At 44.7% G+C, this 41,064-nt stretch carries 33 protein-coding genes and 2 pseudogenes; 25 read left to right on the plus strand and 10 right to left on the minus strand.

Annotated elements, in window-relative coordinates; translation table 11 throughout:
• The 4 genes and pseudogenes from RLO19_RS25400 to RLO19_RS25415 all read left to right on the plus strand — a co-directional run.
• Positions 1–314, plus strand: a pseudogene (locus RLO19_RS25400) (zinc ribbon domain-containing protein); the annotation flags it as partial.
• A 217-nt stretch (positions 315–531) separates the two neighbouring features.
• The gene (locus RLO19_RS25405; protein WP_446360180.1) at positions 532–1,698 is read left to right on the plus strand and encodes a pyridoxal phosphate-dependent aminotransferase; all 1,167 of its coding nucleotides are present in this window, start codon (positions 532–534) and stop codon (positions 1,696–1,698) included.
• A gap of 217 nt (positions 1,699–1,915) precedes the next feature.
• A complete protein-coding gene (locus tag RLO19_RS25410) occupies positions 1,916–2,404 on the plus strand; it encodes a universal stress protein (RefSeq protein WP_446360181.1) in 489 nt (162 codons plus the stop codon).
• Positions 2,405–2,692: 288 nt separating this feature from the next.
• Positions 2,693–3,343, plus strand: a complete 651-nt coding sequence (locus tag RLO19_RS25415) for an adenylate/guanylate cyclase domain-containing protein (protein WP_446360182.1) — start codon at positions 2,693–2,695, stop codon at positions 3,341–3,343.
• Here the strand turns inward: RLO19_RS25415 and RLO19_RS25420 are convergent.
• On the minus strand, positions 3,295–4,059 hold the full coding sequence (locus RLO19_RS25420) for an RNA-guided endonuclease InsQ/TnpB family protein (RefSeq protein ID WP_446360183.1): 765 nt from the start codon (positions 4,057–4,059) through the stop codon (positions 3,295–3,297). The genes RLO19_RS25415 and RLO19_RS25420 overlap by 49 nt on opposite strands.
• Positions 4,060–4,123: 64 nt before the next feature.
• On the opposite strand from RLO19_RS25420, the gene tnpA reads away from it, so the two are divergent.
• A complete protein-coding gene (tnpA, locus tag RLO19_RS25425; RefSeq protein ID WP_446360184.1) occupies positions 4,124–4,534 on the plus strand; it encodes an IS200/IS605 family transposase in 411 nt (136 codons plus the stop codon).
• 90 nt (positions 4,535–4,624) lie between these two features.
• Here the strand turns inward: tnpA and RLO19_RS25430 are convergent, their stop codons facing one another.
• Positions 4,625–5,041, minus strand: a complete 417-nt coding sequence (locus RLO19_RS25430) for a Fur family transcriptional regulator (RefSeq protein WP_446360210.1) — start codon at positions 5,039–5,041, stop codon at positions 4,625–4,627.
• Between the two features lie 191 nt (positions 5,042–5,232).
• Between RLO19_RS25430 and RLO19_RS25435 the strand changes: the two genes are divergently transcribed.
• Positions 5,233–5,805: a redoxin family protein gene (locus RLO19_RS25435; protein ID WP_446360185.1), complete on the plus strand. Its 573-nt coding sequence runs from the start codon at positions 5,233–5,235 to the stop codon at positions 5,803–5,805.
• A gap of 97 nt (positions 5,806–5,902) precedes the next feature.
• Here the strand turns inward: RLO19_RS25435 and RLO19_RS25440 are convergent, their stop codons facing one another.
• Entirely contained in the window at positions 5,903–6,319 is a 417-nt protein-coding gene (locus RLO19_RS25440) for a hypothetical protein (RefSeq protein WP_446360186.1), read from the minus strand.
• A gap of 208 nt (positions 6,320–6,527) precedes the next feature.
• Between RLO19_RS25440 and RLO19_RS25445 the strand changes: the two genes are divergently transcribed.
• The 7 genes and pseudogenes from RLO19_RS25445 to RLO19_RS25475 all read left to right on the plus strand — a co-directional run bounded on the left by RLO19_RS25445 (position 6,528) and on the right by RLO19_RS25475 (position 11,827).
• Positions 6,528–7,376 carry an alpha/beta fold hydrolase gene (locus RLO19_RS25445; protein ID WP_446360187.1) on the plus strand — a complete coding sequence of 283 codons (849 nt, stop codon included), beginning with the start codon at positions 6,528–6,530 and terminating at the stop codon, positions 7,374–7,376.
• 248 nt (positions 7,377–7,624) lie between these two features.
• Positions 7,625–8,221: a hypothetical protein gene (locus tag RLO19_RS25450; protein WP_446360188.1), complete on the plus strand. Its 597-nt coding sequence runs from the start codon at positions 7,625–7,627 to the stop codon at positions 8,219–8,221.
• 111 nt (positions 8,222–8,332) lie between these two features.
• Positions 8,333–8,515, plus strand: a pseudogene (locus RLO19_RS25455) (SPFH domain-containing protein); the annotation flags it as partial.
• Positions 8,516–8,819: 304 nt separating this feature from the next.
• Positions 8,820–8,969, plus strand: a complete 150-nt coding sequence (locus RLO19_RS25460) for a hypothetical protein (protein ID WP_446360189.1) — start codon at positions 8,820–8,822, stop codon at positions 8,967–8,969.
• Positions 8,970–9,274: 305 nt separating this feature from the next.
• On the plus strand, positions 9,275–9,628 hold the full coding sequence (locus RLO19_RS25465; protein WP_446360190.1) for a type IV pilin-like G/H family protein: 354 nt from the start codon (positions 9,275–9,277) through the stop codon (positions 9,626–9,628).
• A 126-nt stretch (positions 9,629–9,754) separates the two neighbouring features.
• On the plus strand, positions 9,755–10,255 hold the full coding sequence (locus RLO19_RS25470) for a hypothetical protein (protein WP_446360191.1): 501 nt from the start codon (positions 9,755–9,757) through the stop codon (positions 10,253–10,255).
• Between the two features lie 72 nt (positions 10,256–10,327).
• The gene (locus RLO19_RS25475; protein WP_446360192.1) at positions 10,328–11,827 is read left to right on the plus strand and encodes a glycosyl hydrolase family 57; all 1,500 of its coding nucleotides are present in this window, start codon (positions 10,328–10,330) and stop codon (positions 11,825–11,827) included.
• Positions 11,828–12,102: 275 nt separating this feature from the next.
• On the opposite strand, the gene msrP is transcribed toward RLO19_RS25475, so the two are convergent.
• The 3 genes from msrP to RLO19_RS25490 all read right to left on the minus strand — a co-directional run bounded on the left by msrP (position 12,103) and on the right by RLO19_RS25490 (position 19,099).
• Complete coding sequence (gene msrP / locus RLO19_RS25480) at positions 12,103–13,086, minus strand: protein-methionine-sulfoxide reductase catalytic subunit MsrP (RefSeq protein WP_446360193.1); 984 nt, start codon at positions 13,084–13,086, stop codon at positions 12,103–12,105.
• Between the two features lie 160 nt (positions 13,087–13,246).
• Complete coding sequence (locus RLO19_RS25485; protein WP_446360194.1) at positions 13,247–13,600, minus strand: hypothetical protein; 354 nt, start codon at positions 13,598–13,600, stop codon at positions 13,247–13,249.
• 375 nt (positions 13,601–13,975) lie between these two features.
• Complete coding sequence (locus RLO19_RS25490; RefSeq protein ID WP_446360195.1) at positions 13,976–19,099, minus strand: Calx-beta domain-containing protein; 5,124 nt, start codon at positions 19,097–19,099, stop codon at positions 13,976–13,978.
• A gap of 689 nt (positions 19,100–19,788) precedes the next feature.
• Here RLO19_RS25490 and RLO19_RS25495 point away from each other — a divergent pair.
• Both RLO19_RS25495 and RLO19_RS25500 read left to right on the plus strand, forming a co-directional pair.
• Entirely contained in the window at positions 19,789–21,546 is a 1,758-nt protein-coding gene (locus tag RLO19_RS25495) for a peroxidase family protein (RefSeq protein ID WP_446360196.1), read from the plus strand.
• Between the two features lie 624 nt (positions 21,547–22,170).
• Positions 22,171–22,566 carry a TerB family tellurite resistance protein gene (locus RLO19_RS25500; RefSeq protein ID WP_446360197.1) on the plus strand — a complete coding sequence of 132 codons (396 nt, stop codon included), beginning with the start codon at positions 22,171–22,173 and terminating at the stop codon, positions 22,564–22,566.
• A 176-nt stretch (positions 22,567–22,742) separates the two neighbouring features.
• Here RLO19_RS25500 and RLO19_RS25505 read toward each other — a convergent pair whose 3' ends face one another.
• Positions 22,743–23,666 (minus strand): Sll0314/Alr1548 family TPR repeat-containing protein, encoded by a 924-nt coding sequence (locus RLO19_RS25505; protein WP_446360198.1) that lies wholly within the window; start codon positions 23,664–23,666, stop codon positions 22,743–22,745.
• A 127-nt stretch (positions 23,667–23,793) separates the two neighbouring features.
• Here RLO19_RS25505 and RLO19_RS25510 point away from each other — a divergent pair, with 127 nt between their 5' ends.
• The 4 genes from RLO19_RS25510 (at position 23,794) to rpiA (ending at position 27,016) form a co-directional block, all read left to right on the plus strand.
• Positions 23,794–24,462, plus strand: coding sequence for an ABC transporter ATP-binding protein (locus tag RLO19_RS25510; protein ID WP_446360199.1), 669 nt, complete (start codon positions 23,794–23,796; stop codon positions 24,460–24,462).
• A gap of 36 nt (positions 24,463–24,498) precedes the next feature.
• Positions 24,499–25,188 (plus strand): 16S rRNA (guanine(527)-N(7))-methyltransferase RsmG, encoded by a 690-nt coding sequence (gene rsmG, locus RLO19_RS25515; protein ID WP_446360200.1) that lies wholly within the window; start codon positions 24,499–24,501, stop codon positions 25,186–25,188.
• Between the two features lie 380 nt (positions 25,189–25,568).
• Positions 25,569–26,024 carry an RNA recognition motif domain-containing protein gene (locus RLO19_RS25520; protein ID WP_446360201.1) on the plus strand — a complete coding sequence of 152 codons (456 nt, stop codon included), beginning with the start codon at positions 25,569–25,571 and terminating at the stop codon, positions 26,022–26,024.
• Positions 26,025–26,305: 281 nt separating this feature from the next.
• Positions 26,306–27,016: a ribose-5-phosphate isomerase RpiA gene (gene rpiA / locus RLO19_RS25525; protein ID WP_446339256.1), complete on the plus strand. Its 711-nt coding sequence runs from the start codon at positions 26,306–26,308 to the stop codon at positions 27,014–27,016.
• A 109-nt stretch (positions 27,017–27,125) separates the two neighbouring features.
• On the opposite strand, the gene RLO19_RS25530 is transcribed toward rpiA, so the two are convergent.
• Both RLO19_RS25530 and RLO19_RS25535 read right to left on the minus strand, forming a co-directional pair.
• The gene (locus tag RLO19_RS25530) at positions 27,126–30,020 is read right to left on the minus strand and encodes a GAF domain-containing sensor histidine kinase (protein WP_446360202.1); all 2,895 of its coding nucleotides are present in this window, start codon (positions 30,018–30,020) and stop codon (positions 27,126–27,128) included.
• Positions 30,021–30,216: 196 nt separating this feature from the next.
• Complete coding sequence (locus tag RLO19_RS25535; RefSeq protein ID WP_446360203.1) at positions 30,217–31,578, minus strand: RNA-guided endonuclease InsQ/TnpB family protein; 1,362 nt, start codon at positions 31,576–31,578, stop codon at positions 30,217–30,219.
• Positions 31,579–31,619: 41 nt separating this feature from the next.
• Between RLO19_RS25535 and RLO19_RS25540 the strand changes: the two genes are divergently transcribed.
• The 6 genes from RLO19_RS25540 to RLO19_RS25565 all read left to right on the plus strand — a co-directional run bounded on the left by RLO19_RS25540 (position 31,620) and on the right by RLO19_RS25565 (position 39,626).
• On the plus strand, positions 31,620–31,751 hold the full coding sequence (locus RLO19_RS25540) for a hypothetical protein (protein WP_446360204.1): 132 nt from the start codon (positions 31,620–31,622) through the stop codon (positions 31,749–31,751).
• A gap of 297 nt (positions 31,752–32,048) precedes the next feature.
• A complete protein-coding gene (locus RLO19_RS25545) occupies positions 32,049–33,497 on the plus strand; it encodes an efflux RND transporter periplasmic adaptor subunit (protein WP_446360211.1) in 1,449 nt (482 codons plus the stop codon).
• A 143-nt stretch (positions 33,498–33,640) separates the two neighbouring features.
• On the plus strand, positions 33,641–34,525 hold the full coding sequence (locus RLO19_RS25550; protein ID WP_446360205.1) for an Rpn family recombination-promoting nuclease/putative transposase: 885 nt from the start codon (positions 33,641–33,643) through the stop codon (positions 34,523–34,525).
• A gap of 69 nt (positions 34,526–34,594) precedes the next feature.
• Positions 34,595–37,645: an efflux RND transporter permease subunit gene (locus RLO19_RS25555; RefSeq protein WP_446360206.1), complete on the plus strand. Its 3,051-nt coding sequence runs from the start codon at positions 34,595–34,597 to the stop codon at positions 37,643–37,645.
• Positions 37,646–37,729: 84 nt separating this feature from the next.
• A complete protein-coding gene (locus tag RLO19_RS25560; protein ID WP_446360207.1) occupies positions 37,730–38,275 on the plus strand; it encodes an EF-hand domain-containing protein in 546 nt (181 codons plus the stop codon).
• Between the two features lie 457 nt (positions 38,276–38,732).
• Positions 38,733–39,626: a lipid kinase gene (locus RLO19_RS25565; RefSeq protein WP_446360208.1), complete on the plus strand. Its 894-nt coding sequence runs from the start codon at positions 38,733–38,735 to the stop codon at positions 39,624–39,626.
• Positions 39,627–39,783: 157 nt separating this feature from the next.
• Here the strand turns inward: RLO19_RS25565 and RLO19_RS25570 are convergent, their stop codons facing one another.
• On the minus strand, positions 39,784–40,884 hold the full coding sequence (locus RLO19_RS25570; RefSeq protein ID WP_446360209.1) for a hybrid sensor histidine kinase/response regulator: 1,101 nt from the start codon (positions 40,882–40,884) through the stop codon (positions 39,784–39,786).
• Positions 40,885–41,064 lie beyond the last annotated feature (180 nt).

The raw sequence follows: 41,064 nt of genomic DNA on the forward strand, positions 1-41,064 counted from the left end.
GTTGTCTGGTAGTTTGGCTTTCAAAGTAGATGCTCATTACACTTCTGTGGCTTGTCCGTGCTGCGGTCATACATCTAAAGAAAATAGACCCAACAAGGGTTTAACTTTTGTATGCCAGCAATGCAGTTATACTCTCCATGCTGATGAGAGTTGGTGCCAGGAATGTTGCGCTTAGAGTGTTGCTCTCTCGGCAAGACTGGGAGAGTACGGGGCGTTTTTCAGCCGTCCCTGATGCGTCGTCGGATGAAACCAAAGGCGAGCGCCTCTCCAGGTACTCGCAGTTGAGGTGGACGACAGATGCAATCCCCAACTGAGCGCGAAGCGACGCCTCAAGGCGAAGCTGAGTAAGTTGGGGTAGTTGAAGTAGTATATTTCCAAGAGAGCGTGTTGAAAAAGGTGTCTGCACAGAGGAGGGGCAGGTTGAGACATCGCTATCATGCCTTGAACCTTTCGCCTAAAATCCAAACCTGCCCTTACCCTAGCTTCTCAGGTGCTTTTCAAACACCGTCTAGTTGTTTAAGTTGAGTAAAAATGCAGTTAGCAGCACGAGTTGGTCAAGTCTCTCCCTCTCTCACCCTCGCTATTTCCGCCAAAGCCAAAGCGATGAAAGTCGATGGCTTGGATGTGTGCAGTTTCAGCGCCGGGGAACCCGATTTTGATACCCCGGCTCATATTAAGGCGGCGGCGAAACAAGCTTTGGATGACGGGAAAACCAAATATGGACCCGCCGCTGGGGAACCGAAGTTACGCCAAGCAATAGCGAATAAACTGCGCCAAGATAATGGGTTAGAGTACCAGCCGGACAATATCATTGTCACCAATGGCGGTAAACATTCCCTATTTGGTTTAATGCAAGCGCTGATTGAACCTGGGGATGAAGTGATTATTCCCGCCCCCTATTGGCTTTCTTATCCGGAAATGGTCAAACTGGCAGGGGGTACGCCGATTATTGTGCAAACGGATGCGTCAAGGGGTTATAAAATCACCACAGAGCAACTCCAGGCGACGATTACCCCGCAAACCAAGCTGTTTGTGCTTAATTCTCCCTCTAATCCCACCGGGATGGTGTATACCCCAGAAGAACTCAAATCCCTCGCCCAAGTGATTGTAGAACGGGATATTTTAGTCGTCTCGGATGAAATTTATGAAAAGATTCTTTACGATGGCGCTCAACATTTGAGTATTGGTGCTATTGGATCAGATATCTTTGAGCGCACAATTACCAGTAATGGGTTTGCCAAAGCCTACTCGATGACAGGTTGGCGTGTGGGGTATTTAGCGGGTGCTGTGGATTTAATTAAGGCAGTTACCACGATTCAAAGCCACAGTACCTCTAATGTTTGTACCTTTTCCCAGTATGGCGCGATCGCAGCCCTGGAAAATTCCCAAGATTGTGTAGAACAAATGCGCCTTGCTTTTGCTAAACGCCGACAAGTCATTTACGAACGCCTCAATAGCATTCCAGGAATTAGTTGCCCTAAACCCAATGGGGCGTTCTATGTATTTGCCGATATCAGCAAAACTGGACTTAAATCCCTGGAGTTTTGTAACACCCTTTTAGAAGCTGAGAAAGTGGCGACAGTTCCTGGTATTGCCTTTGGTGTCGATAACTGTATCCGTCTGTCTTATGCTACTGATATGCCAACTATTGAAAAGGGTATGGAGCGATTGGAGAAATTTGTTCGCCGGTTGAATTAATCATCGGGGAAGAGGGGGAGATGAGAGAGGTAGGGAAGATGAGGGAGATGGGGTGTTCCAGAGGTAACATGCTACATCTGGAACACTCAGGGCGGGTTTAATATCATTAAGGTGACAAAAAACGATAATAGTAAACCCGCCCCTAAACCCCTTAAAACTCAAAAATAAAAACTCTTTCCCTGTTCCCTGTTCTATTAAAAATTAGGAAGTAAAACTGATGACCTATAAAAGAATATTAGTAGCGCTTGACCATTCCTCTCAAACGGAGGGTGTCTTTAGCCAAGCCTTAGATATAGCCAAACAAGACAATGCAGCGTTGATGCTCTTTCATTGCTTACCTATAGAAAACCAAGGCGTGGGTTTTTATGGAGATATGTTTGGTAGAGAATTGATTGACTTCTCACGTCGTATGCAAGACAAATTGAAAAAGGAAAGTGATGAAACTCAGAAATGGCTAGCTGACTATTGTAAAAAGGCAACAGACAAAGGAGTGGCAACAGAATGGACGTGCAAAATTGGAGATGCAGGGAGTGCAATTCGAGACCTTGTAAACAGTTGGGAGGCTGACTTAGTTGTCATTGGTCGTCGAGGTCGTCGGGGTTTAACTGAAGTGCTTTTAGGCAGTGTCAGCAATCATGTTCTCCATCATGTTCCCTGCTCAGTTTTAGTAGTGCAAGGTGTGGCAACTGGAGCGTCAGAGAAATAGTTTATCATTGGTCATTGGTCATTTGTAAGAGCTTGAGGAATATTGACAATACCTAAAGTGGTTTATTGAATTACGTAGACCGATTACACCTCCTGATGATATTGTGATCTTGGCGGTCGATGATCAATCGTTGACCGCATCGCGATTACTCTAAATACTTTCTCGTACTTTACCACACTCTTTATTAGTGACCAAATTCAAAAACGCCGCTTCCGCAGTACATTAGAGCGTTATGTCGCCGCACCCGTTGTCCAGGAAATTCTCAAGCAGCACGATGATTATCAGGAATTGCTCAAAGGACGCAAATTAAAAGCCGCTATTTTATTCTCCGATATTCGCGGTTTTACCACCCTCTCCTCCCAAATCTCACCGGTACGATTAGTGCGACAACTTAATCGGTATCTCAATGACATGGTTGAGGTCATTTTAGATGCTGGGGGTACGGTGGATAAGTTTATTGGAGATGCGGTAATGGCAGAATTTGGTTGTCCGGTATCGGAGGGGGAAAAAACCGATGCGATGAATGCGATTCGTGCGGCATTAGGGATGCGAAAAGCCTTGCATCAGTTGCGTGAGGAATGGCGTCAGGAAGAACGAATCCCTTTATTTAATGGGATTGGGATTAATTATGGAGAATTGATTGCCGGGGATATTGGTTCTCAGCGTCGTCGAGAATATGCGGTGATTGGTGATGCGGTGAATGTGGCGAGTCGGGTGGAGGGTTTGACGAAAAAATTTGGCACAGATATTTTAATTACCGATTCTCTTTATCAGGTTGTTAAAGATGAGGTTGAGGTGATCCCAGTGGGGGAAGAAGAGGTGCGAGGGCGGTCGGGGACAGTGAAATTATATAGTTTAATTGGGTGGAAGGGAGAGTCGCCGCAATTGTATCAGCAGGTGCAGAGGGATTTACAGGAGTTTTTGCAGGAAAAAGAGTGAATGAGGAAGCACCACAGAGGCACAGAGGACACGGCGGATTTTGTGGTTTTGACATTCTGCGCTCTTTCATAGGCGCAGATTCTTGCATCAGATAGACCAAAGTCTAATCCAAGTGCTTTTCTTGGGTCTAACTGATAAGATTTAGCCTGCATTGGATAGACAAATTCAGCATAAAATGCACCATTTTTCGGAAGAATCCGAATCTCTCTAATTGCCTTCCAGTCGAGGTTAGATGGCATTGGCAGAAAGAATTCACTGATTCCAAACCATGCTTTTACCTGATTGCCCAGAGGGAATCGAATCATTCCATCACTCAACTTGAGCCATCGTTTTGGATAAGTAACTGTGAACAACCCTCCTGATTTTCGGTATTTTGGTGGCTTTGGTTTTTGTTCTAATTCTCCCTTCTTGGCTTTAGCTAACAGCCCCTTAAACGACTTAAACGCTTCACCAACATTAATGCAAGTTTGCTGCATTGAACTTGCGTATCCCGCATTAAAATGACGATTTGTTTTCATTTCAGCCGTGAGGTCGAAACCACTAACAATTTTTCCGGTTTTAAACCAAATCTGACGCGCATAGTACACGGCGCAGTTATACAGGTTGTTTGACTCAGAACAAAGATACTCAAGAATTGCCTGAGTGTCTTTGTCTGATTTGATTAGAATCTGCTGACATCCGAACAATAAATTCACCTCTTTTTTGTTGATAAACAATTGACTGTCTGTAGTTCTAATGCTAGCTTACTTGGTAGATACCTGTCAACCTGTCAACCAAAAAATGAGAAAAGATTCTATAGGATATAGACACAGCAACCATTCTGTTGGATTAGCTACGGTTCACCTTGTTTGGATACCTAAGCGTAGAAAATCGGTTTTGATAGGAGACGTAAAAACTCGACTATCTGCAATCCTAGATTCAGTTGCTAATGACAAAAAATGGATGATCAAGGCTAAGGAAATTGCACCAGACCATGTTCACTTACTTGTTGAGTATGACGAACAAACACCCATCTGTGAAGTTGTCAGGGCTTTTAAGGGACGCAGCTCTAAACTCTTGAGAGATGAGTTTCCACACCTCAAAAAACTTCCCTCCCTTTGGACTAGAAGCTATTTCTATGACACATCTGGAAAAGTCAGTACATCTCATGTGATGGCGTACATCAATGACCCACATCATGCCCGACATTAGAAGGAAATACGGCGGCTCAAGCCGCAATGTCGCTTTAGAGCCCCGACTTAAAAGATCGGGGCTACCAAGCTCCGGTTATTTACGTGTTAGTTATTGACAGTGATCACAGACCCCATACACCGTCACCTCATAGCTTTCACCTTGCATACTAGAAGGTAGGCGGTTCAAGTCAAGGGGCTCAAATGTATCCCAAGGAATATCCTGAATCGTACCGCAACAGCGACAACGAAAATGATGGTGGCGAGCGACATTTGCATCGTAACGACAGATGCCCTCTTCTAATAAAACTTCCCGCACCAGTCCCACTTCCCGGAGTGCTTGTAGCGCACTATATACAGTGGCTTGGGAGGACGTAGGTCCATGGCGATTGAGATCACTGAGGATTTGATCTGCTGTCGGGTGATCATAACGAGTCAGCAGATTGGCATAGACAGAAAATCGCTGGGGGGTAACCCGCAACCCCTTAGATTTCAATAGTTTAACGACGTCTTCTGCTTGCTTCTGCATGGCATTAACCGTTTTCATAAGCAGTTCCTTAATTATAACACTCTTTTGTAGGAGTTATAGTTGTCTAGCAGTTAAGCTAAAAAGTAAGTAATTATAACTATTGACACATTCTTAAATAAGAATTATTCTGATTTATAGTTAGATATAGCTAAAGCAAACAAAAATCTAGTCGTCTGTAAAACGAGGTAAATATGGGAGTTATCGAGCATGTACCCGACGTTGTTTTCAAGACTCGCGTGCGTGATGAGTCTGTAGGTGGTCCGAATCCCTATCGTTGGCAAGATCGGACAACCCAGGAAATCTTTGGTGGCAAAAAAGTTGTCGTGTTTTCGTTACCGGGTGCATTTACACCCACCTGTTCGTCCAACCACCTACCCCGCTATGAGGAACTCTATGACGAGTTCAAAGCACAGGGTATTGATGAAATCATTTGCCTGTCGGTGAATGATGCCTTTGTCATGTTCCAGTGGGGTAAACAGCAAGGCGCTAAGAATGTGTTATTGCTACCGGATGGCAATGGTGACTTTACCCGCAAGATGGGAATGCTAGTCGATAAGTCGAATCTCGGTTTCGGGATGCGTTCTTGGCGCTATTCGATGCTGGTGAACGACGGCAAGATTGAAAAATTCTTTGCAGAACCTGGTATCGTTGACAACTGCCCAGATGATCCCTTTGAAGTCTCCGATGCCGATACGATGCTCGCATACCTGAAGGGAAATGAATCCGCAGGTGTATCTGATCCGCGTATGGCATTTGTTGGCTAATTTCAACCACCATGGGGGTACGAGATGTCGTGCCCCTACGGTTTGTGTCCGATGGTGTTGGGTTTCCAGCCGTTTTTCCACCCGACACCCGATTTCATTAGTTGAATAACTCAAAGACTTGTCTGCAGAAGAGTTTAAGCTTGTCATTCACCTCTGGCGCGGGCTGATAATTACCGACACATTGCCAATTCTCAACTGTCGAAAGTCGCCAAGCTTCTCCTTGATGATTAAATCCTGCGGCATCTAAACCGATCAATCGATGAGACTTGTCTAAGGGATCTTGATAAAACCGAATTTGTAGTAAAATACTGCGGCTTTGTAATTTTCTACTCCATCCAGGAAAGTGAAAACCGATATCTATTGAGTCGGGATCAACCAGATTGCGAGTATCTGGGTCATTTTGCCAAGGGTTCAAGTCCGCCTTGGCATCAGGGAACTGTGACTTAAATAAGTTGACAATCGCAGCAATTTTGGTCGTTACCTCTAAACCAGTGGCTTGTTCAGCGGCATTCATTACTAAACCTCCTAGGGTTAACGTTTATTTACCAGGTTGCTTAATTATTTATTACAATTAGCGAGTCAAGTTGGCTATCTGTTTAGCAGACCGGGGATATGTTGTGATTCGTTGACAATTCCCGGAGATGGGAAATTAGGGGTAAAACTTGCTCAAAGGTCTACAGGGCGGTAAGCTCAAAGCACGGTCAAGGTGTAGGAAAAAAAGCGTGTCCATTCAGGAAAATTCAATTCAGGTCGGGTCGCTACAGTGGTTTTATCGGGAAGCAAGCCCGGTTAATCCCAGTACAAAACCCCCTCTACTGCTGCTTCATGGTTTGCCATCCCAGAGTTACTCATGGTCAGCGCTGATGCCCGATTTAGCCGAGAAAGGATTCCGTGCGATCGCGCCAGACTGGATTGGTGCTGGTTTATCAGCTAAACCTGATCGTCGAGAGTTTGCCTATACGCCAGATGCTTTTATTAAAGCCCTAGCCGAATTTATCCAACATCTGCAAATCGAGCGATTTTACCTGGTTGTCCAAGGGTTTCTCGGTTCAGTGGGACTGCAATACGCCTTACGTTACCCCGATCAGGTTGAACGCTTAGCCATTCTCAACACCCCTGTCTCATCTGCGACTCAGTTACCTTGGAAGATCAAGCAATTGGGGTTACCCTTTATCGGTGATATGTTGACCCAAGACCCCTTGTTGGTCGATCGCACCTTAGAAGGGGGTAGCCGCTATCGAGTGTCAGATAAAGATTTAGATGTATATCGCCGTCCCTTTCTCACCAGTTCTGACGCAGGGCGTAGTCTGCTGATGACGGTTAAGAACCTGCAACTTAAACCGTCCATGGCAGAAATTGAAGCTGGGTTTCGCAACTGGAATCAACCCACCTTAATTTTATGGGGAATCAAAGATCCCTGGCTTCCCTTTGTCCAAGTCCAAGAATTTGCCAAAATGCTCAAGAATGTGGAACTGGTACAGCTAGAAGAAGCGGGACATTATCCCCAAGACCATTGGTCTGAGAAAATTAGTAACAACCTGCTGCTATTTCTGCGCCGCCAACCTGTTTGAATACCGACGGGTGTGACACAGCTAAAATGATGGAAGAGATTTTACCATTGAATTGGGCGCAAGACGAGGCGCCCCTACAATTATAATCCACCCAATTAGCTGTGCCACGCCACTATGCTTCCGGTGAAAAGCTAGATGAACACACGCACCCAACCAAATAGTTTATGTTTTGCGACGCTAGGATAATACATTGATTGTAATGCCATGAATTAGTCATTCGTCATTTGTCCTTTATCAAAGGTGAGTTTATGCTGAACTATCACGCGATCGCGCTGGTTCGTAGTTGCGCTTTAGCGCCGATTCTATCCCTAGTTTTGTTCAATTTAACTAGCTGCAACACCCAACAATCCCAACCCCCTAACCCAAAACTAATCGCCGTGATTGAAGTGATGCAGGAAATAGAGACTCAATCAAAAGCAGACGGAGGAATCAATATTAACAAATTGATTCCGTTAGTAGAACATGTTGATCGTTCTGTCAAACAGCTTCCCAATGATACGAATCCTAAAGTTATCAAACTTTTACAAGGTTCGGCTGAGGCTTACAACTTAGCTATTGATTACTGGCGTTGTGACCAAGAATCATCCTTAAGCACAGCAAACTATCAATGTAAAGATGCCGTACTTCAGGACATTACCACCCAGTTTCCCTTACTCAAGAAAAATCTCGATCACCAACTCGCCGAACAAAAAAATCCGCCGCCGCATATCAGTCTTCTATTTGAAAATAGTCAAATGTTCACATTACTGCTATTGCAGGCAGAAGTAAATCGCATTGATGCCCAAACCATTCTGGCACAAGCGACGACAAAGTCAGCCTTTATTCCTCATCGATCTCTGTTCTGATTAGGGAGCGGCATTGTACTTTGCCTATTAGAATTGTTTCTACCAAAAGCCTTCAGCAAAAAATTCAGACTTGTGCCTCTGTCAATGGGTATTATTTCCCTAATCGTCGGCACTGAAGTGAATGAAATGCTCTTGCGGGAATTGGATATTGCCACAGCACCATGGGGAGTTAAGGTAACGCGGGTAGAATTGCGGGATATTGTTCCGTCTAAAACCGTGCAAGGGGCGATGGAATTACAGATGTCAGCCGATGAGTTCTCAAAGTTTTCAGTCATAAACTCCGATAACCACCAGGTTGAATGAGGATGTTGAGTCAAATCCATTATCCTCATCCTAATGCACATTTGTGAATCTCTCTACACAAAACCACTACTGTCTATATCCTCCGATTACAACAAAAATATAGACATGATGTATTAGGCTATGGATTCCTATCTCGCGATCGCGAGATGGTTCATCTCAGAGAAGGAGAACAATGATGCATTATCAAAAACAGATTGATAAATCCCCAACACGCTTATCTCGTCTCAAGTTTTTCCATAGTACAGATGCTCTAAGCTTACACAGATGAACCAGACGGTAGTCTGGATGAAGGACAATGAATGAACATCATTATTATATTGGTTTACTACTGATTTTGCTGGTATTCGGTTTTGAACTCCTGATTCAGCCAACAGATATGAACACCGGACAACGAGTGCGATCGCGTTCGTCTCTTCAGGAAGATAGTTTGTTAGTTAGTCGTTGAATGGAATCGGATGAATAAGCGTTACTACAGGAGTTTAGGGTTGAGTCTATTCCTCTTATGTGTTGCACTCCTGCTATGGACAAGTTTTAACCTCACTCTCGGTATTGAATCCCAATCCGTCGCGATTTTGATCAACACTCAACAGGATTTATAGTATGGAAAAAAATGATACATACACATCGATTGCCTGTGGATGCTTATGGATGTTGATCATCATGTCTAGCCTAATCTTCATTCTCCCATTGTTCAATCATTCTTGTAGCGATAAAGCTAGACAAGCAGAAGGAAGATAATATGTTGGCTCAATGAATCGTGCCCAGCAAGCTTACTATTTAGCTAAACAAAAATTTAGTAGCAATATTCCTGATCTAGGTTTTGGTATTCAGACTGAAACGCTAAACTATCTCCTATCAACTCACAGCAGTGGAAATGCTGCATTTAACTATGGAATATCTCGTCATGACCAAGTTCCGAGTTATGTCGGTGCTGTTTTTGCTGTTCCCGCAACTGACGTTAATTCTGAGGCGGTATCAGATGAAATAACGACAGTTGCTATTCTGTGTGAAGCGGATACACCGGGTTCAATCAAACCTACCACACCTACCTATCAAAATGGTGAACTGTCTTGCGGTGAGGGGACAACCGATTTATCCAGATAGGAATAGATTTAACAATCCTCAAACTACTTAATTAATCTAGGGTTACTTACATCAAATAAGGTATTTATGGAAGGGCGCAAGCCTTGCGCCCCTACAGTTTGATTATTAAATTAGGACTGATGAACTATGGTTATTTTAGAAAAAACATCAACTCAACTGAAACTCCGACACCGCCCCTATTTTATTTGGAAACTTTCCGGATGCTTAGTGTTCAGCGTTCCTTTGCTTATGGTTCTTGGTCGCTTCGTCTTCCCTTGGATTATTTATATGTTAGGCTTATATTTATTGTTCGCATTTAATATAATTTTGAGTCTGGTATTCCTCCTTTTTTACGGCAGGGTTTTCACGTATCACTTTGATAAAGATACAAACAGTCTATTCATCAAACGGCGGGGATTATTTAAAACGCAAGTTACCTTGTATCCCCTTAGCGATATTTTCCAGATACAGGTGAAATCCACAAGCTGGAATCAGGATAAGATGGCGCACTATAAAATCGCGATTATTTTGAAATCGGGTAAGCACTTGTTTATCCAATCGGGAGAAACATCAATACAGCAAAAGCTGGAGACAGTCAACCTCATTCGCCAATTCCTCGGTATACCACCGCAAAAATTAGCAGATTGATCTCTGTTGTGTTTCTGCCTTCTTAAAACCTTCGTGTATGCTAGCAATAGCACAATCATCGAGGAAAGGATCATGAGTGCAGTAACCTCAAGCCCGAATCAACCCGCTTTAGCAGAATTACAATCAGGATTACCCACTATTTGTGGGTGGGAAGAAAACATTCGGGCAGTGGTGCAACAAGACGAACCTGTATTTTTGCCCACAACTAATCTGCGCCTCGAGGATATCACTTCAGGATTCGCTTGCGCCTTACACATGCACCAACCCACGATTCCGGCGGGTGCGAATGGTGAATTGATTAGCAATCTTCAATACATGTTTGAACATCCCCAGGAAGGGGATAACCACAATGCCGAACCCTTCGCTGGTTGCTACCGTCGTATGGGTGATTTTATTCCCCAACTGGTTGCTGAGGGGTGCAATCCTCGGATTATGCTGGACTATTCGGGTAATTTGTTGTGGGGATTCCAGCAAATGGGGCGGGAGGATATCCTGAATAATCTTAAGCGGATTACCTGCGATCGCGCTTATCAGCCTTATGTGGAATGGCTGGGAACGATGTGGAGTCATGCGGTTGTTCCCTCTACCCCAATTCCAGATATTAAACTGCATATTCAGGCATGGCAACATTATTTTGCCGCTATTTTTGGCTACGATGCACTAAAGCGAGTCAAAGGCTTCTCTCCACCAGAGATGCATTTACCCAATCACCCCGATAGTTTGTATGAATACATCAAAGCCCTGAAAGACTGTGGCTATCGCTGGTTGATGGTGCAGGAACATTCTCTGGAAAATTTGGATGGTTCGGGATTGTCACAGGATCAGAAATATGTCCCCAATCGTTTAGTCGCTCGCAATTCCCAGGGAGAAACAATTAGTATCACAATTTTGGTTAAAACGCAAGGATCAGACACCAAATTAGTGGCACAAATGCAGCCCTATTTTGAGGCAAAGGGGCGGGGTAAGCAGTCAATTGGCAATCATTCTATTCCCTCCTTAGTCACGCAAATTGCCGATGGGGAAAATGGGGGCGTGATGATGAACGAATATCCCCGTGATTTGTTTCGCATTTACCATGAAATCCGCGACCAAGGGGGCGGAAAAACAGGTGTCGTGCCAATGAATGGGACGGAGTATTTAGAATTACTTGAAGCAGGGGGTGTTAATCCAGAGGACTACCCTCCTTGTCAAGCCGTTGGTCAGCATAAAATTTGGCAACGAGTTGATTTGGATAACATTACACCCGACGCGGTAGCAAATGCGATTGCAGAATTGACAGCCACGGATCATCAATTCCATGTCGATGGGGCATCATGGACGAATGATTTAAGTTGGGTTAAAGGCTATGAAAATGTATTAGAACCCATGAATAAACTTAGTGCGGCGTTTCATCTGAAATATGACCCCTTAGTGCAGAAAGATCCCTCCGTGACTAAGCGGAGTGATTATCAGCAAGCGTTATTGTACACGTTGTTACTAGAAACCAGTTGTTTTCGCTATTGGGGACAAGGAACCTGGACAGATTATGCCCGTGAACTCTACCAACGTGGTGAAGCAATTATTCGGGATTAGTCATTTCCCTCGGCTCCCTCGTTCCCAGGCTCAGCCTCCCTCGTTCCCAGGCTCAGCCTCCCTCGTTCCCAGGCTCAGCCTGGGAATGCTCATCTTGAGGCTCTGCCCTCGTTCCCAGGCTCAGCCTGGGAATGCTCATCTTGAGGCTCTGCCCTCGTTCCCAGGCTCAGCCTGGGAATGCTCATCTTGAGGCTCTGCCCTCGTTCCCAGGCTCAGCCTGGGAATGCTCATCTTGAGGCTCTGCCTCCCTTTCTAAGCGCCAGGGACAGCTAAATTTAAGCATACAACTGTGCCACATATTCCCCATACCCGTTATAGGGAAGCGTTTCCCGTCTTTCCCAGGAAAAATTAGGTCCTGCACCAACAAACTTTTCCGTCGCTTGGGACCAACGAGGGTGTGGCACATCCGGCTCTACATTTGCCTCAAACTCGTACTCGTAGGGAATTAACGTATTCCAAAATGTCGCCGGTTGAGTCTCAACAAATTCAATCTTGACAATAGACTTAGCCCCCTTAAACCCATACTTCCACGGCACAACCTCTCGAATCGGTGCCCCATGCTGTTTGGGCAGAAAATGACCATAAATCCCCAGGGCAAAAAATGCCAAATCATTCGCCATTTCCTCTACCGTTAATCCTTCCGTGTAGGGCCAAGGTAGTTTACCACTAAATGACCACGCCGGACCGATTCTAATTTGAGGATTGTCGTAAGATGTAAATCGAACAAATTTCGCTTTAGACGTGGGTTCAACATCTGCCATTAATAATCGCATCGGAAATCCCAGCCATGGCAATGCCATTGACCATGCTTCGACACAACGGAAGCGATAGATGCGTTCTTCCAGGGGGAATTTTTTACGTAAATCGTCTAAATCGTAGGTGCGGGGGTTTTTCACCAATCCTGTAACTTCAACCGTCCACTCATCTGTGGGTAAAGCTTGCGCCGCTTGCCATATCGATTTGCCACTGCCAAATTCATAGAAGTTATTATATTGTCCCGCCAGTAACTCATTGGTGATGGGACGCTCAACGCTGGCAAATGCGGGATTGGTGTTAAGAGGTTTTACCGTCGGTTGATTTAGGGTAGCGGCTAGGGCTTGATTGGTTTCTGAATCGGCGGCGGATTGACATCCCAGGATGGGGAGAATACTCGCACCGACTAGGGTTTTGAGAAAGCGACGCCGATTGAAGTAAACGGCTTCGGGGGTGATTTGGTTTTCGGGAATTTCCCAGGATTGGGGAACGCGGATAAGGGTCATTGGGAAACAATATTGACGGCGCGGCGGCGTGATTTAAATAACGCCTGTATGAAAATATTAACCTGTTTTAGCGTCTAACTGAAGAGGCTGGGTTCAGAGTCGGCACTTTAGTGCTAGAAGCGCTAAAGCGCTGACTACAAACTTAAGATGATTTGCTATTCTAAATGAAACTGAAGGCGGAACTCTCTAAACTTAGAGAAGAAACATTATGAACAATACCGATTAATTCATCGGATGTTCCCAAATTCTGGTAGATTCCAGTTCCTTCTGGTAAACTGCCAGAGGTTGCCATTAACTGATATTCAGCGGCATGTCCTGCCAGTTGAATGACATCTTGATTTGCCACAAAATCCATAATCAAGGCGTAATCATCCACCCCATTGTCAGCGTATAATGCCCCTGTCCCATCTCCTAAGATAAAGGTATCGACATTGGCAGTTCCGGTGAGAGTATCTACCTCTCCGACAACCGGATCAGTTCCGGTAATCTCGTCTGTTGCATTCTGTTCGTACACTCGAATATTACGGAACTGACTTGCTGCATTGGGATTTTTTACCGAAAAATTGGGTCTAAAGCCTCGTCCTTAAAGGACGACTTTGTGTTAAAATTCACTTAGAGGAAAGGGTGTTAAACCTCTATAAAAACCTGGGTCTGAGAGGCATCGCACCTTGAAAACTAGGCTTAGAGGGTTCTGTACAGAAAGGCTTGTACAGGTAAAAAGTCTAAGCACCAAGTACCAGAAAACACATTTTTTCTTGTTTTCAATAGTACGGTAGGGCATATCGTAACTAGCTTCTGCAATGGGGCAAAACGCTTCTGGAGAGATGCTCCTCTGGTATGAAATAGGACCCCTGTTTCATAGTAAGAGTGCTCGATGAAAGAAGAATCCTCACGCCTTTAGGCTGAGGAGTGTCAAATCATGGTCATTTCCCAATACCAAGTAATTCATCTGACCCGTAAAGAAATCGCCAACCCGGATTTGATAGGATTGCCATTCTCCAGGGGTATCACTGTAATTATTGAAGTCTTTGATGCCCCAGGATTGAGTGCCGTAGAGTTTAAAGAACTGTTTGTAACTGAAACTATCATCGGTATCAAAGCCAATGCCTTGAATTTCTCCTTCGGCTGTACTCTTGAAATCAAACTCTAAGATTGTATCGGCGGTAATCGTGTAATCGAGTCCTAACTTCTTCCAACCATTTCCCTCAAGTTGTACTTCACGGCTATCCTCAGAAAGGGTAACTTTCGCTCTTTTATCTTGATTCCCAGCATAGGAATCCAGGGTGTAGGTATCGGTTATTCCATTCGCCGTTACCGCTAATTCCGGGTCATAGAGTTTGATATTGCGGAATTGACTGGATGCGGTAGGATTTTTTACATCATGATCATTGGCAAAGAAAAGGTAGTCCATTTCCCCCGTGAAGAAATTCCCCACGTCAATGCGATAGGACTTCCATTCGCCAGCGCTATCGGCATAATTATTAAAGGTGTTAATTCCCCAGCCTTGAGTGCCATAGAGTTTAAAGAACTGTTTGGAACTGAGACTATCATCGGTATCAAAGCCAATGCCCTGAATGTCACCTTCGGCTGTACTCTTGAAGTCAAATTCCAGGATAGTACCTTTGTTAATCGTGCCGTTGAGGGCTAATTTTTTCCAGCCATTGCCTGTAATTCCGACTTCATTGCCATCCCAGGTAAAGTTAACAAGGGGGTTTTTATCTTGGTTTCCACCATAGGAGGTTAAGGCGTAACTGTTGGTTAGTTCATTGGTGGTGATGTTTAATTCCGTGGGGAAATCATCTTTAACAATTGTTGCCAAACCTTGAGTATTATCTAAGGTAGCGTTATTGGCATTACTCAGATTCAAGGCGAAGGTTTCATCATCCTCAAATGCTGTATCCCCCAGAATGTCAACATTTACCGTTTGACTGGTTTGACCAGGGGCAAAGGTTAGTGTACCATTAATTGCCGTGTAATCGCTAGCAGCCGTGGCGCTATTATCGGCGGTGCTATAGTCTACGGTAACAGTTTCGTGAAAGGCTTGGGAAAGGTTAACGGTAAATTCAGCCGTGGTGATGCCACTGTTTCCTTCGGTGAGGCTGATATTCTCGATTGAGAGAGTCGGGAAGTCATTATTCTCAATCGTAACTGTTCCTTGATTATCCGCGATCGCACCATGACTGGGGTTGCTGAGATTCAGGATGAAGGTTTCATCGGTTTCTATGTCGGTATCCCCGATAATCGGAATCGCGACGGTTTGACTGGTTACACCCGGGAAAAAGGCTAGGGTTCCGCTGGTGGCAAAATAATCTTTACCTGCGATCGCACTCTCATCTGAGGTACTGTAATCTACAGTAACCACCTCACTGTAGGCATCAGCTAGGCTAACGGTAAAGTTGGCATATTTGCTGCCATTATCTCCTTCAATAACGGTGACATCATCTACCGTAATCCTGGGGGGTACAACCAAACGGTTGATAAAATCAACGTCTCTTACCCTCTCACCGTTACGAAGGGTAACCGTATGGGTACCAGGAATTTCGCCATAGTTACCAACTCCAATCTTAATATTGTATCCGCCACTGCTATTACCAAAACCACTATTCGGGATAGCTGGATTGTACCGATTGCCCTGACTACTAACACCGATATAGTAAGTACCCGGAGTAGATGCAGTAAAGTCGAGATAAGGATCTCCACTAAACCTTGTTTCTCCGGGTGCTAAATTATTGTTACTAGAAGCAACTTCTCTGCCCATGAAATCAAATAACCGTAATTCGGCGTCTAACTTGGAACCGACTGTCTGGGCATCAATATCAATCGTGATCCGTTCTCGGCGAGAGAGTTCCACCTTATAGAAGTCTACATCCGAACCGGGAATAAAATTAGGGTTGTAGGGATTCCCATTGTCACCAATTATCCCCGTATCAGTAAAAACACCCGGAGTTACGGAACTCAATCCAGTTGCGATCGCCTGAGATAAGCTATCATTGGGTTCATTGGCTCCCCGGTGATCCTCCACGGCAATATTTACAGCATAAACCCCTGTATCATTCCCATTGGTGTAACTACTGCCACTGCCTAAAACAAACGGATCATAATAAGTATTACTCGCGCTACTAATCCCCACATAATAGGTATCGCTGCGGTTGGCTGTAAACTCGATATAGGGTTCCCAAATCCCAGACTCACCAGGCGCTGAATCATGGATACTTAATGCCACTTCCTGTCCGTTAGAATCAAATAGTCGTAGTGCAGCATCAAAATTCGACTCAAACTTCTGGGCATCCAAATCAATGGTTACCCGTTGCCCTTGATTAAGCTGAAACGCAATTAAATCCACATCTGCACCCGGATTAACGGCGGGGTTATCGCCAATCACCCCCATATCCGTAAACGTACCCGGATTCGTGCGACTTAAGCCACTATAAACGGCTTGCGCGATCGTATCATTGGATTCATCATTGAGACTGTTAAGCCCGTAGTAAAACCCATCACCCCCCAAAGCAGAAACATCGTAGGGTAAGGGAATTGTACGTTGGACATTCCCGTTGTTGTCAAGGACATCCAGCTTTCGACTTCCCCTGAAAGGATTAACAACTATTTCCCCATTAACAAAAGCAATCCCAGTATTATCCGTCGTTCTCGTAAAAAAAGTATCGGCAATTAATCCTGTCGTCGGATCAATCGCGAAGAGTTTATCATTTCCATTTGTGATCAGTAATTGATCGGGATTTTTCCTTGCGCCCAGTCCACCAACTCTCGTTATAGTGGGATTGAGTCGGTCAATATCGAGGATATTTGTAACTTGATCGCTAATTGAGTCGAACTCGATAATGTCTTTGCGTTGGTAATCTAATAGATACACCTTACTTCCCAGGACAGCCAAACCATCAATAGGGCTACTTCCGGTAAGAATCCGATCGAAATCTATCACCTCTCCCGTATCTGGATTCAGTTCCCACAGACTATTTGAACCATCGCTAAAGAACACACTTTTGCCGTTATAGGCAAGTCCACTAAATCTACCATTTACCCCCGTTGGTGTCGCAAAACGGTTAATTTCTTCCCCCGTCAGCGGATTTAACTCCACAATTTGATTTGACCCATCCAGGGGTGTAGCAAACAGTCGTTCACCTCCATGGCTAACTGGTTCATCTGGAGCATCTCCCACCGTTAATTCCAGGTTGTAGCCACCACGACTGTAACCATAACCATAATCCATTGTTCCCAAAAATGGATCATAGTAATTGCCGGCATTACTGACACCAATATAATAGGTATCATCCCTTGGGGCGATAAAATCAATATAGGGATCTCGACTCGAGTAAGTTTCTCCGGGTGCTGACCGATTTCTGTTAGAAAACACCTGATGACCCTGGGAGTCAAATAATCGCAATTCAGCATCAAGATCAGAGCCAAACTGTTCTGCATCAATATCAATCCGAACCCATTCACCCTGATTAAGTTGAACTTTATAGAAGTCCACATCTGACCGACGTGGGTTATTATTCGACCCAGGCGGGTTATTAATATCGTCGTCAATAAAGCCTGTCTCTTTAAACGTACCCGGATTAGCCGAACTTAACCCAGTTGCGATCGCCTGGTAAATGGTATCATTAGGTTCATTCAGTTCCTTATCTTGATCCAGAGCAATTTTTAGGTTATAGCCACCCGTACTATTCCCACTGTCGTACCCATTCCCACTGCCCTGAACTAACGGGTCATAATACTGATTATTATTGCCGCTAATGCCAACATAGTAAGTGCCAGTGGAGGAGGCGATAAAGTCAATGTAGGCGTCTTGATTCCACGGATCACTATAAACCACTTCCTGACCCTGATCATCAAATAAACGCAGGAATGGATCGAGTTTAGAGCCTATATTTTCGGTATCTACATTAATAGTTACCCGTTGTCCTTCGTCCAGTTGAAATGCAATTAGATCGACATCTAACCAAGAATCAATCTGGGAATTATCCCCAATTAAACCACTATCGGCAAAGATAGGATTCGTTTCACTCAATCCACTAACAACGGCATGAGATAGCGTATCATTATATTCCTTCGTTAAACTAGGAAGACTACCCTTAATTCCATCACCCGCCAAGGCAGACACATCGTAGGGTAAGTTAAGCGTGCGCTGTAAGACACCATTGTGATAGAAAATATTAAGTTCTGGGGTATATTCAGAGCCCAGATAAATTTCACCACCAATGACGGCTGCACCTGTATAATCACCTCTATAGTTATTCCAGGTATCCGTGGAAAAGGATTGAATCACTTGACCGGTGGCTGGATCAATCTGGAAAACCTGACGCTGATCTCGATCCGTTGCCCACAAAACATTTAATCCATTATCCCCCGATAGTCCATCCCGTAAATAGACACCGGGATTAATCTGATCGATATCGAGAACATTAGTAACTTCTTCACGAATCGGATCAAATTCGATAATATCACTCGCCCAAGAATCGAGCAGATAAACCTTACTTCCTAAGGTAGCTAAACCGCCAAAGCCACCGCCCCGGTTAACCCAGTAATCATCAATTACCGCCCCCGTATTTGGATCAAGTTCCCATAACTGATTAGACTCATTGGTTAAGAATAATCGTGTTCCATTAAACGCCAAGCCGTTAAATCTACCACCAATCCAAGTTGGCGCTGTAAATCGATAAATTTCTGTACCGGTTAAGGGATTTAACTCAACAATCTGATTGTATCCATCATTGGAAATCGCAAACAGCCGTTCTTTATTGCTGTTCGGGTGAGGAGAAAGTTGTTGCCATCCGGGGAGTACGGTTTGGGCAACTGTATAGATGCCTGATTCTAAACCAAAGAAAGTATATTCCCCATATTCATTGGTTAGAGTTGAGTATTCTCCAACATCAAGTTGACCATTTTGATTCTCGTCTAAGTAAACCGCCCAATCGGCGATTCCGGGTTCAAAACTATCCTGGAATCCATTACTATTCAGATCTTGCCAAACCTTGCCGTTAATCTCAGAGTTCATAAGTGTTAATACCTCCTTGACTGCTATTTTCTAGCTATTACTCATAAGTAAACAGTCTTCTTTATGCAAAAAATGAGTTTTTGTTGCAAACCTTTACAAATTGATGTGGGGGGTTCCCACTGCTGGCGTGTCCACAGGCGGTGACATCGTTAGATTGATGTATGAGGACATCCTATCCTCGTAATCGGAATCTGACGTTTCACGGCAGTAGGGGCTGGTTTGACGACTATCCTTTCTTTGTTAACCCAGATGCGACTAAACCCGCCCCGACCAAATGCGATACCGTCTGTAACGATTACTGCTACAACTAAGACGTTTACACCTGGGGATCTGTGAATTTTTTTATAAATTTTGTAGCAACGGGACTATTATTAAGATTTCGTGAACTCACAACGGAGTTTTTTAAAGTTTTTGTAAAGTTTCCCGGAGTTCAACACCTCTTTACTTATAGATACCCCCTGAGTTATTGTGTAAAGAATTGCAACAAGATCCGATTGTTTGAATAAAAAGGACTGTCCATTTGAGAGTAATATGTAGAACGTTAGCGTTATGTTAGTTGCTACTGTCAGCCTGTCCATCGACAGTGACATCGTTACATTAATGTCTAATGGCTTCCTATCCTAGTAATAGGAAGGGGTGGGGAAATGATTTATCAGTGCATTTATCACAATCAGAGGTGTAATTAAGCTATGATGACTGCTCACAAAATCCGTCACACTCTTCTCACCCTAACCAGTTTTGCTACGTTAGGATTTGCGGTATCCCTACCCGCCCAAGCCATAGAATTTCGGTCGATTGACGGGTCAAACAACAACCTGGATAATCCGAGCTGGGGTCAAGCCGAAATTGAACTGATTCGACTCCTCGAACCCGATTACAGTGATGGGATTTCCGCGCCTGCGGGGGTGAATCGCCCCAACCCTCGCGCTATTAGTAACGCGATCGCAGCTCAATCCGAATCACTCCCCAATCCCTTCCACGCCAGTGATTGGCTATGGCAATGGGGACAATTCATCGATCATGATCTCGACTTGACTGAGCCGCCTGCGGGTGCAGAACCGTTACCCATCATCGTTCCAGAGAATGATTTAACCTTTACCCCTGGATCAATTATCCCCTTCCGCAGAAATGCCGCCGCACCAGGAACAGGTACAGATAGTAATAATCCCCGCCAACAAGTTAACGCGATTACAGCTTATATTGATGGGTCAAGTGTCTATGGATCAGACTTAGAACGGGCGAATTTTTTACGCACGGGAGACGGCGGAAAACTTAAAACCAGTGCCGGGAATCTATTACCCTTCAATACCGAAAATTTGGAGAATGCCAATCCCTTTGGTGTCAACTCTGAGGATTTATTTCTCGCTGGGGATGTGCGGGCAAATGAACAAATTGGCTTAACGGCGGTTCACACCCTGTTTGTGCGGGAACACAATCGGTTAGCCGAGGAAATTGTGGCTGATCCGACAACTCCCGAAAAAGCGGCTAACGCTGGACTTTCTGTAGACGACTATATCTATCAAACCGCCCGTCGGATTGTCAGTGCCCAAATTCAGGCAATTACCTACAATGAGTTTTTGCCTTTACTCTTGGGTGAAGGGGCGATCGATCCCTATAGTCGCTACGATGAAACCGTAAACCCCAGTATCAGCAACGAATTTTCCACCGCCGCCTACCGAGTCGGTCACACGATGCTATCCCCAGAATTGCAACGGATCAACAATGATGGCACATCGGCGGGTAGTATTTCCCTGAGAAATAGTTTCTTTAATCCCCAAGAAATTACCAATAACGGGATTGATTCGTTGCTTTTAGGATTAGCCTCTCAAAAATCGCAAACTATTGATGCATTCATCGTCGATGATGTCCGCAATTTCCTCTTCCCAGCCGGAAGCGGTGGATTGGATTTACCCGCTGTGAATATCCAACGGGGACGAGATCATGGACTCCCCAGTTATAATGCAGCGCGTCGGGGGTTGGGTTTAGGCGGATACACGAGTTTTGATCAAATTACATCCAACGCCGAAATTGCCCAGCGCTTCCGAGATATTTACGGCACAACCGATGGTCAGGATAACATTGATTTAGTCGATTTGTGGATGGGTGGGATTGCCGAAGACGCATATAAAGGCGGGATGGTTGGCGAACTGTTCAATGTAATTATCTCAGATCAATTCCAGCGTTTACAGGATGGCGATCGCTTCTTTTATCTGGCGGATCAGGATCTCCTGAATTTAGTACCAGATATTGGCGATACGACGCTTTCGGATATTATTGTCCGCAATACTAGTATTACCAACATTCAAGATAATGCCTTTATTGTTGCCAAAGATGTACCAGAACCCTCCGCACTATTCGGATTGTTTTTAGTCGGGGTTTTTGGCGGAACTTTAGGGCAATTACGTCAGCGCCAATCCACCAACAAAGGAGATTCCCAATCAATCTAGCGATTCATCCTGGAGGGGCGCATTGACGTCATCCGTGTCAACTTAAGCCAGAAACCCCTCACCCCCAACCCCTCTCCTATTCTGGGGAGAGGGGAGCAACAAAGGTATTATATTCCAGGTTTAGTCACCTACGTTTTTTATCATTAATTGTTCCAATTCCCCTTCTCCCTCCCCCCTTTCAAAGGGGGGCTGGGGGGGATGGAGAAGGGGTTAGGGGATGAGAATGAAACGCTCCCCCTGTATTAGTTTTCGCCTTAAGTTGACACCAATGATTGACGTGCGCCCTGATCAAGGTATCGCATCAGACCAGAAAGTGTGATAAACATCTAATGTAAGGACAACTGTTATGTTTATTGTGATGAAAACATTTTGAGCTAATTTAATACACCCAGACGCCTGTAAACACCTGATAGAACAGGGAGTGAGTCGAGAGGCGTGCGATACGTTCTAAACGAACAGGCTCCGCCAACGCGGGATTGGTGCATAATGCTCTTAGGTACTCCCCAAAACAGCCTTGATCGTATTGACAAAAAAACACTTTAATAGTAAATATATAAAATTAGTCTATCGCCTTGATAGTTTTCCTGGATTTTCTGTTTATTTAAACAAAAAAGGAGACAAAATATGAGCATTGAGAAACAAGTTGTTCCGGCTTCTCAATACATGAAAAAAAACCTGGGAATTTCTGAAGCTCCCTACGAAGCATACCTTAACTATGGATATGTACTGTTAGCTATTGCCGGAGCTGACGGAGAGGTTTCAACAGGCGAGATGAACTGGTTACTGAACCATCAGCGAATGGTTGGCGCTCCAGAAGAACTTATGGAAAAATACAAATCCTTTGACTACAAAAGTGCTAAATTGGAAGAATTACTATCCCATATTACGGTTGATGTTTCTACTTGGTCATCGTCGAGGACATTGTTGTATCACGCCATTCAAATGGCTCGTGCCGATGAAGATTACTCATCTGAAGAGCAAAAAGCTGTAAAAAAAGCCGCTAAACTTTTGAACGTTTAAGATGATATTGCGCTGGCTCTTAATAAATTAGTAGAAATGGAAGAAGCCGCCAATGGATTGCGTAAGGCTCTATTGCGAACTGAAACGTTGAATGCTTGATATTTTGATAGTTGGGTTCCAGGTGGGGCGGATAGTTGATTGACCCCCCACCGTGTAGAGACGTTGTCTCTACATTATTAATTTCCAAGTCTAGCGCGATCGCGTTCCCCCCGACAATCCCGATCGATATTATCAACCTCTTCTTGCGCTTTACATTGCTCGTAGACAATTTGAGCCGTAGAATAATTGGGAAGTTGATCCGATTTTTCTAAGGCTTTTTTAAAGTAGTCTAGCGCTGCTTCCGGTTTATCTTGATGGACTAAAATTTGAGCTTTTAGATATAAGACTTCGGGATTATCCGGCGTCATTGCCAGAGCGCGTTCGACATAATCCATCGCCTGATTATATTTTTTCAAATCTCGATAAGCAACGGCAATCCCCCGATACGTCAGATACTTGGGATAGCCATGAGTTTCTAACTTGTCAATGGCATTAGCGGGGTCAGCAAAGGGGACATTGACAGCTAGCATCAAATCCATGTGACCGGTGAGCAAGTTGAGTTCTGGATCTGTAGCATCAATTGCTCTGGCGGCGTCTAAATATTGAAAGACTTTCTGTAGTTTACTCAGCGCTCTAACCGGACCTTCTTTTTCAAAGTTATAGGTTCCTTCTAAAAAGTGACCGACGGCGGTGTAAAGATTGCCGCGTAGTGGATCAGATGTGATCAGTTGTTCAGCCGTGGTTCGGGTTTTTGTGGCGTAATTATTCAGGGTTTCTAACTCTCGCTCAGTGTACGCGATCGCAGCGAGCATGGCATAGACTAGCGGCTCATTGCCCTCACTCGCTTTAGCTTGCTGGAGGTGATCCTTGGCGGCTTGATAATTGCCCTGTTTGAAAATCGATTCAAATGCTGCTTCCGTATTATCGCCAATATTGCGGGGATTACTGGGACGAAAGGGATCGCCAGCTAAACTCGGAGTCACCCAGAAACCGACAACCATCATCGCTGCACCAGCTAAGGCGTTTACGGTTCGTCGGGGGGTTGGCAACCAATGATTCATGTCTTAACTACAACTAATGTCTGGTAACGTTCGACGTTGGCGGGAATTGGAGGTTCCGTCCGCAATCCTAAGACAATCGATGCCACAATGAAAAAGATCCGACCATCTTTTTGCTTAACGGATTTGGATGCTTTATCTCAAAAATATAACCTATCACCCGCCCGCTACCCCCACCGCTATCTTAAAAGGTCTGACTCTAACACTCGCACCGCAACAACTAGGACTGATTATAGGTCGCAGTGGTTCTGGCAAAACCACTTTATTAGAAATTTTGGCAGGTTTAGCTCAAGCGACATCGGGCGATATATTCTGGGGTGAACAGGAACTGACGCCTGATCACTTGCAACAACTCGCCGGATTGGTGTTTCAGTTTCCTGAACGGCACTTTTGTGGGAGTACGGTGCTAGAGGAATTGCGAATGGGACACCCGGAATTGGGTTCAGAACGGGTTCAGGAAGCTTTAAGTGAAGTTGGACTCGGTGAGATTTCTCTGTATACGTCTCCTCATGCTCTCAGTGGCGGTCAACAGCGACGTTTAGCCTTAGCGGTTCAGTTGATTCGCCAACCAACAGTATTGATGTTAGACGAACCAACAGCCGGACTGGATTGGTCAATGCGCCGCCAGCTAGCAAGTTTGCTCTTAAAACTCAAGTCCCATTGGACTTTACTGGTTGTGACTCACGATGCGAGTGAGTTATTGCAAATTGCTGACTGCTGTTGGACAATCCAACAGGGTGAACTTAACTCCGTTGACCCGGCTAGTCTGGGACAAAAAGCGGTTGTTAGGAGTCATTAGAGAGGGAACAGGGAACAGGGAACGGGGAACAGTCTGATGCACAATACACAATTGCTCCCGGAAATGGTCGAGGTTTGGCAAGAAACCTTAAATTGGCAACCTAATGAAAGTCAACAACGGCAGTTTCAGCGCCTGTATGCTGGGATTTTGGCAGGGAATCGCCAGTTGAATTTAACCCGCATCACCCAACCGGAGGAATTTTGGGAAAAGCATTTATGGGATTCGCTGCGAGGTGTGGTTTCTCTGTTGTCAGGGGAGGAGAAACCGCTGAAAATTATTGATATTGGTACAGGTGCAGGATTTCCGGGATTGCCTGTCGCGATCGCGCTTCCTTTGAGTTCGGTGACGTTACTCGATTCGACGCGCAAAAAAATTACCTTTCTCGATACCCTGATTCCCCAGTTAGCCATCCCTAATGCTACCACTGTACTCGGTCGGGCAGAAAAAGTTGGACAACAACGTCACCATCGCCAACGGTATGATATCGCCCTCGTTCGTGCCGTGAGTTCGGCATCGGCTTGTGCGGACTATGCTCTACCCTTCCTGAAGCCAGGGGGTTTAGGGATTTTGTATCGGGGTCACTGGACAGAGGCCCAAATGGATGACTTGAAGGGGAAAGTGGAACAATTAGGAGGTGCGATCGCATCGGTTGAATCCTTTACCACGCCCCTATCTCATAGCGTCCGCCACTGTTTGTCCTTAAGAGTCATCCCTGATCCGACTTGATTACCCCGACTCGTGAGTCCTCAATCGCTCACATCTGTTAAAAACCCAAATATTTCTGTTATACTAGCTTGCCTGCGGCAATTTGTGTTAGGTTAACAATAGTGTAAATATTCTGTAATAATTAGAGATATAAGCCCAAGCATTAGCTTCAAACCTAATAATTACGACCCGGAGTTCATAAAAGGATCGTAGCTAAACCGTGTAAATGGTCAAAAGAGTTTGATTTTATTACATCAGTCTGTGCTGTTGAGGTTGGTCAGGATCAGTGAAAAAATATCTGGACGTAGCAATAGTTCATCCATTTTCTCGATCCTGAGCTACCCCAATTGCTGGTGTATGCTCATGGATTTGAATTTCAATCACATCTGGAGGTATCTCTCATGTCCGTTCGTCTTTACGTTGGCAACCTGCCTAAAGAACCCGTTGATCGCGATGAACTGCAAGCAATTTTTGCCGAAGCGAGTCCATCGGTTTCCACAAAAGTGATTAAAGATCGCAAAACGGGAAAATGTCGCGGCTTTGGCTTTGTCACCGTTCCCAATGATGAGTTGGCTGAGCAAATTATTGAGCAATTCAACGGTCACGTCTTTAAAGACAGCACCTTGAAAATCGAAAAAGCCCAGCCCAAGTCAAAAAGTGCCAGTGAGGAGGAATCTCGCCCATCTGGAGGTGGTGCTAGTGCTCCTGGACGTCGGGGAGGGGGTAATAAAAAATCCAAACGGAGTTCTTCCCCCTCCCAAACACCCGATTCTGGTTCAGTTCAACCTGACCCCCGGTGGGCGGCTGATTTGGCAAAACTCAAGGAACTTTTGGCGGCACAACCGAATAATTCCTAGAGTTGGTCTGAATCAAAAGCCAAACCCACTTAACTCGAACACAGACAAAGGCGGCGTTAGAAAACCCGCGCTAACCGTAGGACACGGTAAAGGCAGATTATTGTGCTAAAAATTTACCGTGTCTGCCTTTGTTGGCAAATTTCAGGTAACGTTGATCGCTAAATCTCTACCGACAATGATACTCTTACTTTTGGGGTGACCCCTGACATCTGGGCATCGTTAAACCAACGATGAAATATACCCAATCCTGAGTAATTCATAACGAACAAGGAGATTTTAGTATGAGTGCAGAAACTGACCCCGTGAAGCTGATGAAGCAAGAAGTCGGCAAAGCGGCGGCTGAACGGGTGAAATCCGGGACGATTGTTGGCTTAGGTACAGGTTCAACGACCGCTTATGCGATTCAGTATATCGGCGATCGCATCAAAAAAGGTGACCTGAAGGATATTAAGGGGATTCCCACATCATTTCAGGCAGAGGTTTTAGCTAAAGAGCATGGTATTCCCTTAACTAGCTTAGATGCCGTAGACCATATTGATGTTGCCATTGATGGCGCTGATGAAGTTGATCCGCAAAAGAATTTGATCAAAGGCGGTGGTGCGGCGCATACTCGTGAAAAAGTTGTGGATTCTCTAGCCGCTCAATTTATTGTGGTTGTCGATAGTGGTAAGCTGGTTGATCGTCTAGGTTCAACGTTTAAACTGCCTGTAGAAGTTATTCCCATGGCTTATGCACCTGTGATGCGGGCGATTGAGAAATTGGGGGGAAAACCTGAATTACGCATGGGGGTCAAGAAAGCTGGACCCGTGGTAACCGATCAGGGAAATATGGTAATTGATGTTACCTTTGATTCTATTGATAACCCAGGTGAATTAGAAAAGACACTTAATAATATTCCTGGTGTTTTAGAGAATGGTTTATTTGTCGGTGTAGCTAATGTGGTGCTAATCGGTGAAGTGAAAGATGGTAAACCGCTAGTGCGCGAGATGTAATCGGTTATCCCCATACCAGCAAAATTTGTGTGAGTTACCAAGTAGGGGCTTGGTTACCAAGCCCCTACTCCCCATCACCGTAATTATGGGTATTCAACCGGACATAATATCACCTGTTTTCCAACGGAATTTTTACTATAAATTCAGTTCCTTGCTCAGGAGTTGAAGTGCAATAGATTTGCCCTTTGTGTTTTTCCACGACAATCTGATGGCTAATTGATAATCCTAAACCCGTACCGCTACCGACAGGCTTGGTGGTAAAAAATGGGTCAAATATTTTTGGCATAATATCTTCCTTTATACCCGAACCATTGTCGGAAATTCGGATAACAATAAAGTTCTTTTTCGCTTTTCCATCGTCCATGGTTGGTTGTTTGAGTCCAGGATATATCTCAGTAGAGATAGTAATGAATCGTGGTGAAGGTTGGTTTTCCAAAGCATCGATCGCGTTATTCAAAATATTCATAAATACCTGATTCAACTGACTGGCATAACAGGTTACTAAGGGCAATTGACTATAATGTTTAATCACCTGAATCCCTCGGCTATTACCTGCTGTCTTGAATCGGTGCTGTAAGATTACCAGGGTGTTATCAATGCCTTCATGAATATCAACCCGCTTTATTTCTTTTTCATCCAAGCGAGAAAAGTTTCTTAAGGATAGAACAATGGCACGGATGCGATTGGTGCCAACTTCCATCGATTTGAGCAGATTTTGCCAATCGTAGAGTAGAAATTCTAGGTCAATTTCTTCAATAAGTTGTTGAAGTTCTGCTGTGGGAGTGGGATAGGTCTTTTGGTAAGTCTGAATCAGACGAATTAAATCTTGAAAATATTCCTTAGCGTGGGTCAGATTACCATAAATAAAACTGACAGGATTATTGATTTCGTGTGCCACACCTGCAACCATTTGCCCAAGACTGGACATTTTTTCGCTGTGAATTAATTGAGCTTGGGTGCGTTTTAGTTGATTTAAAGTGAGTTCCAAATCTAAGGCTTGTTCTTGTGTCTTTTGCAATAATTGAGCCTGCTGTACGGCGACGCCAAACTGAGTGGCTATCTGCACCACAACACTAATTTCTGATTCTCGCCAAGGGCGAGGACTAGAATTTTGATAAATGGCGAGTAATCCCCAAAGTTTTTGACCACAAAATATAGGCGCATTGATGTAGGCTTTGGCTTGAAATCGTTCCAGGAGATTGATATAACAGGGGGTAAATCCAGCTTGATAAATGTCTGCGACAACTCGATAGGTTACGCCTTGGCTATAAGCACCGCCTTGAGTGTCTTTGAGATAAGTATCTTGTAGCGAGTCATCGGATGGGGGATTGGATACAGAAGGGTTTTCTGAACCATCCCAGGTTTTGATGATACAACGTTCTGATTCTAGAGCATCGGCTTTGAGAGACGGATCATTTTGCTGTTCTGTCGTCAGAGTCACCCAGCCATCCGCCACAGACTCAGCCACAAACTCGCCACTCCAATCGGGATTGAACCGATAGATGGCGACGCGATCGCATCCCAAGACATGGCGCAATTCTTCTGTTGTCGTCGTGAATATTTTGTCAAGATCGAGGGTTTGACGCATCCGTTGTAAGACAGTCGCGATCGCACTCTCCCGCAACGCACTCTCCCGTAAGGCTTCCTCTACCCGTTTGCGCTCAATTGCTGTAGCAATGATATTGGCAATCGTTTGCAAAAAGTAAATATCATCGTCCGTAAATTGGCGTTTCTGGGTAGTATACACCCCTAACACACCAAAGGGTTGGTTTTGACCCGGAATTCTCATACTCATCCCACTGACAACGCCGTGATCCTGGAGTAAAGGTGACCCCTGAAATCGTGTCTCTGTGCGTAAGTCTGTGACAATAATTGGTTCCCTACAGAGCAAAGTATAACCCGCTTGAGACTCTTTTTCACTTCTCACCCTGGCTTGACCAACTAATCCCCTTTTCCAACCGAATCCTGCTAGAAGAAGTAACTCCTCTCCATTCGGTAAACATTCCATAATTTGGCAATAGTCTACATTCAAAGTTTTGGCAATCAGGGTAACTGTCCAATCCATTAAGATGGATAAATCTGCCTCAATTAATGCCTCTTGACCCAGTTGCGCGATCGCGGCTTCTTGGCGTTGACGAATTTGCCAGGATGCTTCAGCTTGTTTTCGCCCGGTGATATCACTCACCCGTACCAAATGCATTTTCTGACCTGCTACATCAATTGCTCGAACCGCCAAGTTTCCCCAAAATACCTTACCTTTTTTACTAATATATTCTAACTCTTGATGCCAATATCCGTACTGCTTCACTTCATGGGCGATAGAATGGAGTTTTTCAGCCGTAAACCTTTCTTTCTGTAGGAGATGTCCCTCTGTATTAAGTAACTCTTGCTTGTGTTTGGCTTCAAAGAGTTCCACGGCACGGCGATTACAATCTAAAATTAAAAGGGTTTCTGCATCAACTAGAAATATTGCATCAGCCGATTCATTAAATATGTATTTAAATAAATCTTGAACACGAGAGTCTTCTTGGGCTTTAGTAGCCGAATGGGAGATTAGCATAGTTATCCAAGGGGCGATCAGAATGACTATCCCTGTCGTACTCACGAATAGTCCTAGACATAAAATAATCGTCGTGGATCTGTTAATATTTTTAGGCTGGAGAAACTTGTTAATTTTAGCTAAATTTAACTGACTATAAGCATTGCCGAGAAAATTTGGGAGGGTCGGGTCTACTCTATAGGGCTGTATATTGGGTCTACTGGGTAAATTGCTCTGACTGAGATAAATGGCATTCACAGGGATAGGATGAATCAGAGCAGGAGTAGCTGAGTCAGTAGGGAGGATCGGCTGGACGCGATCGCGAGTGTCATGATGTAATTGAGAAGCCACTTCATTGACGGTTTGTCCATTGCTGAAAGCCACATATCCCACTAACCCTACTATCGCGGCAATTGGCACGACAAAGGGGATAATCAAGATGGTTTCCAGAGACGTTTGTCTCAAATCCTGGCAAATGAGGTGGTAAAGTATTCTAATACACATAAGAAGTGCAGATGCGAGCAAAACCACACTTCAGATTAACATTCCTGATTAGGGTCAGGTAGTATTGCGCGAATGCAGTAGCCATCAGCAGCAGACATGGTAACCGAGTATCTGAATCAAAAGTATTTCAGTATAGTGACATCCTCCTACACCGACCCTAAGTGGGTACGGTGTAGGCTTCCTTTGTCGTAACCTTACGGTTGCGCTTTCGGCGTTTTATAGTGGGGAATATGCCCAGCCCCACTTTCTTGATATTGATTGCTGCGTTCCAGTCCCGATCCAAGACAAATCCGCATAAGCATTTATGGATTCGTACTGATAAATCTTTTTCTTGGTAGCGATCGCAACAAGAACATACTTGACTTGTATGATGAGGTTTCACCTTCACCACCGACTTACCAGCTTTCGCAGCTTTGTAAGTGAGAATTGAAAGAAATTGACCCCACCCAGCATCATTGATTGATTTATTTAAACCCGACTTTGCACTTTGACCATTTGGTAGATATTTTCCATGTTTGTCCTGTTTGGGTTTGTTTTTCCGTGATAAGTTCCCCGGCTTGATGTCCTCAACAAAGAACACTTTCTCATTTCGGCTCACCAATCGTGTTGCTGACTCATAGTGGAATTGTTTACGCTTGCGCTGCAACTTTTGGTGATACTTGGATATTTTCTTGGCTAGCTTCCGCCGCGATGCCGACTTATGCGGTTTTCTATCTTTGCGATTAGCTAACTTCACCAACTTTGCCTCAGACTGGCGGTAATGCTGCTGAATCGGCTCCACCTCTCCGTCCGAGGCTGTCCAGAATTTTTCGAGTCCTACGTCCAACCCAAGGGAGTTATCCTCCATTGCCTCTATCTTTGGTGGCTTGAGGCTAGGTACACTCTTGTCCTCCAATGTTAAAGTCACGTACCAGCCGTCTGCCCGATGTGAAACCAACGCTGCCTTAATCGTGAACCCTTCTGGGATTGGACGATGGTAGATAAGCTTGACCTGACCCAATGCAGGCAGGTTGACATAGGCAATATCTCGTCGTGTGCCACCGTTTTGGGTCCGATGAGGGTTAGCAGTAACACTCAAGCAGTCCGACTTCAACTGCGGGATTGAAAACGTCCGGTATCGCCTCACTGATTTAAAGCGAGGTTTTCCGCTTCGCTTCCCATTTAAATCACCTTTAATGAAACGATTAAATGTATCTTCTACCCGTTTAATTGCCTCTTGGATGACTTGGGAGTGAACTCCTTCGTATAGGTATTTATGAGACTCCCGTGACCAATGGGTTGCCCGTTTCTGGGAATAGTAAGTCGGCTGATCTTTCAGTTGTGGTAAATGGGTGATACAAATTGAGCAAGCATTGACTGGAGTCCTATTGCACTCCCACCAGTTAAACCGTTCCTCCAGCATCAGATTGTGTATTCGACACAACTTGTACAACCAATCATTTAGCTGATTTAACTGTTCCTTGCTTGGTACTATCCGATACTGATAGTTTAACTTAAATCTGTCTTGGCTTCGCTTCAATAAAGTATCACCTCCTTGACTATAATTGTACTACCTTGGTCATGAATATTCAGAACAAAAAGGAAACAACTTTCCAAGGGAATGCAATTCATCCCACGCCTCCCTATCGGGTAGGACGTGGGATGAATTGCCGAATCAGCAAAATCACTCAATTGGATAACTCCAATGGGTGATGTGTACATGAGTACTCCTGCCCTATCTTAAAGAAAGGTTATATCTATCCCAACCCCAGCCTCCCCCCAAGAGGGTATCTATCCGTACTTTTTCCCTCCTGAACAGAATTTTCGGATTTCCCCCAATCAACCGCCTGGTCAAGAGTGCGCTACAATGTAAAGTAGTGTTAAGGAAAGTCACCCGATATTCATTAACTTATCTTTACAAAACTAGCGACCTCGAGCCGTAAAAGAGGAATAACCGTGACTCAGACAGCCCCAAATCCCAACCAGAAAACCCAATTAAATCCTTCTCCTATCCCTAAACCTGCCGAACTCAAACAGGATGTCGATGTCGTCTTCTATGTCCCTGACGCTGAACCTGACCCCTTTGAGCAGGATGCAGATGGCTATGTCGTACCTGAAACTCACAAATCTAACCCGGGTTGGCTATCTGGAGGAAAGGGGCTGTTTTTAGGCATCGGCATTGGTGTCCTCTTAGCCTTAGGGGCTACCCGTTTAGTTTCTTCTCAACAGTCACAGGCACCCACAGCAGCACCTCCTGTCGCCACCTCATCTGCCCCTAGTCAAAGCGTAACCGTAGCCCAGGTAGCATCAGAAAGCGTCAGCCGCAGCTTAGACGCCACAGGAAGCGTTGCTGCTTTTGAGATGAGTCCAGTTATGTCTAAGGCGACAGGCTTACAGATTCAACAGGTACTAGTAGAACAAGGGCAGGTTGTCAAAGCAGGACAATTATTAGCCCGTCTTGATGATTCGGTGCTTCAGGCACAATTAAATCAAGCCCAAGCCTCCGTTGCTCAAGCCGAAGCCCGCCTCGCGGAACTTCGGGCAGGTTCCCGTAGCGAAGAAATTGCCCGTGCCAAAGAAGCCGTCAGCAGCGCTGAATCTGCCGTTACCGCCGCCGAGTCAGACTTAGAATTAGCCAGAACACGGGTTGAGCGCAATAAAATACTCCAATCTGAAGGTGCCATCGCCCGCGATCGCTTAGATGAAGTCTACAATCAAGAACGCAGCACCCGTTCCCAACTCGAACAGGCACAAGCCCGGTTACGAGAAGCAAAGCAGCAACTTGCCCAGCTCGAAGCAGGACCTAGGCGGGAAGTAATTACCCAAGCCGAAGCCCAACTAGCACAGGCACAGGCACAAGTGCAATCCACCATGGCACAACTCAACAACACGCGAGTCGTTGCCCCCGTCAGTGGTAAAATCGCCGAACGCGATGCCCGTGTGGGAGATGTCACCTCCTCCTCCCAAACTCTATTCAAAATAATCGAAAATGGACGCCTAGAACTGGTTGCCAAGGTTCCCGAAACTCAACTTCCCCAAATTCGTCCGGGACAATCAGTGATCATTACCTCAAACGCCGATAGTAGCTTAAAACTATCGGGCAAGGTTCGGGAAATTGACCCGATGGTGGATGAAGCCTCCCGTCAGGCGAAGGTGAAGATCGATTTACCCGCCTCAGCCTCATTAAAACCAGGCATGTTTTTACGGGCATCGATTACCACCTCAGCCTCCCAAGGGCTAACCCTACCCGCCAAAGCGATACTGCCCCAAAGTGACGGCAGTGCGCGAGCCTATATCCTGCAACCCGATAACACCGTCAAAGCCCAGCCTGTTGAGGTGGGAGAACCCCTCGGTGATAATCGTGTTGAAATTAAAAGTGGGTTGTCTCCTCGCGATCGCGTCGTGGTTAAAGGTGCCGCTTATCTCAAAGATGGCGATAAAGTTAATGTTGTCAACTGATTGAGTCAATAGTCCAAAACAAGTACGGGAGAACATTCTCATCCCGTAACCATCCCATTACTCTATTTTTAGACTAAATCCAAAGCGGAGTTTGGGTTATACTCAACCTAGGAGGACTAAGCTGTTTTTCCTTAACACTACTCATGAGATTTATTAGTCCCAAAACTGACTTTGCCTTTAAGAAAATTTTTGGCTCAAACCGCAGTAAGAAAATCCTGATCAGCTTTCTTAACGCTATGGTTTATGAAGGCAAAAACACCATAAAATCATTAGAAATAATCGATCCCTATAATCCGGGTAGTACCAGCACGCTTAAAGATACTTATCTCGATGTTCGGGCAGTTTTAGATAATGGCTCTACAGTAATCATCGAAATGCAAGTCTTAAACGTTGAAGCCTTCGAGAAACGAGTAATTTACAATATTGCCAAGGCTTATGCGAACCAATTAGATATGGGAGAACAGTATACAACCTTACGACCATTTATTGCTTTGAGTATTGCTGATTTTTTGCTATTTAAAAATAGCTCACAAATGATTAATCGGTTTCGACTCAAGGAAGAAAAACAGCTATTTAACTATCGAGACGAGTTAACATTGATTTTTATAGAGTTACCAAAATTTAATAAAGAACTATCAGAATTAGAAACCCTTAGCGATAAATGGATTTATTTTCTCAAAGCTGCCCCCAGTTTAGAGATGATTCCCGAATCCCTAGGGGCAGTACCGGAAATAGAAGAAGCGTTAACTATTGCCAGTCGTGCTAATTTAAGTCATCAAGAATTAGAGGAGTTGCACAAGCAGGAAGTATTTATCGGCGATAGGAAGGGTGAAATTGCTCTGGCAAAAATTGAGCAGAATTTAAAATTTATTTCCCTGGTAATCGAACAGAAATTCGGAGCAGTTAATCCAGAACTAATGACGACTATAGAAAAATTATCTTTGTCAGAATTAGAGCGTTTGATTGAGACGATTTTGACGTTTCAAGCCATGGAAGACTTGGAACGTTGGTTAGATAATTTTAGATAATTAATTACAATTATAATTACACTCACCCTAAACCTGATAGCGCTCGCAGCGCAACTACAAACGAAGTTTATGTCTTTCCACCTCTCCGCTTGGTCAATTAAAAAACCAGTTCCTACTGTCGTCTTATTCCTAATTTTGGGCATCTTTGGTTTGGTGTCCTTTTTTCGATTAGGAATTGACAGTAATCCAAATATCGATATTCCCGCCGTGATGGTAACGGTTACCCAACCCGGTGCAGGACCGACAGAATTAGAAACTCAAGTCACCAAGAAAATAGAAGATTCGGTGGCGGGGTTGGGAAACATTGATGAACTCACCTCAACTGTGACGGAAGGGATTTCTACCACTACCGTTAGCTTTGTCTTGGGAACCGATAGCGATCGCGCCACGAATGATGTGCGTAATGCCGTTGCCCAAATTCGCCAAGATTTGCCCCAGGATGTGAATGAACCGATTGTCAAGCGTCTAGAATTTGCTGGCGGTTCAATTATGACCTACGCCGTGGCATCTGAGACGCGATCGGTCGAGCAATTAAGCGATTTAGTCGATCGCACGATTAGCCGCGCCCTCCTGAATGTACCCGGTGTGGCTCAAATTGACCGTTTGGGCGGTGTGGATCGCGAAATTAGAGTTGACCTTGATCCGAGTCGTTTACAAGCTTACGGAATTACTGCCACCCAAGTCAATGATCAAATCCGGAATTTAAACATTGACTTACCTGGAGGGCGGGGAAATGTCGGCGGAAGTGAGCAAAATATTCGGACTCTGGGAAGTGCCAAGACGGTTGCGGAATTAAGAGGGTATCGGATTGTTCTCCCCAATGGCGCGACGGTTCCCTTATCCAGTTTAGGGGAAGTAGAGGATAGTTTTGCCGAACAGCGACAGGCGGCGTCTTTGAATGGGGAATCAGTCGTGGCTTTTTCGGTGCTGCGGAGTACAGGTAGCACTTTAGTCACCGTGGAAGAAGGGGTGCGTGAGGCGGTTGCCGAATTGCAGGGAACCCTACCAAACGATGTGAATCTTGAACTGATTTTCACCCGTGCTGATGCGATTCGGGATTCCTATCAAGCCACCATTGATGCCTTAATTTTAGCCTGTATTCTCACCGTTATTGCCGTGGGATTGTTTTTGCGGGATTGGCGAGTGACGCTGATTACAGCTACAGCTTTACCTCTGTCAATTATTCCCACATTTGGGGTGATGAAAGCCCTCGGTTACACCCTAAACGGGATGACTCTCTTAGCCTTAGCTTTAGCTGTAGGTAACTTGGTCGATGATGCGATTTGTATGGTTGAAAACATCGACCAACATTTAGATATGGGTAAAAAGCCCTTTCAAGCCGCATTGGATGCCTCACGAGAAATTGGTTTAGCTGTGGTGGCGACAACAGCCACAATTGTGGCGGTGTTTATTCCTGTGGCATTTATGGGGGGTATACCGGGTCAGTTTTTCCAACCCTTTGGCGTCACTGTTGCTGTATCCACCATGTTTTCTACGCTGGTGGCTTGTACCATGACACCAATGTTGAGTGCTTATTTGCTTAAACCGAAAGGGAACGGGCAACAGGGAACCGGGAAAAAACGGATTCACCCTTACCGCAATATCCTCAATTGGGGATTGCGCCATCGGATTACGACTTTATTAATGGCGGTTGTCTTCTTTATCGCTAGTTTACAACTGGTGCCGTTAATTCCCAAGGGTTTATTTGGTAGTGGAGATACGGGATTGAGTACGGTGATGGTTGAACTCCCACCCGGATCGACCCTGAGTGACACAAAAGATATCATGGCACAACTCAACCAGTCGTTGCAAGAAAATCCAGCGGTTGAGAAAGTTTTTGCTACGGCGGATCAGATAAATTCGGCTACTGTCTACGCCAACCTGCTACCCAAGGATGAACGCGAGGTTTCCCAGCAGGAATTTGAACAACAAATGCGCCAGGTGTTCCAAACCATTCCAGGGGCGCGGATTAGTTTCCAAAGTCAAGGTGCTGGGGGAGGAGGTAAGGATTTATCGATTGTTCTCAAGAGTGAAAATGCCCCCGCCTTGACGCAAACGGCGGAAAGCTTGGAAAAGCAGATGCGGGATATTCCGGGATTGGTGGAAGTTACTTCTAGTACCAGTTTAGTTAAGCCGGAAATTGTGATTCAGCCTGATCCAGAACGGGCGGCGGATTTGGGTGTTTCTGTGGGCGCGATCGCTCGCACGGCATCCTTGGCTTTAATTGGGGATAATGAGTCGAATCTGGCAAAGTTTGATTTAGCAGATCGGCAAATTCCGATTCGGGTACAACTTGACCCGGAAACTCGCGAAGATATTAGTACCCTGAAAAATTTACAGGTTCCCAGTCAAAATGGGACTCTGGTGCCCATTAGTGCGGTTGCTGATATTCGTTTGGGGAGTGGTCCTGCCCAAATTGACCGTTTTGATCGCAATCGTCAGGTATCGGTAGAGGCAAATTTAGAAGGAATTGCCCTGGGAGATGCGTTAGAAAAGGTGAAAGCATTACCCGCGATGAATCCCCTCCCGCCAGATGTGGCTGAGGAACCGGCTGGGGATGCCAAGATTATGCAGGATATTTTTACCCGGTTTGCCACCGCATTAGGGGCGGCGATTCTCTCGATTTATGCGATTTTGGTCTTGCTTTATAACAATTTCTTGTATCCGTTTGGGATTTTAGTGGCACTCCCGTTATCGGTGGGTGGGGCGTTACTGGGGTTGTTAGTGACGCAGAAAGAATTGGGTTTGTTTGCTTTAATTGGCATTGTTTTGCTGATGGGATTGGTGACTAAAAATGCCATTTTGTTAGTAGACTTTGCTTTAGCCGGGATGCAGGAAGGGAAACCCCAGTTTAAAGCGGTAGTGGAGGCGGGAGTGTCTCGGTTACGTCCGATTCTGATGACTTCGGTTTCCACGATTGCTGGGATGATGCCCATTGCCTTAGAATTAGGGGCGGATGGCGAGGTACGCAGTCCCATGGCGATCGCGGTAATTGGTGGGTTTACGACTTCAACCCTGTTAACTTTGGTGGTGGTGCCGGTGTTATTTACTTATGTGGATAACTTGTATCACTGGATTCGGGGGTTATTTGGGGGGAAGAAAAAGCCGGTTCAGTTATAAAACGGTAGGGGTGCAGGCTCCGTGCATTAATAACCCTATTTTTTGTTGTAGACTATATCACAGCTAAAAAAGGTAGTTTAACTTATGGCTTTATCTGAATTTCTCAAGAAAAAGACTTCATTGGCGTTCAATAAATACGACATATCTAATGATGGAGTTTTAACAGTATCAGACTTTGAGGAAATAGCTCAAAAGGTTGCTCAAAAGCTGGGGGTTGATTCAGGTTCTCCAGAGCATGACAAAATTACGGCTGCTTATCGTGCAATCTGGGATGGTTATTTTAAACCTGCTGATGTTGATGGTAACAATAAAGTAGTTCTGGAAGAATACATCAAGGCTTGTGAACGTTTTATCGAGTCGCCTAACGCAATAGAAATTGGTATGGACTTGAATAAAATGCTTTATGACGCGATTGATTTAGATGGTAGCGGAAGTATTGATGAAAAAGAGTTTAGTGTTTTCTTGACGACAATAGGGAGTTCGGAAGCCAACGCTAAAATTGCTTTTTCCCATATTGATACGGACAAGAATGGTTTGATATCCCGAGAGGAATTTGCCCAGAATTTGTATGACTATCACACAAGTGAAGATACACAATCACCCGCCAATTGGTTTTACGGTTCTATGTGAACGTATTTCCTTTCTGTTCTCACTTGAGTTTCTCCCTTCCCGGGTGGTGGATTGAGGCGTGATTGAGGCGTTGTTGTTCTCTGATTCTGTTAATCTTATCTATCCCGATCGGAAGACGCGATCGCACATCCATTCAACCTCCGACAACCGAGGGACAGGGCGACCCGATCCTCTGTAGGGGCGGGTTTTACTACTATCTTTTCGGTTGCACCTCAATGTGAATAAACCCGCCCTGTTTCTCTAGTTGTTGATTAAGCCAAGCGGGTCGCCCCTACATGAGGATTACAGGGGTTGGACAACTGGTGGAATGGGAATGCAATTATCCACCTGTTAGAAGATGTGCGATCGCATCAAACCGATAAGATGTAGTAAGTAAGTCGGTGGAAATAAACTCAACACTCCACCAGTTCTGTAAGGAGTTCTCAAACCCTTACAAATAACGAAGGACAAATGACGAATGAATCCCCAGTTACCGCCTAAAAAAGCATTATTCTTAGTCAACCGTCAGTCTCGTCACGGACAGGAGCATCTATCCGAAGCCATGGATCAACTTAAGCAATTGGGTGTGACTTTACTGGAAGAATTAACCGAAGATCCACTAAAGCTTCCAGAAATAATCCGTCACTATCAACATCAGGTAGACTTAGTAATCATTGGTGGTGGTGATGGTACGCTTAATGCAGCGATAGAGGGGTTAGTGGATACTCAGTTACCGTTAGGCATTTTACCCTTGGGAACGGCGAATGATTTGGCTCGGACGTTGGAAATTCCCGTTGATTTACTGAAAGCTTGCGAGGTGATTGCTAAAGGTCGATCTCATAAAATAGACTTGGGCTTGGTTAATGATAAATACTTTTTTAATGTTGCCAGTTGTGGGTTAAGTGTGCAAATTACTCAGTCCCTTACCAAAGAAGCCAAAAGTCGCTGGGGAGTTTTAGCGTACCTAGCTACAGCGTTAAAGGTAATTTGGCACGCGCGTCCTTTTCGGGCAGAAATTCGCATGAATGGAGAATCAATTCAGATTAAAACGATTCAAATTGCCATAGGGAATGGGCGACATTATGGTGGGGGAATGACCGTGTTTCATGATGCCAAAATTGATGATCAAAAGCTGGATTTTTACAGTCTGGAAATGCATCATTGGTGGCATATTTTATCTATACTACCTGCGTTATGGCAGGGACGTCACGCGGATTTACCGGGAGTCCGTACTCTCCATGGTACAGAATTTGAGATTTATACTCGCAAACCTCGTTCTATTAATACGGATGGAGAAATTACTACTTCTACGCCAGCAAAATTTCGCCTGATTCCACAAGGGATATCTGTTTTGGTTCCGCGATCGCGATGATTGGGGATTGGGGATTGGGGATTATTGGGAATTGATGATTGGAGATTGGGCGAAGCATTCGCGTTGCGATGTTAGTATAAAACCGATACATACGGGCGCGAATGCGAGAACCCCTACGAACCCCTACGAACCCCTACGAACCCCTGTTCCCTTTCCCTTACAGGATTACCGTAAAAATTGATCCTTGGGGTTGGTTGTCTTCGACGAATATTCTACCATGATGCGCCTCAATTACCATTTTACAAAAGGTTAAGCCTAAGCCAATCTGAGAAACCCCACTCATTAAATCTCCCACTTCATATTTGTCAAAAATATGGCGCTTGCGCTCTTCACTGATTCCTAAACCGGAATCAATAATCTGAAGCTGGGCTTTTGAGTTGGGAAAATCTGAAGACAGGGATTCATCGTGATAACTCACTCTGAGAATAACCAAACTTTCTGGAGGTGAAAATTTAATCGCGTTGGAAATTAAGTTCTCCAAAACCCGATGAAATAAATTCATATCGATTAAAAGAGACTCTGGGGATTCTCCTAGCTTGCTGATCAGTTGAATATTTTTCTGTTCAGAAATCGATTGAAACTGAAGGGTTACTGTAGACACTAATTCATTGAGATCCACAAACGTCCGATTCAAAACCAGTTTACCCGACTCCATTTTCGCCAACATTAACAAATTATCGATCATGGAGTTGAGTTCACGACTGGAGTCAGCAATAATTTGCAAGCGCTGTAAATCCTTATTATTGGTGGAAGTTTGCAATAACAAGTCGCTACAAAGTAAGATATTAGTCAGGGGATTTCTTAAATCATGGACGATCATATTCGACAGATCTTCCCGCAGACGCAATGTAGCTTCTAGGGCGTCATATTGCTGCTTGATGCGTAACATCGAGCGCACCCGCGCCCGCAGTTCAATTCCGCTGACGGGTTTGGTGATAAAATCATCAGCACCCGCATTTAGCGATCGCGCCAAGTCTTCTTTTGAGTTGAGTGCGGTTACAATAATCACGGGAACGTGTTTCCAATGGGAATCGGATTTGATCGTGCGGCAAACTTCAATCCCATTTAACTTAGGCATCATCACATCGAGTAATATCACATCCGGTTCCACGGAGTCAAGCAGGTTTAACGCTTCTTCACCACTTGAAGCATAAAATAAATCATACCCCTCTCGATATAGATGGGCTTCAATCACATCAAAGGCATTCGGATCATCATCCACGATTAAGATAGACGTATTCTGATTTAGGCTAGCCATAGGTAGCAACGGTGAGGTAAGGATAGGGAAACATGAAAAACTTATCAATGGATAATTAATAATTGATAATTGACAATTGATTAATTGGGTCTAAAACCTCTTCGTTTACGAAGAAATTAAAAAAGATTTTCCTTAATTTCAATCCTCTTCTTTTAAGGAGAGGTCATTATCCATTGTTCA

It is taken from the genome of Coleofasciculus sp. G2-EDA-02, from assembly GCF_040226375.1.
Classification (GTDB): domain Bacteria; phylum Cyanobacteriota; class Cyanobacteriia; order Cyanobacteriales; family Coleofasciculaceae; genus Coleofasciculus.

Excerpts from the sequence above, each read along its gene's own strand:
- RLO19_RS25500 (WP_446360197.1), top strand. The coding sequence starts at position 22,171 with ATGAGCATTGAGAAACAAGTTGTTCCGGCTTCTCAATACATGAAAAAA.
- RLO19_RS25405 (WP_446360180.1), top strand. The coding sequence starts at position 532 with ATGCAGTTAGCAGCACGAGTTGGTCAAGTCTCTCCCTCTCTCACCCTC.
- RLO19_RS25435 (WP_446360185.1), top strand. The coding sequence starts at position 5,233 with ATGGGAGTTATCGAGCATGTACCCGACGTTGTTTTCAAGACTCGCGTG.
- RLO19_RS25520 (WP_446360201.1), top strand. The coding sequence starts at position 25,569 with ATGTCCGTTCGTCTTTACGTTGGCAACCTGCCTAAAGAACCCGTTGAT.
- RLO19_RS25550 (WP_446360205.1), top strand. The coding sequence starts at position 33,641 with ATGAGATTTATTAGTCCCAAAACTGACTTTGCCTTTAAGAAAATTTTT.
- RLO19_RS25505 (WP_446360198.1), bottom strand. The coding sequence starts at position 23,666 with ATGAATCATTGGTTGCCAACCCCCCGACGAACCGTAAACGCCTTAGCT.
- RLO19_RS25410 (WP_446360181.1), top strand. The coding sequence starts at position 1,916 with ATGACCTATAAAAGAATATTAGTAGCGCTTGACCATTCCTCTCAAACG.
- RLO19_RS25555 (WP_446360206.1), top strand. The coding sequence starts at position 34,595 with ATGTCTTTCCACCTCTCCGCTTGGTCAATTAAAAAACCAGTTCCTACT.
- RLO19_RS25540 (WP_446360204.1), top strand. The coding sequence starts at position 31,620 with ATGAATATTCAGAACAAAAAGGAAACAACTTTCCAAGGGAATGCAATT.
- RLO19_RS25450 (WP_446360188.1), top strand. The coding sequence starts at position 7,625 with ATGCTGAACTATCACGCGATCGCGCTGGTTCGTAGTTGCGCTTTAGCG.
- RLO19_RS25440 (WP_446360186.1), bottom strand. The coding sequence starts at position 6,319 with ATGAATGCCGCTGAACAAGCCACTGGTTTAGAGGTAACGACCAAAATT.
- RLO19_RS25565 (WP_446360208.1), top strand. The coding sequence starts at position 38,733 with ATGAATCCCCAGTTACCGCCTAAAAAAGCATTATTCTTAGTCAACCGT.
- RLO19_RS25490 (WP_446360195.1), bottom strand. The coding sequence starts at position 19,099 with ATGAACTCTGAGATTAACGGCAAGGTTTGGCAAGATCTGAATAGTAAT.
- RLO19_RS25465 (WP_446360190.1), top strand. The coding sequence starts at position 9,275 with ATGAATCGTGCCCAGCAAGCTTACTATTTAGCTAAACAAAAATTTAGT.
- RLO19_RS25475 (WP_446360192.1), top strand. The coding sequence starts at position 10,328 with ATGAGTGCAGTAACCTCAAGCCCGAATCAACCCGCTTTAGCAGAATTA.
- msrP (WP_446360193.1), bottom strand. The coding sequence starts at position 13,086 with ATGACCCTTATCCGCGTTCCCCAATCCTGGGAAATTCCCGAAAACCAA.
- RLO19_RS25495 (WP_446360196.1), top strand. The coding sequence starts at position 19,789 with ATGATGACTGCTCACAAAATCCGTCACACTCTTCTCACCCTAACCAGT.
- RLO19_RS25430 (WP_446360210.1), bottom strand. The coding sequence starts at position 5,041 with ATGCAGAAGCAAGCAGAAGACGTCGTTAAACTATTGAAATCTAAGGGG.
- rpiA (WP_446339256.1), top strand. The coding sequence starts at position 26,306 with ATGAGTGCAGAAACTGACCCCGTGAAGCTGATGAAGCAAGAAGTCGGC.
- RLO19_RS25470 (WP_446360191.1), top strand. The coding sequence starts at position 9,755 with ATGGTTATTTTAGAAAAAACATCAACTCAACTGAAACTCCGACACCGC.
- RLO19_RS25560 (WP_446360207.1), top strand. The coding sequence starts at position 37,730 with ATGGCTTTATCTGAATTTCTCAAGAAAAAGACTTCATTGGCGTTCAAT.
- RLO19_RS25570 (WP_446360209.1), bottom strand. The coding sequence starts at position 40,884 with ATGGCTAGCCTAAATCAGAATACGTCTATCTTAATCGTGGATGATGAT.
- RLO19_RS25460 (WP_446360189.1), top strand. The coding sequence starts at position 8,820 with ATGAATGAACATCATTATTATATTGGTTTACTACTGATTTTGCTGGTA.
- tnpA (WP_446360184.1), top strand. The coding sequence starts at position 4,124 with ATGAGAAAAGATTCTATAGGATATAGACACAGCAACCATTCTGTTGGA.
- rsmG (WP_446360200.1), top strand. The coding sequence starts at position 24,499 with ATGCACAATACACAATTGCTCCCGGAAATGGTCGAGGTTTGGCAAGAA.
- RLO19_RS25510 (WP_446360199.1), top strand. The coding sequence starts at position 23,794 with ATGCTTTATCTCAAAAATATAACCTATCACCCGCCCGCTACCCCCACC.